This window comes from Rossellomorea orangium, assembly GCF_019334305.1.
GTDB lineage: Bacteria > Bacillota > Bacilli > Bacillales > Bacillaceae_B > Rossellomorea.
This window is the reverse complement of record NZ_JAHWGH010000017.1, coordinates 400553-455465: the sequence shown is the minus strand read 5'-3', so window position 1 is coordinate 455465 and position 54913 is coordinate 400553. Positions and strand designations below refer to the sequence as shown.

The window sequence follows — 54913 nt, the reverse complement described above, 5'->3', positions numbered from 1 at the left end:
TTGTTTCAAGGAATATTGGCGAATGATGACAAGGGGAGAGACTGTGCAAACAGCGCCGAAGGAGCAAGCACGTTTATGTGTGAATCTCTCAGGCAAAAAGACTCTTGTTGGACGCAACTCTGGAGAGCGTTTCCGAAACAGGAAACCACCAAAGGGGAAAGCCGTTCTTCGGTAAACTTTCAGGTGCAAGGACAGAGAAAACTTCTTTATGAAAAGGGGTTTTTCTGTCCTTTTTTCATGGGATAAAACTTGGTTAAGAATTATGCAAGCAAGGAATTTAAAGGGGGAAAAGTCATGTCAGAGTTAAAACAAACACCTTTATACGATGTGTACAAAGAGTATGGAGGTAAGACCATCGACTTCGGTGGCTGGGCTTTACCAGTGCAATTCTCAAGTATTAAAGAAGAACATGAAGCGGTAAGAACCCGGGCAGGACTATTCGATGTTTCTCATATGGGAGAAATTGAAGTGAAGGGTGAAGGGGCTCTTGACTACTTACAGAAAATGATGACAAATGATGTCTCCAAAGTAAAAGACGGAGGCGCACAGTATACGGCCATGTGCTACGAAAACGGTGGGACAGTCGACGACTTACTGGTTTATAAAATAAAAGACAATGATTATTTGCTCGTTGTAAACGCAGCAAATATAGATAAAGATTTTCAGTGGTTGAAAGAACATGAAACAGATGGTGTTGAAATCAACAATATCTCTGAACATATGGCGCAATTGGCCCTTCAAGGTCCGATTGCGGAAGAAGTACTGCAAAAAATCACCAATGAACATACATTGAGCGATATCGGCTTTTTTAAATTCCAAACTGAAGTGAATATAAATGGGAAGTCTGCACTCGTTTCCCGTACCGGTTATACGGGTGAAGATGGGTTTGAAATCTATTGTGCCTCAACTGATGCAGTGGCGATCTGGACGGCGATCCTTGAGGAAGGTAAAGAGCATGGAGTCCTTCCGTGTGGACTTGGTGCACGGGATACCTTACGTTTCGAAGCGAATCTTGCACTTTACGGACAGGAATTATCACAATCCATCACGCCGATTGAAGCCGGGATCGGGTTTGCTGTAAAAGTGAATAAAGAGGTTCCGTTCATCGGACAGGAAGTGCTGAAACAACAAAAAGAAGAAGGTGCCACACGAAAGATCGTGGGAATTGAAATGATTGATCGCGGCATTCCACGTCATGGCTATAAAGTATTTTCCGGAGAAGAAGAAATAGGTGAAGTCACAACGGGTACACAATCACCAACGTTAAAGAAAAATGTAGGGTTGGCCCTCTTGAATAAAGAGTTTACTGCTTTGGATACGGAAGTACTGGTGGAAATCAGAGGGAAAAAGTTAAATGCGAAAGTGGTAGCAACACCTTTTTATAAAAGACCAAAGAAATAGGGGAGGAATGACGGTCATGAAGCATCGTTATTTACCGATGACAGAGCAAGATCAAAGGGAAATGTTAGACAGCATTGGAGTAGACAGCGTTCACGATCTATTTGAGGATATTCCTGAACAGGTTCGTTTTAATGGGGATTACAAAATCAAAAAAGCGAAGTCGGAAACGGAATTGGTAAAAGAACTCACTAAGATGGCCGCGAAAAATGCGGATCTGAAAAGTCATGCATCCTTTCTAGGGGCAGGGGTATACGATCATTACATGCCGATCATTGTGGATCATGTATTATCTCGTTCAGAGTTCTATACAGCTTATACACCTTACCAGCCGGAAATCTCCCAAGGAGAACTGCAAGCGATCTTTGAATTCCAAACGATGATTTGTGAACTGACAGGTATGGATGTAGCCAATTCATCCATGTACGATGGAGGAACGGCTCTGGCAGAGGCAGCTATGTTGAGTGCAGGTCAAACACGCCGCAAGAAAGTTCTCGTTTCGAGTACAGTTCATCCTGAATCACGTGATGTATTGAGATCTTACGCGAAGGGTCAATATATCGAAGTAGTTGAAATTCCGCACAATAATGGTGTAACCGACGTGGAAGAACTGAAGAAATTGATGGGGAATGACATAGCAGCGGTCATCGTTCAATACCCTAACTTCTTTGGACGGGTGGAGGAGCTGAAAGCGATTGAAGAAGTGGCACATGCAGAAAAAGCAATGTTCGTCGTTTCATCCAATCCCCTTGCCCTTGGAGCACTTACACCTCCGGGACAATTAGGTGCTGATATCGTCATTGGTGACGCGCAGCCATTCGGCATTCCAAGTGCCTTCGGAGGCCCTCACTGCGGATACTTTGCCGTGAATAAGAAGCTTATGCGTAAAGTACCAGGCCGTCTGGTCGGTCAAACCGTCGATGAAGATGGCATCCGTGGCTTCGTGTTGACCCTGCAAGCCCGTGAGCAGCATATCCGTCGTGACAAAGCGACTTCGAATATTTGTTCCAACCAGGCTCTGAATGCCCTTGCCGCATCTGTCGCTATGACGGCACTCGGAAAACAGGGAGTCAAAGAAATGGCCATTCAAAACATCCAAAAAGCTCACTATGCCAAAGAAGCCTTTAAAGCAAAAGGATTCTCCATCGCATTTGAAGGACCTTCATTCAATGAGTTTGTCTTAAAGGTGAATAGACCTGTTAAAGAAATCAATAAAAAGCTTCTGGAAAAAGAAATGATCGGCGGGTACGATCTTGGATTAATGGATGACAGCCTTGCTCAGCATATGCTGGTAGCTGTTACAGAACTTCGCAGCAAAGAAGAAATCGACGCATTCGCAGCAGAATTGGGGGATTGTCATGAATAAGAAAGATCAGCCTCTTATTTTTGAATTATCTAAAGAAGGCCGCACAGGGTACAGCCTGCCAGAGATGGATGTACCACAGGTGGAACTGTCAGATCTCATTCCGACCGACTATATCCGTACAGAAGCACCTGAACTTCCTGAGGTATCGGAACTAGATATCATGCGCCATTATACAGCGTTATCGAAACGCAATCATGGGGTGGATTCCGGTTTCTATCCACTTGGATCCTGTACGATGAAATACAATCCAAAAGTGAATGAAAACGTTGCGCGACTGAACGGATTCGCTCACATCAACCCTCTTCAGGAAGCTGAAAGCGTGCAAGGTGCTCTTGAACTGATGTATGATCTCCAGGAGCATTTGAAAGAAATCACGGGTATGGATGAAGTCACGCTTCAACCTGCGGCGGGAGCCCATGGAGAGTGGACAGGTCTGATGATGATCCGTGCCTACCATGAGGCGAATGGAGATACCCATCGTACGAAGGTGATCGTACCGGACTCGGCTCATGGAACGAACCCTGCAAGTGCAACAGTTGCCGGATTTGAAACGGTGACGGTAAAGTCGAATGAAAACGGTCTGGTCGATTTAGAAGACTTAAAGCGGGTAGTCGGGGATGATACAGCTGCCCTCATGCTGACAAATCCAAATACTCTTGGTTTATTCGAAGAAAACATCATGGAAATGGCTTCCATCATTCATGAAGCAGGTGGAAAGCTCTATTATGACGGAGCCAACTTGAATGCGGTTCTCTCAAAAGCAAGACCGGGGGATATGGGATTTGACGTCGTGCATTTGAATCTTCATAAGACGTTCACCGGTCCTCACGGAGGCGGAGGTCCAGGAAGCGGTCCTGTAGGAGTGAAGGAAGACTTAATTAAATATCTTCCAAAACCTGTCCTTGTGAAAAACGGAGAGCAATATGAATTCGATTATAACCGTCCTGACTCAATTGGTCGTGTAAAACCATACTATGGTAACTTCGGTATCAACGTTCGGGCCTATACGTATATCCGAACTATGGGGCCGGACGGACTGAGAGCCGTGACGGAGAATGCCGTACTGAACGCAAACTACATGATGCGCCGCCTTGCTCCTTACTTTGACCTGCCGTATGATCGTCATTGTAAACATGAGTTCGTCATCAGTGGGAAACGTCAGAAGAAGCTTGGCGTACGCACGCTCGATATTGCGAAGCGGCTCTTGGACTTCGGATATCATCCGCCAACCATTTACTTCCCATTAAATGTCGAAGAGTGCATGATGATTGAACCAACGGAAACAGAATCAAAAGAAACCCTTGATTCTTTCATTGATGCCATGATCCAAATTGCAAAAGAAGCAGAAGAAACACCGGAAATCGTCCAGGAAGCGCCACACACGACCATCGTGAAGCGCATGGATGAGACACTGGCAGCAAGAAAACCGGTCCTGCGCTATACAAAAGAAAGCTAAAAACAATACCAAAACAACCCCTTGGCGAAACGCTGAGGGGTTTTTACCTGAGGGACGGACCTTCATTTTAAGCACAAAACCACATCCCACCACACTCAACTAAAAAAGGACCACCCCAGGGCGATCCTTCTACATTATTTTTTATGTTTTACTTTACCTGTCCACTTTTTAAAGCCGCCTTGCAAGTGGTGAAGGTCGCGGTATCCTTTGCGGTGCAGCATTTGAGCTGCTCTCCCGCTGCGAAGTCCGCTTTGGCAGTAAAGGTAAACGGGTTGATCCGAACGGATTTCCTTTTGTCTCATTTTGATCTGTGACAATGGAATATTCCGTGCACCCAGTACGTGACCATTTTCAAATTCATTCGCTTCACGAACATCTATCAATTGAGCCTTGCGATATCCTGCTCGAAATTCCTCTTCACTCAGTGTATTCACGATTCTCTTTTGATAGAAGAACGTAAAAAGTGAATATATGATAATTCCACCCAGTACGACTAAAAGAATATATAATCCTTCCATCATTCATGCTCCTTTCTACAAATGCGCTACCTTCTATTATATTCATCATTCAAGTGATAATCAAAACATATTTTTCATTTTGAAGCAAAGACTTTCCAATCTGTTTTTCTTTGTTTTTTGGTGTGGATTTGATAGACTAGTAACGGACTTGAATCAAGAAACAATCGTACATAACAAAATCTTAACGCAAAGACGTAAATGAGGTATGTTACATGAAAAAGGAAACATGGAGATTCATTGACTCGGGAAATTGCTCCCCTTCTTATAATATGGCCCTTGATGAGGCACTGCTTGAATGGCACAGTGAAGGGAAGATACCTCCGACGATCCGGTTTTACGGCTGGGATCCAGCTACACTATCGGTCGGTTACTTTCAGAAGGTAGAGAAAGAAATCAATCTTGATGCCGTGAAGGAACATGGACTCGGATTTGTTAGAAGGCCGACGGGGGGGCGTGGAGTTCTACATGAACATGAATTGACGTATAGCGTCATCGTTTCAGAAGAACACCCGGAGATGCCTAAAACCGTCACAGAAGCATACCGTGTCATTTCTGAAGGGATTCTTAAGGGGTTCCAGGGTCTCGGGCTCGAAGCTTACTTTGCAGTTCCTAAAACGGCAGAGGAACGGGAAGGATTGAAAAACCCGCGATCTTCCGTATGCTTCGACGCACCAAGCTGGTATGAGCTGGTGGTAGAGGGAAGGAAAGTGGCAGGAAGTGCTCAGACCCGTCAAAAAGGAGTCATCCTTCAGCACGGTTCTATTCTCTTGGATCTTGATGAAGATAAATTGTTCAGTCTGTTTAACTATCCATCTGACAGAGTAAAAGAACGAATGCAGCGTGCCTTCAAAAACAAGGCGGTTGCCATGAACGAAATCAGTTCTGAAACGATAACGATGGACATGGCCAAAGACGCATTCAAAAAAGGCTTTGAAGAGGGATTGAACATTCATCTTGAGCCATATGAACTTTCTGAAGAAGAAACACAATATGTAGTGGACCTCGCGAAATCCAGATACGAATCAGATGAATGGAATTTTAAACGGTAAAAATTTTTTTGTAGAAAAAAAGCGATCCTTGTCGCTTTTTTCCTATTTTAGCAACTATTGCAGGGCTTCGATTTATATCAAGTCTTGAATTAATAGAATTGACTCATGGATTATATTGTTTTCTATTATTTACTCCTGTTTTCTATTTTTATTGGCTTATTATCCGTTTGACAAACAAATGACCTATTGACCTGAAACACAATATATGGTGTGTCGAATAATTTTTCGTACACAATATGTTGTGTTTATTTATTGCTTTTCCAGAATGGCTGTGATATCTTAATATTTGATATTAGTCATCAGCGAAATAACATAAACTGAAACATTTGAGATAGAAGGAGTTGTCTTTATGACTGTTGCGTCGAAAAATACGATGAATTTAAACACCGAAAGATTAAACAAGGATATTGGATTGTTTCCTCAAGTACATCCCATCACCCCTGATATGAAAACAACACACAAAGGTGTATCCCGTCTGGTCATGATCGATCGTTATTCGTTCAAGGACACAGAAAAAATCACCCTGTCTGAAGGTGACTTTGTCGTTCTTACCATCAAGGAAGATCCTAAATTTCCTGCAAGGGGATTAGGGTATATCACGAGTATCGATTGGGAAACGAAAAAAGCATCTGTCTGGATTGAAGATGAATACAGAAGCGCCATCGACAAGCCGGAGGAAATGGAAACGGGGATCGTCTCAAGAACACTGGATGTCATTGAGAAACCACTGGAAGTCTACTATGAACAAATTGCGAAGCGTAACGCAACAGGCTTGGCAGAAGTGGAAGAAACTCCTGAAAAGAGACAAGTTTGGTTTGGAAAATTTTATCATGAATTAGTAAATCTGCATTTTGTTCCAGCAGGGCGTGTGCTTTACGGAGCAGGGGCAGGAACGGATGTAACGTACTTCAACTGTTATGTAATGCCCTTCGTCCAGGATTCCCGTGAAGGCATTTCAGAACACCGCAAGCAGGTGATGGAAATCATGAGCCGCGGCGGAGGAGTCGGAACGAACGGATCGACGCTACGTCCACGCAATACCTTGGCAAAAGGTGTGAACGGTAAATCATCCGGTTCCGTTTCATGGCTGGATGATATTGCGAAGTTGACTCACTTGGTTGAGCAGGGCGGTTCACGACGTGGGGCTCAAATGATCATGCTTTCCGATTGGCATCCCGATATCATCGAATTCATCATTTCCAAAATGCAAAACCCGCGTATCCTGCGCTATCTTCTTGAGAACACAGAAGATGAAACCATCAAAAAGGCTGCTCAGGAAAAGTTGAAGTTCACTCCGCTGACAGAACAAGAGGAAGCGATGTACCAAGGGATCTTGAACTACAGACAAATCCCGGGCTACGGTGGATTTGATGCAAAGATCCTTAAAAATGCAGAAGAAAAACTCCGTACAGGAGGAACATACAGCGTCCATAATCCAGAATTTCTTACAGGTGCGAATATCTCTGTGTGCCTGACGAGCGACTTTATGGAAGCGGTGGAAAACGACCGCGAATATGAGCTGCGCTTCCCTGATGTGGAGAGCTATAATGAAGAGCAAATGAAATACTATAATGAAGAATGGCACAACGTCGGTGATGTCCGTGAGTGGGAAAAGCTCGGCTACAAAGTGCGCACGTACCGTAAGATCAAGGCAAAAGAGCTGTGGAACCTGATCAATGTGTGTGCAACTTACTCTGCTGAGCCTGGAATCTTCTTTATCGATAACGCCAATGATATGACAAATGCGAAAGCATACGGTCAAAAGGTAGTGGCCACGAACCCATGCGGCGAGCAGCCTCTAGCTCCATATTCCGTGTGTAACCTGGCTGCCGTCAACCTTGCACAGTTCGCGGATAAGGAGAACAAAACGGTTGATTTCGAGAAGTTGAAGCGTACGGTTGAAGTCGGTGTACGCATGCAGGACAATGTCATCGATGCGACGCCATACTTCCTTGATGAAAATAAGAAGCAGGCACTCGGTGAGAGACGGGTAGGCCTTGGCGTAATGGGTCTTGCAGACCTGTTGATCTATTGTGAAAAAGAATATGGATCCGAAGAAGGAAATAAGCTTGTGGACGAAGTTTTTGAAGTCATTGCCACAACGGCTTATCGTGCATCCGTTGAATTATCGAAGGAAAAAGGAAGCTTCCCATTCCTTACTGGAAGTACCGATGAAGAAACAAAGGCCTTAAGAAAAGCCTTTGTGGAAACAGGATTCATGAAGAAAATGCCTGAGGATGTACGTGCCGACATCGAACAATACGGTATCAGGAATTCCCATCTGTTAACCGTCGCTCCAACAGGTTCTACAGGTACGATGGTAGGAGTTTCGACAGGTCTTGAACCGTACTTCTCCTTTACGTATTACAGAAGCGGGCGCCTCGGTAAATTCATTGAAGTGAAAGCGGATATTGTTGAGGATTACTTAAAGAGAAATCCCGATGCCGATGCTGATAATCTCCCGGAATGGTTCGTTTCTTCCATGAGCCTGGCACCTCAAGCTCATGCTGACGTGCAGTGTGTCATCCAGAATTGGATCGACAGCTCCATTTCGAAAACCGTCAATGCACCTCGTGGTTACACGGTTGAGCAAGTGGAAAAAGTGTATGAGCGTCTTTATAAAGGCGGCGCCAAGGGCGGGACCGTGTACGTCGACGGAAGCCGTGATTCACAGGTCCTTACCCTTAAAGCGGAAGAAAACAGCTTTGACGATGAAGAGGAACAAGTTCAACATGATATTCCAACATCCAAGAAGCCGATTGTATTGCTGGACACGATCCAGGACGTACGTTCAACGGACGTGACCATCGGTTCTGAAGTGGGGAATACATGCCCTGTCTGCCGTAAAGGGACGGTAAAAGATATGGGCGGGTGCAATACTTGTACCAACTGCGGCGCTCAGCTGAAGTGTGGACTATAATCAGGGAAAAGGGTAAGAGGGGACTGGTTCCCCTCTTATTTTTTTAGTCTAAATTCCTTCACGGTGAATTAAAGATGTAGTAATACACCTAAGAGGAGTGGAGCCTGTGGACATTGACGGCGTATTTTCTGGTGGAGGCATAAAAGGACTCGCCCTGATTGGAGCATATCAGGCTATAGAGGAAAAAGGGTACACATTCAAGAGACTGGCGGGTACAAGCGCAGGTGCCGTGATTGCCGCTTTTATTGCAGCCGGGTATTCAAGCCGTGAACTGCTCGATATCATGGACGATGTGGATTTCAAAAAGCTGTTGGACTCAAATGCGATCATTCCCCTTCCCATTCTCAAGTGGTTTCGTATCTACTATCGTTTAGGGCTATACAAAGGTGTGGCACTTGAAAACTGGCTGGAAGAAAAGCTGAAAGCGAGGGGGGTCTACACGTTTGCCGATCTACCTCCACATTCACTACGTGTCATAGCATCCGATTTATCAAATGGTCGGTTATTGGTCCTCCCGGATGACCTCGAAAAGTATGGGATCGCGAAAGAAACCTTCCCTGTTGCACGGGCGATCCGGATGAGCGCGAGTCTTCCTTATTTTTTTGAACCGGTGAAACTGCGTTCATTGGAAGGGGTCAGCTTTATGGTGGACGGAGGGGTACTCAGTAATTTCCCCATGTGGCTATTTGACAGAGAGAACGTGAAAAAGATTAGACCTGTTATCGGTGTCAAGCTGAGTCACGACATCATAGGCAAACCAAAAAGGCAAATCAAGAATGCCATTGATTTATACGGAGCGCTCTTTACTACCATGAAAGATGCCCATGATTCGAGGTATATATCCAGAAAGCTCGAAAAGAATATCATCTTTATCCCGACGGAGGGAGTCCTGACCACGGAGTTTGAACTGACTCCGGAAAGGAAAATAGAACTCATTCAATATGGTAAATCCAAGGCTGAAAGCTTTCTGCAAAAATGGCACTATTAAAAAAACAATCGAGCTCCTAAAAAGAGGCTCGATTGTTTTTTTTATTCTTTTTACCTTCAATTACAGTCAGTTTGGCATTGGATTTTTTTCGTATCGGGCGTTTTTTTGAAACATTGGATACTTGAGGCTTTCTTGCAGTTTTCCTCTTATGCCGCTTCTTTGATTGTTTGGCTGCTTTAACAAACGCTCTCTGTTCATTGCTATTACCAGCCCCTCTGCCGCTGAACCACCTTCGATATATAAAATAGATGATTCCGATGACAGCTGCTGTCACGAGCAGTTTTCTTGCAAGTCCTAAAGGATTTCCGAACAGGGAAGTTCCAAGCCCGATCGTAGCCAATAATATGAGTGTGAAAACAAAGATATTACGAGCGTTCAACAAAGCCACCTCCTTACATGACTATCCATCATAAATGATATCTATACTATTATTCTAGACCATTTGTGTGTTCTTTAACCGTATTAATTGATTTTTTATCGTGTTATAAATGTACCATTCTCGCATCTTTATTCTGAAGTTTCGAAAGATACTATCTATTTTACTAAAAAATGAAGAAAAGCACTAGAGAGAGGTCTCCTCATTAAGTAATTCTGTGAAATACTGCCTGCCGTTTAAATGAAATATGCTCAATTATATGCAAATGTTTCATTCGATGGGACATACTACGAATGGAGGTGTTACAGATGGCAGAACAAAAAGGTCAACATGAAAAAGTCCAGGAGGGTACGGAAGAAAGTAAAGAAAACCCTCGTTTAGAGCAGAATCAGAGTGAAAAACCTCTTTCCTTCACGGCAATGGTCGTCGTCACTGGGTTTATCGGGGGAATGTTTTGGAGTTCGATTGCATATCTCTGCTATTTCTTTTCCTTTACGAAGATTGAACCGAATATAATATTCGAACCTTGGGCAGTGGGGAACTGGGTGGACAAATGGATCGGAGTCGTGTTATCCATCGTCGCCTACGGTGTCATCTCGATCGGTGTGGCCCTTATCTATTATGGAGTATTGAGGAAATTCAAGTCAATGTGGGTAGGTGCAGGGTATGGGATTGTGCTTTACCTGGCTTTTTTCCTGGTTCTTAATCCACTTTTCCCAAGTATAAAATCCTTTACCGCGATTGATTATCATACATTAATCACCACTCTTTGTATATATGTTCTATATGGGGTATTCATAGGTTACTCGATTTCTTATGAAGAAAATGAATTAAGACACCAGGATAATAAGGAAAAGTCCGGGGAAGTATCTCATTAAGAAATCCTATTTATCAGACAATTATGTAGGTATAGGTAAAAGGTTTATGTTAGAATGTTCATGATGAACATTCTTTTTTTTTAGGAGTTTACATATGGTTAAAATCTTACTGTTGAATGGCCCGAATTTAAATAGGTTAGGAAAGCGGGAACCTGAAATCTATGGTCATGTAACACTGATTCAACTTGAAGAGAAATTAAAGAAACAAGCAGAAAATGAAGGCTTTCAATTGATTGCCGCCCAATCGAATCATGAAGGGGATTTGATTGATATCATCCATAATTCAGAAGACGAAGCCTTTGGTGGAATCATACTGAATCCCGGTGCGTTTACCCACTACAGCTATGCCATAAGGGATGCTGTGGCAAGCGTATCTGTACCGGTCGTGGAAGTGCATATCTCAAATATTCATGCCCGTGAAGCGTTCAGGCACCAGTCAGTCATAGCAGCCGAAACGATTGGGCAGATTGTTGGTTTGGGACTGTTTGGATACGAATTAGCTCTACAAGCAATCATAAAGCACATTAAGGGAGTGGATTTGGATGAAAATTGAACGATTACGAGAGACCTTTTCACAAAATGAATTAGACGGAATTCTTTTAACAAGTACGTATAACCGACGCTATATGACGAACTTTACGGGTTCATCCGGTGTCGTATTGATCTCAAAAGAGAAAGCCCTGTTCATTACAGATTTCAGATACATAGAGCAAGCAACAGAACAGGCGGCTGATTATGAGATCGTTCAGCACACGGGACCGATTCATGAAGAAGTAGCGAAACAGGCTAAAAACCTGGGCATACAAAAGCTCGGTTTTGAAAAGAACGACATGACTTACAGTGCATACGAAAGCTACCGGGGTGCAGTGGAAGCGGAAATGGTGCCTGTATCAGGCCTTGTGGAAAAGTTACGCTTGATTAAGACACCTGAAGAGCTTAATATAATTAAGGATGCGGCTGATATTGCCGATGCAGCATTTAAGCATATATTAGATTTTATCAAACCGGGTGTGACAGAGTTAGAAGTTTCCAACGAATTAGAATTCTTCATGAGAAAAGCAGGAGCGACGTCATCATCTTTTGATATCATCGTAGCCTCAGGTAATCGTTCTGCACTTCCTCATGGGGTTGCCAGTGATAAAGTTATTGAAAAAGGTGATTTTGTAACATTGGATTATGGTGCATACTATAAAGGATATTGCTCCGATATGACACGCACTTTATCTGTAGGTGAACCGAGCGAGAAATTGAAAGAGATTTACGATGTCGTCCTTCAATCTCAGCTTCTTGCAATGGAACAAATCAAGCCGGGCATGACAGGTAAAGAAGCGGATGCGATCGCACGGGATTACATAACAGAAAAAGGTTATGGTGAGTACTTCGGACATTCATTAGGACATGGGATCGGTCTTGAAGTACACGAGGGACCGGGATTGTCCTCACGCTCTGATGTGGTTCTTGAGCCTGGAATGATTGTAACGGTTGAACCAGGTGTCTATGTACCGGGTGTTGGCGGCGTACGTATCGAGGATGATACACTCATTACGGAAGATTCGAATAAAACCCTGACACACTCAACAAAAGATCTAATCATTCTACCATTTTAGTCCTGAATAAGGCCTACTAGACAATAGGAGGAATAAACATGATTTCAGTAAATGATTTTCGTACAGGCTTAACGATTGAAGTCGACAACGGGATTTGGCGAGTAATCGATTTCCAACACGTTAAACCGGGTAAGGGAGCCGCGTTCGTCCGTTCTAAACTCCGTAACCTTCGCACAGGTGCCATCCAGGAAAAAACATTCCGTGCAGGTGAAAAAGTAGGGAAAGCGCAAATCGATAACCGCAAAATGCAGTACCTGTATGCAAATGGGGACATGCATGTATTTATGGATAATGAAAGCTATGATCAAATTGAGCTTCCTGCTACTTCCATCGAATATGAATTGAAGTATTTGAAAGAAAACATGGAAGTATCCATCATGATGTACGGAGGTGAAACCCTTGGGGTGGAGCTACCGAACTCAGTCGAACTGAAGGTGACGGAAACGGAACCAGGAATCAAAGGAGACACGGCTTCCGGTGGTTCAAAACCTGCTACTGTAGAAACGGGACTCGTGGTTAACGTACCATTCTTCGTCAACGAAGGGGATACATTAATCATCAATACTACGGATGGATCATACGTATCACGTGGATAAATGATCATAAAGCCTGAACGGGAATACTCCTGTTCAGGCTTTTTTTATGTTTATTTAGCTACATGCTTCTACTCTTCATCCATTTTACTCCATTCAAATCCACGTCAACCAGAAATCTTCCACCTCCACTGTCATAATCTTATTTCACTAGAATACATTGTATTATCGGGAAGCATGTACGAGGAAGCGTTCCCTTTTTCATTCATCCTGAAGTGGAACAAGATTAGGAGGTACTCCAAATGCAAGAAGTTCTAGCCTTACTACCCAGCACTATTTCTGAAAAAGTCCTGACTCTTCCACAAGAACTGATCGATCGGATAGAGGAAATAAGGATCCGAACCAACCGTGTTTTGGAAGTCACGGCACGAGGGAAACCCCATTTTCTCTCCTATGTCGTGACAGAGGATGATAGTGAACAGCTCATTAACAAATTATCGCGCCATTCATTTTATACATTGGAAGAAGAATTGAAAAGGGGCTATATCACGATTGAAGGCGGTCATCGTGTAGGTCTTGCCGGGAAAGTGATACTCGAAGGAGGTGTCGTAAAAGGGATTCGCAGCCTCTCTTCCTTTAATATCCGTATCGCCAGGGAGAAAATTGGTATTGCACAGTCCATTTTACCTTATGTTTACAACGAAGGCTGGAAGCATACGATGATGATCGGTTCACCCCAGACCGGAAAAACGACGCTCCTCAGGGATCTTGCCAGGATGATTTCCACGGGTATCCCAGAAAAAAATATCCCGCCTTATAAAGTGGGGATCGTCGATGAACGTTCGGAAATTGCCGGATGTGTGAATGGAATTCCACAGCTGATGTTTGGGCCGAGAGTGGACGTGCTGGATGCGTGTCCAAAGGCGGAAGGCATGATGATGCTGATTCGTTCCATGAGCCCCGATGTCCTGATTGTCGATGAAATCGGGCGGAAAGAAGATGGTCAAGCCATCCAGGAAGCCGTGAATGCCGGTATCACTCTGGTCATGACGACTCATGGAGCAACACTGAATGAAGTGAGAAAAAGACCGGTGATCAAGGACTTAGTGAGTCTCCAAACGATTGAGCGTTTCGTTGAACTAAGGAGAGGGGATGAACCCGGAATGGTTCATGAAGTGTGGGACCAACACGGTAAATCTCTTCTCAAAAAAGTGAGTGTGACATAAATGATCAAACTGATCGGTGCAGTTTTTATTCTCCTATCCACTTCCTGGGCAGGATTCGAAGCTTCGAAATATTTGACGGAACGTCCCCGCCAGCTTCGATTGCTGAAAGTGGCACTTCAGTCTTTGGAAGCAGAGATCACCTACAGTCATACCCCTTTGCATGAAGCAACCAGAAAGATTTCCAAGCAGCTGCAAAAGCCTGTTTCCTGGTTTTTTGAAACATTTTCTAAGAAATTGACCGAGCAGGAAATCTCCGTGAAGAAAGCATGGGAAGAGAGCCTCAATGATATTTGGAAATTAACGGCTTTCAAGTCAGGTGAATTCGAAATCCTTAAGCAATTCGGAGAAAATCTGGGCAGACACGATATGATGACTCAACAGAAACATATCCAGCTTGCTCTGAAGCATCTTGAAAGGGAAGAAACAGAAGCCGTAGAAAAACAGAGGAAATATGAAAAGATGACGAAGAGTTTAGGCTTTCTATCGGGATTGCTGCTGATCATCCTATTGCTTTGATTTGCCGCTCCCGGACGGGGGATTTAGCATGTAGAAACCAGGAGGGAAATAACAATGGGAATTGACGTGGATATTATTTTCAAGATTGCAGGGGTAGGGATAGTGGTCGCCTTTTTACACACGATACTAGACCAGGTGGGAAAAAAAGAATATGCCCAGTGGGTCACGTTGTTTGGATTCATCTATATTTTGTTCATGGTGGCCTCGATTGTCGATGATTTGTTCCAGAAGATTAAGTCGGTCTTCTTATATCAAGGATAGAGGGGGCGTCGGCGATTGAAATCATTCAAATTGTAGGTATTGCATTGGTTGCGACCTTTCTTGCGTTAATTGTTAAAGAACAGAAACCGAATTTTGCTTTCCTGCTCATTGTATTTACAGGCTGTACGATTTTTCTTTTTCTGATTGACCAGATCTACTCGATCATCCATATGATTGAAAAACTTGCTGCCAACGCAAATGTGAACATGGTGTATGTGGAAACCATCTTAAAGATCATCGGCATCGCCTACATAGCGGAATTTGCTTCTCATATTACGAAAGATGCCGGGCAGGGGGCCCTTGCAGCAAAAGTGGAGCTTGCCGGAAAAATATTAATATTGGCAATGGCTGTTCCCATCCTTACAGTGATGATCGAAACAATTATCAATATGATACCGACTGGATAAGCGAAACGTTAAGAGGTGGAAAAAATGTTGCAGCTATATCGGATTATCGTCATGGCACTCGTCTTATTTATCATAAGCACCTCAAGTGGACAAGCAGAAGAGGGAGAAGGGGAGAGCCCTCCCGATTCAACCATTCAGCAGGAAATGATCGATACTCAGCTGGACCGATTAGGGATTGAAGAACTAACAGGATACTGGAATGACATCGTCGATCAGTACGGCGGGTTTCTTCCTGAAAGTCAAAAAGGCAGTTTGATTGATTTCATGAAAGGGGAAAAAGAATTTTCATTCAAGGTGTGGTTCAGCGGCATCTTCAAATTTGCCTTTCAAGAGCTCGTGATGAATGGGAAATTGTTGGGGACCCTGATCATGCTCACGATTTTCAGTATGTTTCTTCAATCCCTTCAGAATTCTTTCGAAGGGGGGAGTGTCAGTAAGGTGGCGTATAGCATCATTTTCATGGTATTGATCATCATTGCCCTGAACAGTTTTCATGTGGCGATCGATTACACCAGGGATGCTATCTCCACCATGGTTCATTTCATCATCGCCCTCATCCCCCTGCTGCTCGCCTTGATTGCCGCTTCAGGCGGAGTGGTTTCGGCAGCATTCTTTCATCCTGTGATTATATTTCTTATGAATACAAGCGGCTTACTCATTCAAAATATCGTGCTGCCGCTCCTATTCCTTTCCGCACTCCTGAGCATCGTGAGCACTCTTTCCGTTCACTATAAAGTGACACAGCTGGCTCAGCTTTTGAGGACCTGGAGTATCGGACTCCTGGGAGCATTCATGACGGTCTTTCTCGGTGTTATTTCCGTGCAGGGGGCCACTGCCGCCGTGACGGACGGCATTACGATCCGAACGGCGAAATTTGTGACAGGAAACTTTGTCCCTGTCATCGGAAGGATGTTCACAGATGCCACTGATACGGTAATCAGCGCGTCGGTCCTTCTTAAGAATACGGTAGGGATAGCGGGAGTCGCCATCGTACTGATCATTGCGGCGTTTCCTGCCATCAAGATCCTCATGATTGCATTTATATATAAACTTGCCGCTGCCCTTCTGCAACCCCTGGGTGGAGGACCGGTCATAGAATGTCTCGATACAATCGCTAAGAGTGTAATCTATGTATTTGCAGCCCTGGCCATCGTGTCATTCATGTTTTTCTTAAGTCTTACGGTCATTATTGCAGCAGGCAATATCACGATGATGATGCGATAAGGAGGAAGAAGCTTTGTCATTTCTAACCGATTGGATTACGAATATCATTATCTTTGTCCTATTAGCCACCGTCATCGACATGCTTCTTCCAAGCTCCAACATGCAAAAATATGCCAAAATCGTGACGGGCTTACTACTGATCACCATCATCCTCACACCGCTGTTCAAATTAATGTCCACCGATTTTGATGAAGTGATGAATTCAATCGATTTTAATGGAACTTCTCAGAATAATTCTGTAGAAAATGTAATAGAAATGAAGAAAAAAGAAATACAAGCCTCACAACATGCATATATTTTAGAACAGATGGCTGTCCAAATGAAACAACAAGCAGAAAAGGAGCTGATGGATGAACACGGTAAAGTTATTGAGAAAATAACCGTACAAGCAGATGATCTGGAAAATGTTCCTGATAGTATTTCAGAAGTATCAGTCCTAATGAAAGACAAAGAAAGTGAAACAGACAGCACAATTGAAACAGTCCAGAACGTTGAAATCGATACGGGGTCTGAAGCGAGAAAGAACACATCAGAAGAGGATACGTCCCGATTGGCCTCCTTACTTGCCGAACAATGGAATCTTACACCAGACAAAATAATCATTACCGTTGAAGGGGGGACTGGGGAAGGAAATGAACTTTAATAAAGGTCCGCTGAATCTATTGAAGGAATGGTTGTCAAAGGAAGATGCGAATTCTCCGCCCAAAGTTAAAAAAGGAAAAAGGTTGCATTATTTTCTCATCGTTCTGCTGGTTGGTGTCGCTTTCATGCTGATCAGTGATCTGTGGAGCAGTGATAGGGGCATCGAGGTCGCGAAGACCGTGGATGGAGGAACCCAGGATGTGGAGGCGTTCGGCTCCAGTCAAAAGGAATCGGATGGTTCGATGAGGGGGTACGAAGATCAATACGAAAATCAGTTGAAAGAAGCACTTGATCAAATCGTCGGGGTAAGCGATGTGTATGTGGTAGTCAATGTAGAAGCGACAGAATCGAAAGTGTATGAGAAGAATGAATCGACCAAGGTGCAATCCACTGATGAAGAAGATAAAGAAGGTGGGAAGCGGTCGATAGAAGATAAATCACAAGAAGAAGAAATCGTCATTGTCAATAACGGAGATAAGGAAGTTCCCATTGTGAAAGAAACGAAAAAGCCTAAAGTCAGCGGTGTCCTTGTAGTAGCAAAAGGTGCCGATAACATACAAATCAAAAAATGGATTATAGAGGCCGTAACCCGTTCGCTTAATGTTCCAAGCCACAGGGTGTCGGTCCTGCCCAAACAATAAGGGGGAAATGATAGATGTTACTTAAAAAACAAACAGTTTGGTTATTAACGATGTTGAGCCTTGTAATCGTACTCTCGGTTTATTACATTACGTCGCCCACGCAGCAGGCGACAGATATGGCCTATCAGGAAAAGGATGGAAAAGAGCAGGCGAAAGGTGGAGATAAAGAAACGATGTCAGGCACTGACATGGAAGTAGTGACCGACGCGGCAGGAAATGAAATGTTCGAAGCACTCCGTTTAGAAGTGACAGACCAGCGTGAACAGCTCCGTGAAGAACTTGAAGCAAAAGTAGCAAACGCAGATGTGTCTGCAGAAGAAAAGAGTGCAGCTTATGAGCAGATGGAAAATCTTCGAGAACTTGCAATGACAGAATCGGTCCTCGAAACCATGATTAAAACAATGGGATATGAGGATGCACTGGTAAGAGCGAACGGAGAAAACATCCGCATCACAGTGAAATCAGACAAGGAGCACTCTAAAGCAGATGCCAACGAAATCATCCGTCTGGTAATGAGTGAAGTGGGGCAAATGAAGCCAGTTGCTGTGGAATTCCAACCCACAACTGAATAAATGAAAATCCTTGCCGCCTAAAGGAGATCTTTAGGCGGCTTATTTCTGTTTGTACTCATCTCAAAATCCCTTTTTCGTACTTTTTTTTACAGGATTCATCAAAAATCCCTTTCTATTATTTTATTTTTTTCCGAAAAAGGTCTAGAATAGAAGGAGAGTTGTATGCGCTTTACAGGATGGTAGGAATCGCATATTGAATTTATACATGGTATTATCGTATGATATTAGTAGCTAGTCATAATTTTTTAAACTATAAGAGGGGTGTCAACAGTGTTGAAAATTCAAGAAATTCGCGAAATAATCAAACTCGTAGATCAGTCTAGTGTTGAAGAGTTTACATACGAGCATGATGGATCAAAGATCAATTTAAAGAAAAATAATGGAGTAACGGTATCTGCCCAGCCACAAGTGGTACAAGCGGTAGAAGAAGTGAAGCCTGCTGCACAGGCAGTCCAACAAGCGCCTGTACAGGAAGCACCAGCTCCTGCACAGCCAGTAAAAGAAGCTCCACAAGCAAATGTTGAGGATGAAAACTTACATAAAATCACTTCCCCGATGGTTGGTACCTTCTATCAATCTTCTTCACCTGAAGCAGGACCATATGTGAAAGTCGGAGATAAGGTAGATGAAAGCTCTGTCGTGTGTATCGTAGAAGCCATGAAATTATTTAATGAGATCGAAGCCGAAGCGAAAGGTGAAATCGTAGAAATCTTAGTAAAAGACGGTCAATTAGTTGAATATGGACAGCCATTATTCTTGGTTAAACCTGAATAAGGAGCGAAAACAGATATGATAAAAAAGGTATTAATCGCCAATAGAGGAGAAATTGCTGTACGAATCATTCGTGCATGCCGTGATTTAGGCATCGAAAGTGTAGCCGTTTATTCTGAAGCCGATAAAGAAGCGCTTCATGTCCAATTAGCGGACGAAGCGTACTGTATAGGACCCACTGCATCGAAAGACAGTTACCTTAATTTCACCAATATCATTAGCGTGGCAAAATTGACGGATTGTGATGCGATCCACCCGGGTTATGGATTTTTAGCGGAGAACTCTGATTTTGCCGACCTGTGCCGCGATTGCAATATCATCTTCATCGGACCATCACCCGAAGCGATCTCGAAGATGGGGACAAAAGATGTTGCCCGTGAAACGATGAGGGAAGCAGGCGTTCCGATCGTACCCGGTTCAAAAGGGATCGTTAAGGACGCAGAAGATGCGGTTAAACTTGCGGAATCAATGGGATATCCGGTTATCATCAAAGCCACTGCCGGTGGTGGAGGAAAAGGGATCCGTGTTGCAAAAAGTCAGGAAGAGCTTGTTAAAGGGGTGACGATTACCCAACAGGAAGCCATGACTGCATTCGGAAACCCGGGTGTCTATATCGAGAAATTTATTGAGGACTTCAGACACGTGGAAATTCAGGTCCTGGCAGATAATTTCGGAAATGTGATCCATCTTGGGGAGCGTGACTGCACCATTCAGCGCCGCCTTCAAAAGCTGATCGAAGAAACACCGTCACCTGCTTTAACTGAGGAAATCCGTGTTAAAATGGGGGAAGCAGCCGTAAAAGCAGCCAAAGCGGTTGATTATACAGGTGCAGGCACGGTAGAATTTATATATGATTACGTTAACCAAAGCTTCTACTTTATGGAAATGAATACCCGTATCCAGGTGGAGCATCCAGTAACCGAACAGGTTACCGGGGTCGATTTGATTAAAGAACAGATTTTGGTGGCGTCAGGAGAAAAACTTTCACTTACACAAGAGGAAGTAACGTTCACTGGCTGGGCCATTGAATGTCGTATTAATGCAGAGAATCCGGAGAAGAATTTCATGCCTTCAGCGGGACGGATTGAAATGTATCTTCCACCAGGTGGAATTGGCGTAAGAGTCGATTCCGCAGCATATCCTGGTTATATGATCCCTCCATATTACGATAGCATGATTGCCAAAGTCATTACCTATGGTGCGACTCGTGAAGAAGCCCTCTCAAGGATGAAACGTGCCCTGAGTGAATTTGTGGTTGAAGGAATACACACAACCATTCCGTTCCACCTTAAATTATTAGATCATGAAACCTTTGTTGGCGGAGAATTTAATACGAAGTTTTTAGAGAAATACGAAGTAATGAAATCCTAGTGTGAATTCAGGAGGTGCCTTACATGGCTGAAAATCAAAACCTTTTACAAATGTCTCACGGAAAAGACGGTCTCGGGAAGATTGAAATCGCACCTGAAGTGATTGAAGTGATCGCAGGTATCGCAGCGTCAGAGGTTGAAGGAGTATCTCAGATGCGCGGGAACTTCGCGACAGGTGTCGTAGAGCGTCTTGGTAAGAAAAACCACGGTAAAGGTGTCAAGGTTGAGCTTTCCGAAGAAGGAATCGTCGTAGATGTCTATTGCATCATGAAATTTGGTGTAGCAATCCCGACAGTTGCCCAGAAAATCCAGGACAACATCCGTCAAGCCCTGCTAAATATGACAGCTCTCGAAGCAGAAGAAGTAAATGTTCATATCGTAGGCGTACAATTTGAAAATCAAAAGTATGAAGCTGAAATTGAAGACGAAATGTAATAGGGAGGACGGTCCTTTAGGGGGACCGTTCTTTTTTTGTGCTGAGGTTTTGTGATCGGATAATTGGATATCATTGTAAAATGGCTGGATTATTGTGAAAATTGGCCGGATTATTATCTGGAACGGCTGAATTATTAAAAGTTTCGGCTGGAATTTTTTACGAAACGGCTGGATTTATTTGAATTTTGGCTGGATTTTTCTTATGTGGGTGCGCGATTATGCCTACGCTTTTCATTGTCGAGCTCCGGGGCTTAGAGGCTCGAGGTCATAAGCTAAGGTACCCAAAAAGGCAAAGTGCGCCTTTGTGGGTACCTCATCTTATGCTTGTCGCCTCTGGCAAAGCGCCTACACCTTTCATTGTCGAGCTCCGCCTCCTTGTCCCTCGAGGTCATAAGCTAAATGGTCCATGAAGGCAAAGGACGCCTTCAAGGCCCATTCATCTTATGCATGTCGGGCCAGCCCAGTCGGCTCCGCTTTTCTTTCAGAATATTGATTTTTTTACATACGCGTGCGTATTGCCCTTAGTTTGTGCTATTATCAAAGGTATGAAAATTGATGGAGTAAAAGGAGTAAATATAAGATGAAAAGAAGAGTTGCCCGTGAAAAGGCTTTACAGGCGTTATTTCAAATAGATATGAGTGGGATTGAGCCAGAGGTTGCGTTAACGAATGTGTTGGAGGAAGAAGAGAAGATGGATGCCTATCTTCAACAGATCGTACTGGGATTCATTGAAAATCAGGAGCGAATCGATGGTCTTATTCGTGAAAACCTGGAGAAATGGTCTTTTGACCGACTTGCGAAAGTCGATCGGAATATTTTACGTTTAGGTGTATACGAGCTCCTGTTTGTAGAAGATGTACCGAATAAAGTCGTCATTAATGAAGCGGTCGAAATTGCAAAGATCTTTGGGGATGATCAGTCCAGTAAATTTATCAATGGTGTTCTTTCAAAGGTAAGTCAATCCTAACAATGTCAGGGGACGATTGAATGTCAGCTTCCATAATTGATGGTAAACTCATTGCAGATCATTACCGGGAACAATTAAAGGATCAGATTACACAGCTGAAACAACAAGATGTCACTCCGGGTTTGGCTGTTGTATTGGTTGGGGATAACCATGCCTCCCATTCATATGTGAGAATGAAAAGGAAGGCATGCAGCAACCTTGGGATTCATTCAGAGCTTTATCAATATGAATCCAGCCTAACAGAGGAAGAGCTCCTAACAAAAATTGGGGAGTTAAACGAACAGGACCATATCCACGGGATTCTCGTGCAACTTCCCCTCCCGGAACACATTAATCCGATTACGGTGATCGAAACCATTTCCCCATCGAAGGATGTTGATGGATTCCATCCGGTTTCGATTGGCAAAATGGTAACGAACCAAGATACGTTTTATTCGTGCACGCCATTGGGAATCATGAAAATGCTTGAATATGAAAACATCCCCGTTGATGGAAAACACGTTGTCATATTAGGGAGAAGTAACATCGTTGGGAAACCGGCCGGTCATTTATTCCTGAACCGAAATGCGACAGTCACGTATTGCCATTCAAGGACCAAAGATATGTCTTCCTACACCAAACAGGCTGATATCATCGTATCAGCGGTGGGGAAAGCGAACTTGATCGGTGCAGAGGATATTAAACCTGGGGTCGTTGTCATTGATGTGGGAATGAATCGTGATGAAGAAGGCAAGCTATGTGGGGACGTGAATTTTGCAGAGGTGAAGGAAAAGGCCGGTAAAATTACACCGGTACCAGGTGGTGTCGGCCCAATGACGATCACAATGCTTCTATATAACACTGTGAAATCTGCCGAATGGGCCATTCAGAATCGCCAAAATGGTTAAAAAATAGTACACTGGAATTAACGAAAAGGAAAGGGACAGGCAAATTGCTGGTCCCTTTCCGTTTTCCTGCATAAAAAATCCACCAGATCATGAACGGAACAAAGGAGTCATTGAGCATGGAACTTGATCAATCTCGATATTTAACGGTACAAGCTCTGACAAAATACATAAAAAGAAAATTTGATAAAGATCCCCACCTCTCCAACCTGTTTGTACGGGGGGAAATATCCAACTTCAAAAGGCATTCAAGCGGTCATATGTATTTCACCTTGAAGGATGAAAAAGCCCGTATCCTGTCAGTGATGTTTTCAAGCAACAATCATTCCCTTAAATTCAGGCCGGAAAATGGGATGAATGTATTGATACGCGGGGATATCTCTGTATATGAATCAGGTGGGCAATATCAGATCTACGTGAAAGAAATGCAGCCTGATGGCATAGGTGAACTCTATTTAGCCTATGAACAGTTGAAGGAGAAGCTCGAGAAAGCCGGCTACTTTGATCAAAGCCGCAAACGGATGATCCCCAAATTCCCTAAACGGATTGCTGTGGTCACCTCTCCGACTGGTGCTGCGATACGGGATATCATCACAACGATCAAACGGCGTTTTCCGATTGGTGAAATCCTCGTATTTCCTGCTTTGGTCCAAGGTGATCAGGCTGCAGCCTCGATTGCCGGGGCGATGAATATGGTGAACAGTGTAGGGGATATTGATGTGATGATCATCGGTCGTGGCGGAGGGTCAATAGAAGAATTGTGGGCATTTAACGAAGAAATTGTGGCAAAAGCCATCGTGGAGTCCGATGTTCCCGTCATTTCAGCTGTCGGACATGAAACGGATTTTACAATCGCAGACTTTGTAGCAGATCTTCGGGCTCCAACCCCGACGGCTGCCGGTGAACTTGCGGTACCCCATATTGATGACTTATTGGAAAGAATTATGAACCGTAAATTGCGCCTGATTAAGTCCTTCAAAACCAAGCTTCAAAGTGAAAGAAGCCGACTGAATGGATTGATGAAGTCTTACGCTTTAAGAAATCCCCGTAACCTCTATCAGCAAAAGGTTGAGACCGTCGACAGGCTGACGGATCAGCTTCAAAGGAATATCAGTCTCCATGTGAAACAGAACAGGGATCAATTAAGCGCCCTTCATTCCAGGCTGCAGCGAGTTCATCCATCACAACTCATCAAGATACAGAATGAACGGATCATGTTTATGCAAACACGATTGGAGAAGCAATTTAAACAAGTGTTGAAGGAAAAGAATCATCGTTTCAGTTCAGCTCTTTCTACCCTGCATGCCCTAAGTCCATTGAAGATCATGGACAGAGGATATAGTTTGGTTTACGGGGATGAAGGTACATTGATTAAATCATCTCGACAAATCAAAACAGGCGACCGCTTGGAGATCAATGTCAGAGATGGGAAAATACATTGCGAAGTGGAAACTGTTGAGGAGCGTGAGGAAAATGGCAAAGTCTAAAGAAGAGCTATCATTTGAAACAGCAATGGATCAGTTGGAAGAGATCGTGGAGAAATTGGAAGAAGGAGAAGTTCCTTTAGAAAAGGCAATGGAATTTTATCAAAAAGGGATGGACCTTTCGAAATACTGCCATGATACGCTGCAAAAAGCAGAAAATCAATTAACGAAAATGATGACAGATGAAGGGGAAAAATCCTTTGATCTTGATGAGGGGGAATAAATGTGAATTCTCCCATTACATTGAAAGAGTTTCAACAGGAGCATGGTGAATTGATTACCAATCATATGGTTGAAAACGTCGAGAGACTTTCCATGCCCCCTGTCTTAAAGGAGGCCATGGTTTATTCCCTGCAGGCAGGTGGGAAAAGAATTCGCCCCATCCTTCTGTTAGCTGCAATCAAAACCTTCAATCAGGACCCGATGCTGGGCTTGAATACTGCGGCAGCCCTTGAAATGATTCATACATATTCCCTTATCCATGACGATCTTCCTTCCATGGATGATGACGATTTAAGGAGAGGAAAGCCGACCAATCATAAAATGTTTGGGGAAGCAGCCGCGATTCTAGCCGGCGATGGTCTGCTTACATATAGCTTTCAGCTCATAGCAGAAGATCCTGCCTTAACAAGTGATAAGAAGGTGAAGCTTATAGCCCTTCTCGCACGGTGTGCCGGTCCCGAAGGCATGGTGGGGGGGCAAGTCGCCGACATCGAAGGTGAAATGAAGCAGCTTACAGCCAATGAGCTTGAGAACATTCACGTTCACAAGACGGGGAAGTTACTTACATTCAGTGTTATAGCCGGTGGGATCATCTCAGGGGCGTCAGATAATGAACTTGAGCTTCTTGAACGATTTGCTTTTCATATCGGTCTCGCCTTCCAAATTCAGGATGACATCCTTGATATTGAGGGATCAGAAGAAATGATTGGTAAACCGGTGGGGAGCGACGAATCGAAACATAAAAGTACTTATCCGAGTCTATTGACGATGAAAGGCGCGAAGGAGAAGCTTCAATCCCATTTGGACGAAGCGTTAATGTCCATTGATGAATTGCCGGTGGATTCCAGTCTGCTTACAGAAATTGCCCAATTGATTGTTTCAAGGAATCATTAAAACATTCTATGTTTGAGCAAAAGATTTAACATATGTTATAATACGGTTAGAATAAATTTTGGGGTGGTGCAGTATTCTAGTCAGTCCACCAATCCTGAAGGTGGGCCTAAAAATCCACTAAAGGGCACATCGATGAAGTTCCTGGAATTGGCTTGAGGCGCCCAGCTTTGGGTCATATCTGGGAGTAAGGCTTGAGGGCGATCCACAATGGCATGTGGGCGTTGACCCGCGAGCCGCGGAGGCTTTGTTTCTTATGCTGGCATTGAGCATATGCAATAAGAACAAAGTATGAACCTGCGATGTGATGATTCACTAGCAGCGTAGCCTGCCTTGAGTGAAGAGTGAGGGGATTATGGTTACAGGGTACACATCAGTTGGCCATTGATATGTGCTTTTTCGCCCATATGAAATCCTCTTTGCAAAAGAGGCTAAGGATTGCGTTAAGGACTGTTGAGGAAAACTCCTAGACTGTTCATATTCGGACATATAAAGAGGATTATAGTGCGGACTAAGTGGTAATCCAGTCTAGCTTGTGGTGACGCGGCTAAGTCGGGTTTAATGGGAAACCGCCGGTATGGCAACATCCGGTACCTGATTGGGAAAACCTACTGGACCTAAGCTGCAATTTTTACTCTTTATATGACCCCCCAATTACATAAAAACAAACTATTTACACAAGAAACGGTGTGTTTAAACGATAATGAATGAAACGATGAAAAACTCAATAAAGTGGAGTGTCAGCATTGCCGTTATCACATTTGTGTTAGCGGCTATTTTTTCAGTCACATCCAATATGGTTTTGAATGGTGTCGCATGGTTTACAGGGCTCATCGTCGTGTTGATCATCGTCTTCATCGGGATCTTTTTTGATATGCTGGGAATCGCAGCTACAGCGGCTGATGAAACACCCTTTCATGCCATGGCAGCCAAAAAGGTGTACGGTGCCAAATATTCAATTAAAATAGTACGTAACGCGGATCGGTTTGCAAGCTTCTGTAACGATGTGATCGGTGATATATCAGGGATCATAAGCGGGACGGCCTCGGCCATTGTCCTGATTCAGCTGGCTGTAACCTTCCGTCTTGAAGGGGGATCCTTGAAGGAATATATCGTAAGCGTAACCCTTACAAGCATCATCGCTTCTTTGACGGTCGGAGGTAAAGCACTTGGAAAAACGTTTGCTATCACCTATTCTAAGGATATAATATTTAGAGTTGGTAAAGTTCTACAATTCCTTGAAGATCGATTCAAAATCGTGTTAATCAAAGATAAAAAAGACAAAAAAGATAAAAACAAGAAAAAAGGGTATAAGCGTGAGAAACAAAATATTTAGTGATGAAAGTGAGTGGACCCCATGGATTTATTATCAATAAAGGAGCCTTCTTTTCTGAAAAGCATGTCAAATGAACAATTGGAAGAGCTCAGCCAGGAGATTCGCCAATTCTTAATCAAGAATCTATCCAAGACTGGCGGTCATATTGGTCCAAACTTAGGGGTGGTCGAATTAACTGTTGCCCTCCATAAGCATTTTAACAGTCCGAAAGATAAAATCCTTTGGGATGTTGGTCACCAATCGTACGTTCACAAGATTTTAACAGGGAGAGCCTGTCAGTTTGACACTCTCCGCCAGTACAAAGGGTTATGCGGTTTTCCGAAACGTAATGAGAGTGAGCATGATGTATGGGAAACAGGTCACAGTTCTACGTCACTGTCTGCTGCGATGGGTATGGCGATCGCAAGGGACGTTAAGAAAGAAGATTCCTACATCATCCCTGTGATCGGGGACGGTGCCCTGACAGGGGGAATGGCACTCGAGGCTCTGAATCACATCGGTCATGAGAAGAAGGATATGATTGTTGTTCTGAATGACAATGAAATGTCCATCGCCCCGAATGTAGGGGCCCTTCACAATGTACTCGGACGCCTTCGCACAGCTGGCAAATACAACTGGGTGAAGGATGAAATGGAGTATATCCTTAAGCGCATCCCTGCTGTAGGGGGGAAACTTGCGAGTACTGCCGAGCGTGTGAAAGACAGCTTAAAGTATTTATTCGTATCAGGCATGTTCTTTGAAGAGCTGGGATTCACTTATCTTGGACCAATCGATGGTCATGATTATCAAGATCTTTCAGAAAACATCCAATATGCCAAGAAAACCAAAGGACCCGTCCTTTTACATGTGATCACGAAAAAAGGAAAAGGGTTTCATCCAGCAGAGTCCGACAAACAGGGGACTTGGCACGGCACTGGTCCGTATAAGATCGATACCGGGGATCTCATCAAGCCGGTGAATGCCCCTCCATCATGGAGCGGCCTTGTCAGTGAAACAGTTCGAAAGGTTGCCCGTGAGGATGAGCGGATTGTTGCCATCACCCCGGCTATGCCTGTAGGTTCAAAACTGCTCGGGTTTGCCGAGGAATTCCCTGACCGGATGTTTGATGTAGGAATTGCCGAGCAGCACGCTACAACGGTTGCTGCTGGCCTTGCAACTCAGGATATGAAGCCGTTTTTAGCAATATATTCTACCTTTTTGCAAAGAGCATATGATCAGGTGGTTCATGATATCTGCCGCCAGAATTTAAATGTTTTCATTGGAATTGACCGTGCCGGCTTAGTGGGAGCGGATGGTGAAACGCATCAGGGTGTATTTGATATCGCGTTTTTAAGACATTTGCCTAATATGGTGATCATGATGCCGAAGGATGAGAATGAGGGACAACACCTTGTCAGTACGGCACTTCAATATGATGACGGTCCTATCGCTCTGCGCTACCCTCGTGGAAACGGGTATGGGGTGCCGATGGATTCAGAGTTGAAGCCGATTCCTATTGGGTCATGGGAAGTATTGAAACACGGAACGGATGCAGCGATCTTGACCTTTGGGACAACGATACCGATGGCCATGGAAGCGGCGGCCGATCTTGAAAAACAAGGGCTTTCAGTCCGGGTGGTGAACGCGCGTTTCATCAAACCGATGGACGAAGCCATGCTGAAGAGTATCCTGGAAGAAGAAATGCCTGTGCTGACGATTGAAGAGGCTGTGCTTCAAGGTGGATTCGGGAGCGGCGTTCTCGAGTTTGCACAGGAACATGGCTTCCATGAGGCAGTGATCGACCGTATCGGAATCCCGGATTACTTCATAGAGCATGGAAGCGTGAAGGAATTATTGAACGAAATCGGTATGACGAAAGAAAATGTTGTGGATCGGATACTGACGATTACACCAAAAAAACAAAAAAGGGCTTAATGATGAAAGTAAAAAAACAACGTGTAGACGTACTTCTAGTAGAACGAGGATTAATTGAAACAAGAGAAAAAGCGAAACGGGCCGTCATGGCTGGACTAGTTTATTCCAATGAAATGAGACTGGACAAGCCGGGTGAAAAAGTCAGTGAGGACATCCCTCTGACGATGAAGGGGAAAGTAATCCCTTATGTGAGCCGCGGAGGGTTGAAGCTCGAGAAAGCCTTGCAGGTCTTCGATGTGGATGTAGACGGTAAAGTGATGATAGATATCGGTGCTTCCACAGGTGGATTTACGGATTGTGCCCTTCAAAACGGTGCCAAAATGTCCTATGCCCTCGATGTAGGATACAATCAATTAGCCTGGAAACTGAGACAGGATGAACGGGTCGTCGTGATGGAAAGGACCAACTTCCGCTACGTCACCCCGGCTGATCTCGATGGGGAAATGCCAAGCTTTGCATCCATTGATGTATCCTTCATTTCTCTTTCATTGATACTGCCTGTTCTGAAAACATTGCTAGTGCCTGGTGGGGATTGTGTCGCCTTAATCAAGCCGCAGTTTGAAGCAGGGAAGGACCAGGTTGGGAAAAAAGGAATCGTAAGAGATCCAGTTGTGCACAAGATGGTCATCGAGAAAATCATGACGCTGGCAATCAAAGAAGGCTATCAAATCGCCGGCTTGTCTTACTCTCCTATTACTGGTGGAGACGGTAATATCGAGTTTCTCATTCACTTGAAATGGTCAGGTGCTGAAGGTGAAGGACAGTCGCTTCTAGACATCACCCCGGATGAAGTCATCGAGGATGCTCATAGTCAATTAAAAGCAAAATCGGAATAAGGATCATGCCGCTCTTCTTCGGAGGGCGGCTTTTTTTCGTTTTTATTATCATTGGGCTGGTCTTGAAAATAAAACTCTAAAATTTATTATAATCGGTTCACTTTTGAGAATAGAGCAGCTGCTCAGTTCAAGAGCCAACCGCCTCCGCTTTTCGATTGTCCAGCTCCGGCGGCTAGGGGCTCGAGGTCATAAGTCAAGCAACCCAAAAAGGCAAAGAGCGCCTTTCCGGGTTACTCGCCTTATGCTTGTCGCCCCTACCAAGCCGCCTCCGCTTTTCTTTTTTATTGTACTTCCATACAAAATAGGCTAACATAAGCGTAGAGGTATATTTATACAGGATTTAATCCAATGTAAGAGGTGTATGTTCTATGATGAACAAAGGGCAAAGACATATTAAAATCAGGGAAATCATTACGAATAGAGATGTTGAAACACAGGATGAGCTTGTGGAAAGCCTGAAGAATGCAGGTTTTAATGTGACGCAGGCAACCGTGTCAAGGGATATCAAGGAGCTGCATCTCGTTAAGGTTCCGTTGATGGATGGCAGGTACAAATATAGTTTACCGGCTGATCAACGATTCAATCCCCTTCAAAAGTTAAAGCGGACACTGACCGATGCTTTCGTAAAAGTGGATCAGGCAGGACACATGCTGGTAATGAAAACGTTACCCGGTAATGCCAACGCCATCGGTGCATTGATCGATAACTTGGATTGGGAAGAAATTTTAGGGACCATTTGTGGCGATGACACTTGCTTGATCATTTGCCGGACAGAGGAAGAAACCAGAGTCGTTTCGGAACGATTTTTAGATATGTTGTAAATCAGTAATGAACACAATGGGTCTATTACTGACCCTTATACAAAATCCAATAGGAGGCTTCTCTTTTGAGTAATGTGAGGGGAAAGCTCCTTTTTATTTGAGGTGAATGTTTTGCTACAAGAACTATCAATCAAAAATTTCGCCATAATCGATTCCCTCTCCCTTTCCTTTGAAGAAGGATTGACCGTATTATCTGGTGAAACGGGTGCTGGTAAATCGATTATCATCGATGCCATTCATTTATTGGTTGGCGGTAGAGGATCTTCTGAATATGTACGGCATGGAGAGAAAAAGGCTGAAATTGAAGGGTTATTTATTCTTGATAATGAAACTCATCCTTGCTTTCGGAAAGTGGCGGATTTCGGGATTGAGATTGAGGAAGGCATGATCATCCTCAGAAGGGATATCTCGAGCACTGGAAAAAGTGTATGTAGAATCAATGGCAAGCTGGTGACCATCGCTATCATGAGAGAAATCGGGGCAAGTCTCATTGATATCCATGGACAGCACGAACATCAGGAACTGATGAATGAAAGTCTGCATCTTTCCTTATTGGACCAATTCGGTGGCAGTGAAATCGCCTCTGGTTTATCCAGCTACGGAGAAGTATATAAAGAGTATCTTTCCATCTATAAGCAATTGAACAGATTGAATGAGAATGAGCAGGAGATGGCGCACCGTCTGGATCTCATTCAATTTCAACTGAAAGAAATCCATGAAGCGAATCTACAGCTCAACGAAGATGAAGAGCTGGTGGAAGAAAAACGGAAGCTGATGAATTTCGAACGGCTGTTTGAAGCGCTTCAAACTTCCTATGATAGCATTCAGGGCGAGAGAAAAGGGATGGACTGGGCAGGACTTGCCATGAGCCATCTTGAAACGGCTGCAGAAGTGGATTCACAATATGAAAAGACACTTGAATCCGTGTCAAATGCCTATTACATCCTAGAAGATGCTGCCCATCAGGTAAGGGGAGCGTTGGATATGCTTGAGTTCGAGCCGAATCGTTTGGATTTGATCGAGGCAAGGTTGAATGAAATCAATGGTCTTAAGAGAAAATATGGATCATCAGTGGAAGAAATCCTTGCTTACAGTTCAAAGATCGAAGAAGAAATCGAAACCATCATGAATAAGGATTCCCATGTTGAACATTTACAGAGTAAATTACATTCTTTGGAGAAAGATTTATCTCTGGAAGCGAAAAATCTCTCCCAAACACGAAAGCAATGGGCAAAAAAATTGACCGCAAGCATTCATGAGCAGCTAAAGCAGCTGTATATGGATAAAACGAAATTCGAAGTCCGTTTTGTGAAAAGTGGAGAAGGTGAATCATTTTCCTTTCAACATTTCAAAAAGGATGGGTGGGATACGGTTGAGTTTTATATCTCTACCAATCCTGGAGAGCCTTTAAAGCCTTTATCTAAAGTGGCTTCAGGTGGAGAACTTTCAAGGATCATGCTCGCTCTTAAGACCATCTTTTCAAAACATCAAGGAATTACTTCGATCATTTTCGATGAAGTGGATACGGGTGTGAGCGGAAGAGTCGCTCAGGCAATCGCCGAAAAAATTTATCAAGTTGCCGTCCATTCCCAGGTTATGTGTATTTCCCATTTGCCACAGGTGGCTGCTATGGCAGACTGTCACTTATTCATATCGAAAAAGCTTTCCGGTGGCAGGACAAGTACCATGGTGAAACGGCTACAGGAGAAAGATAAGATTAAAGAAATCTCACGCATGATATCAGGTGTGGAAATAACTGATTTAACGTTGGAACATGCAAAGGAACTACTGCAGTTGGCAGGATCTATAAAAGAAACATGAAAAGCTATCCAATTCGGGTAGCTTTTTTTTCGTGATTACCAGTTATAAATGTGGCTTTTAAAGGCAAAATTATAACTGTAGCCAATAGTTAATGTGTGTGGATTAGAAGCGAGGAGAGTGAATATATTGAGTATAGATTGGTTAAGGAAATGTATAGGTGGAATTCTCCTTGTTTCGCTTTGTCTTATTGGTTTTTACAAGCCTGTTCAACAATATATCAATACACCGAACACTGTAAGGGTGATGGAAGGGGATCAAGTTGCTCTCCCTAAGGCTGCATCCGTCACGACTATGGGTTCGTCGCATAATGGACATGTTCAAGTAGAAGAAGGGAAAGGGCAGCTCTCCATCCAGGGAAGTTCTGTAGGGAAGGACGAAGTGGTCTTTGAGCTCGCCGGTTTACCCATTAAAAAGGTCGATGTTGAAGTACTGAAAGATTTCAAGGTGATTCCTGGTGGGCAATCTATTGGAGTCAAGTTAAATACTGTTGGGGTGTTGGTGGTTGGTCATCATCTGGTTGATACAGATGATGGGAAAATGTCCCCCGGCGAAAAGGCCGGTATTCAGGTAGGGGACATGATTACAGAAATCAATGGGTCAAAAATTGAAGAATTAGCTGATGTTGCTCCTTTTGTTCAGAAGGCGGGAGAAGAATCCAAATCTCTGGACGTGGTGATCAAGAGGGAGCAAAAGACGGTAAAGACACACTTGCTGCCATTGAAGGAAAAAGGGGATAAAAATTATAAATTGGGTCTGTATATCCGTGATTCAGCAGCAGGTATCGGCACAATGACATTTTATGATCCGAAGTCCAAAAAATATGGTGCACTTGGGCATGTCATTTCAGATATGGATACAAAAAAGCCCATCGTCGTTGAGAATGGTGAAATCGTGAACTCGGAAGTAACGTCCATTCAAAAAGGCACGGATGGAAAGCCTGGGGAAAAACTAGCGCGCTTTTCATCTGACCGGAACGTCATTGGTAATATCACACGAAATAGCCCTTTTGGAATTTTTGGAGAACTGAATCAGTCCATCGATAATGATCTGATGGATAAACCGATGCCAATCGCTCTCTCTCATCAAGTGAAAGAAGGACCGGCACAAATCTTAACTGTGGTGGATGGAAGAGAAGTTGAGATGTACGACATCGAAATAGTCAGCACCATCCCGCAGAAGTATCCGGCAACGAAAGGGATGGTCCTGAAAGTGACTGATCCTGAGCTCCTAAAGAAAACAGGTGGAATTGTCCAAGGTATGAGCGGTAGCCCGATCATTCAAAACGGGAAGGTCATCGGGGCTGTCACCCATGTATTTGTGAATGACCCGACCAGTGGATATGGTGTCCATATCGAATGGATGCTGAGTGAAGCTGGAATCGATATTTATAAAAAAGATCATAACCGAGCAAGCTGAAGTGGAAAACCCTTACCAAAGTACCGAACCCGGGTGCTTTTAAGGGTTCTTTTTTGTTTTAGAAATATGGATTTATCATCATGTCGGTTTGCCAAAAAGAGCCTCTCCTTGTTAAAATAAAGATTATTCGACAAACAGAAACGGGAATATCGAATAGGGTCGAAATATAAAGAAATCTTTAGAAAATCAAAGAAAATATAATATTTTTCAAGTTTTTTTCAAAAATAAAAGGAATTTAGGTTGCATTGTCGAAAAAGTAATTTAGAATAAAATTACAGAGATGAATTAATTAGGATTGAGGAGGAAACCTGTAGTGAAATCGATTAAAGTATGTGTTGTGGATGATAACCGTGAACTGACGTCATTATTGGAGGACTACATCGCTTCACAAAATGATATGGAAGTAGTAGGTATTGCTCATAATGGTCAAGATTGTTTGGATTTATTAGAAGAAGTCGATCCAGATGTTCTGGTCTTAGATATTATCATGCCTCATCTGGACGGGCTGGCTGTATTGGAACGACTTCGTGAAAAGAAGAGCATTCCGAACGTTATCATGCTTACGGCCTTCGGTCAGGAAGATGTTACGAAGAAAGCTGTCGACCTAGGAGCTTCTTATTTTATCCTAAAGCCATTCGATATGGAAAACCTAGTGAGTCATATCAGACAAGTTAGCGGAAAATCAAACCCAATCATCAAAAAACCTTCCTCATCCAGAATGAATACAGAGCAAAAACCAAGAAACTTGGATGCAAGTATTACAAGCATCATCCACGAAATCGGCGTACCGGCACATATTAAAGGTTACTTATATTTGCGAGAAGCGATTTCTATGGTTTACAATGATATCGAATTGCTTGGATCGATCACAAAGGTCTTGTATCCAGATATTGCCAAGAAATACAATACAACGGCTTCGCGTGTGGAGCGGGCAATCCGTCATGCCATTGAAGTGGCTTGGAGCAGAGGGAATATTGATTCCATTTCTTCCTTGTTCGGATACACCGTCAGCATGTCTAAGGCGAAACCAACGAACTCAGAGTTCATCGCCATGGTGGCTGACAAGCTTCGATTGGAGCATATGGCTTCTTGAACGTTGGAGTGACGGGAATTTGCCCGTGAATTTGGCCGGGAATTTGGCGTTGGAAGGTGCCGTCGTTCCGATGAATTTTCTGGCGTGATTCCGACAAACTAATACGCTAATCTACGTAGTAATACTATAGAACAGAACGTCTCCTTTTCGCAAGGGGGCGTTTTTTTTATTTGCGTGGTTTTTGCGGAGAAATGGCGATAAGTATAGGTGCGGAAAAAATAATTCGGAGAAATTTGTGCGGAGGCACGCGGAAGTGGTTTGGCGAGTGTACTATACAGTAAGGACGGAAAACTTTTTCGAACTAATTTGTGCGGAAGTGGTCGTAAGTGCATATTATCCGGTAAGGACGCCAAGCTTTTCGGAAGGGAGGCGATAAATAAGGAGGACGTTATGAAATTTGACTTAGAGAAGGCGCAAGAGCTATTAGATACCGGCATGTCCGGTAGGGCGGTAGGAAGATCGTTAGGACTTCATCACTCTGCGATATTTAGAGCGATACAATCTGGCGATCTTGACGATGGTTATATACCGTTCGACGAAGACGGAGATAAGAGACATCTTCACCAAAACTTCGAATGGTTGCATGAGGAAGATAGGCTAGAAGATATCCTCACGGAATTATACGAAGGAAGAAGAGTATTACTTGACGACTTCTTATCGGAAGACTTCCGGAGTGTTGGCGTTTACGTAAGAAAAGAGTACGGCGGCATCTCGGATTACTTTAGGGAAAAGGGTTATACGAGAATGTTATCCGGAGTCCAGAAATGTTGTACGGTATGTAGCAAAAACGTTTCCGTTAAAAGGTTTAACAAACACGCATCATCTATTTACGGGATAGAATCATATTGCAAAAAATGCTCATACGAGAGGGTGCGGAAATACGTACTTACAAGCGATAGCTACCGGGAGCATTTGAAAATTCATGCACATAACAGGCGGGCAAAGGAAAAGTTGTTACCTTTTGGTTATGACGAAAATGACCTACTCGATACTCTTGAAGTTTTCGGAGGTTGTGTGTTGACAGGTGACGCAGACATTCATTTGGACCACGTGATACCGATTGCGATTGGCCATGGCGGGACAATAAAGTCGAACATGATTCCGTTACGAAGTGATTTGAACATGAACAAAAAGAAGTCTAACATCTTCGAATGGTTCAGCGCCAACAAACAACGTTTTAACTTATCGCAGGAAAAATTCGACACTCTTATCGATTACCTTGCGGAACTAAACGAAATGACACGCGAAGAATATCGCGAATATGTTTACTGGTGCCACGCCAATCCGAGGACGGTCGATCAGTTGCGAGAGGAGGACGTAAGTTGACGAAAAAGAAAGCGATTGATTTTCACGACCACCGATTCATTCGCGTCACCAAGGCGGTCATGGATGACGAAGCATACCTCGACAAGCCGATTCAGAAGCTCGTATACGCCGTCCTATGCTTTCACGCAGACAACAAGACGCTCAAGTCGCATCCTAGCGTTAAGACGATTGCGAACAAGTGTCTGTGCTCGGAGAATACGGCAAGGGCAGCGTTGAAGAGGCTGGCGGAATTGGAGTTGATCGAGGTGACTGTTCGCTATGATAGTCGCGGTCAGACATCGAATGAATATACCGTATTGGAGCCTCCGGATTGGTTCGGAAGTGACCGCCCTACAAAAAACGATACTGACCCCCTTCAATCTGAATAGGTGGCCCCCTATCGTGAATTGTAGACGAACTAAACTCATTAGAACTAAACTCATTTAACTAAACTAAACATTCCTGCTCATAAAATCGCAGGCATTATCAATTAATAAATACCTTATCGCTGACGCTTAAAAGACCAGCGAAAAATGTATAAGGGAGTGAAATCATGTTATCCGAAAAGGAACAAAAGAAAAACCTTGAAGAATATTTCAAAAGGGAACTCACTAATGATGAGGTTTTCATTGTTGAATGGATATACGCAGGATTCGAGAAAGAGATTAAAAAGTCAAATAGAAAGGAGGCCTGATCGCATGACCAAACGCAATTCACCCGGCTGCTGCAACGCCACCGCAACCGCCATCCTAGCCGCCCTGACCGACCGCATCAAACTCGAATCAGCAGGCGTCACCAACCCGGACTTCCTACGCGGCTTACAGGTGGCTAAGGCGCTTGTGTACGAGTCAATCGGAGAGGCTCGGTAGAGGCGCGTAGATGGCGATAGAGAGGCGCTAAGGTGTTTGTACCTGACGCGAGTTAGGACGCTAATATAAGGCGCTATGAAGCGCAGAAAGGACGGTAGTATGACGAACAAACTCGACTTAAACGCAATCCGCAAACGAGCGGAGGCAGTAACGGAAGGGCCGTGGAAAGTGTTCCCGTATCAAATGAGCGGAACGTACGAAGTGACCGTTGACAATCTCGAAGTATCAATCGCAAGCGAAATCGATTATCAAGCAGACGCAGAATTCATCGCCAGCGCCCGGACTGATGTCGTAGAGCTGATTGCCGAGGTTGAACGATTACGTCAAGCGTTATGGGAAATCACGGTTTACCCGTCGGAGGACGCATTAGAAATCGCAGAGGAGGCGCTTGAGCATGGCAGGTAAACCGAAGGTGAAATATAACGAAAAGGAAGTAGCGCAATGGTCTGTAAACGACATGCTCGCTTATCTATCCGACCAACACCTCGCACGATTCAACGTCGACTATCAGCCGTTCGGCACGTGGGCGTCGGAGCGCGGGCAGCTCGGCAACTGGATCGGGACGAAGCGGAAGGCGGGCAAGTATGGCGCGGAATTTACGAAGCGGTTTATCGACGTGTGCCTGGCGGAGTATAGGCCGACGCGAGATTATCCGGGCATCAACTTCGGATTCATGGTGGCGTATATGAAGCGCAACATTCAGACGGTGCAGCTCGAAATGATGAGGGCGGAGAGTGCGGCGCAGAGTCAGGCGGGAGAGGTTGACGAGGATTGGTTGTAAAAGGAGGGAAGCGAAGTGGAAACGGTAACTATCGTTTGTTATGGATGTAGCGGAAAAGGTACGAGAGTAATCGTAGATATTGAAGACGGATACGGCGAAAAGGTGAAATGCGATTTATGTAACGGCAAGGGTAAAATCACCGAACCACATCCGAAATATTTCTGAAGGAGGAACGCCAATGACTCAACCGAATAACCACGCATCAAACTGCGTACTAGCCGGCCGATGCAAGCTCGCCAACTCAGACGCATGCAATCGCAACTGTCCGGCATTTATCGCCATGCACGGCCACAGCGGAAAAGGCGGCCGAATCGCCAACGCCAACACGCCGGCCGACTACCGACTGCTTACGCTTGCCAATTCGCCAGCACGAGAAGGTCAGGCGAAAGTTTATGCGACGCTTGAAAAATACGTGGCTACGTTCGAACGGCAATTCGACGAAAATGCTCCGCGGATCAAAAGTTTGTATTTATGGAGCGAGCAGCCCGGAAATGGGAAAACGACCTCGGCGATAAGCGTGATGAACGAATATATTATCGCAAATTACCTCGGAGCATTAAAGCGCGGTAGGCAGGCGCTTCAGTGTCCGGCATATTTTCTCGATACAAATCGCTGGCAAACGGATTTTAACTTGGCGGTAATGACGAACGACGAAGGCGACATGGAGCGTTTCAAGCAGGAAATGCGCAAGGTTATGAACGTACCTTTCGCCGTGCTTGACGACATTGGCGTCCGCGATTGCAGTCCGAAGTTTCGCGGATATATTCACGCAGTTATTAACCATCGGACAGTGAACGGATACCCTACGATATTCACGTCCAACTTACCGTTAGAAGAAATGAAAACCGTATTCGACCACCGTTTGTATGACCGCATGAACGATCAGTGCCATATCGAGCATTTCAGTGGAAATAGCCATCGTGGCAAGCGTAAGTAACCGAAGGAGGGGAAATGACGATGAAAGCGTTAATTGAAATCGAAGTCACCGGAAATTTCGAGGAACCGTTATCAAACGACAGTATCATCGACATCTTAAACGCGGTCATTGTAGATGGAGCTGACAGCGTATGCCTCGACGCCAACTACGTAATTAAGGAGGTCTATCGTGATGAATAATCCGATCACATTCGGCGACCTGGTTCGCGTCAACGGCTACGGCAATCGCGTGTTCCAAGTCGAGAGTTACTACGAGCAAGAATGGTTTTATCCGGACGGAACGTGGAAAGACCGCATTTTTGAGCTCTTCGACGTGGGAAACGCCGATAGCATTGAGGCTGGTGCCGAAGACCTGACGCTAGTAGCAGACGCCAGCCAAGCCGACGAGTACCTGCGGGCGAACCCTGCGCCGATTGAGCCGGGATCATCGCCAATTATACCGATAAATTTCAACCTCGATATGAGTTTCTTATATGGCGAAAACTACGAAGGAGGAGACGATATTATGAATGAGCGAAAAAAGAATACGTCGGCACGTGAGTTATCATCGCAGGAGGCGAAACGTAAGAAACAGGAGCGTAAGTTGCGCAAGCAGAAAATCGACGCATGCCTCGACTGGATGAATTACTACAAGGCGGATGGCAATACGGCGAAAGTTGCGGAGATTAAGCAGGAGTTGGCGGAGTTGAGTAAGGAAAGCGAATAGTATACTCAAACTAAATCATAAAGGAGCTGAAAAAAATGAAAGAAGAATTGAAACATTTAATCGGGAAAACAGTCGTGGAAATAAAGCGCAACACAATATATTTTGATGATGGGACATCTATCGAATTTCACCCATTTGAAACCTATGTAAATAATCCAAATTGACACATAGAGCGGAGAAAGGATGATGAATAATGACGGAACTTGAACTATATAAATTCGTTCAAGATAAAGAGATGCGATGGGTATCCGACAATGATTTGAACCTTTGGATTAATATCAGCGAACTTAAAGAATTCGCTGATTTAGATGACGATTTAATTGTAGAAGATGGAGGTTTTCAAATAACGCTAGTACACGGGGGAGTGGTTTGTATAAATCTTTTTGATGTATGCGAACTTCACGATATTGAACCAGAAAATATATTAACGAAAAGTGATTACTGAACTATACGAAACAACCACGCAACTAAAGGAGGAACGCGAATGATCCACGGTCAATTATTCTTATCGAAAGTTATCGATGGCAACGACCCGCAGGCACTCAAGCGCTTCAACGTCACGGCTGCCGACATGCCGACCGAAGCCGAGCGGAAGGCCCTGCGGTTTATCGAATCATACGCCGAGCAGAATCGCGGGCAGGCTCCGTCGGTCGAGACGCTTGTGGCGGAACTGCCGGAGTTTAGCGATTTGTATCATGCGAACGCTGACGCCAGCTACGAATATTCGGCGAAGCAAATCAAGTCGCATTCGGCGAAGCAACATTTGGCGGACTTTATTAACGGTAAATTCGGCACAATGTTCGGGAGCGAGAACGATGGAAATAAATTACTCGAGGACTTGATTTCGGAAGCTGAACGTATTAAAATGGGAACAAGTGTTCTGAGTAAAGTAGGAACAAGCGTCAAGGACGACATTTCGAAGTTCCGCGAAGAATACGAACGTCGACGTGAAGGCGAATCTTATCGAGTGTGGGAATCGAAATTTCCGTTCATCAATAAGGCGACAGGCGGTTACGTGTCCTCGAACGTCTACGTATGGTACGGAAAGTCCGGGAGAGGGAAGTCGGCTTGCACGATCGAGGAGGCTGTCGAGCTCGCTTTCCAGGGCGCTAACGTTCTCATATGGCTGATGGAAATGGGCTGGTACGAAGGAATGGTGAGAATCTACACGTCGATGTCAAGTCGAACAGGCGCAACCATTGCCGAGTTAAACGGTGTCGACATGGAAGCCGGTTTTAATTCGAAAGACATTCGCCACGCTAAATTACCGCCCGAGTTCGAGCAGGAGTTTTTCGCATTCCTTGAGCGCATGAACGACATTCTGCCCGGCAACATTATCGTAAGAGGCGTGGACGATGACGACTTTAATCGCCGCGACCTCGGACAATTAGAAGCAGACATTCGTCAAACAAATGCGGATGTAGTCGTGATTGATCCGTTCTATTACCTCGATTATGAAAAGAATACGTCCAAAACCACCGGAGGAGATGCGGCGAATACAAGTAAGAAGCTACGTCGACTCGCGGGATCCACCCAAACGGTTATATTCGCAATCACCCAGGCGGATGAGGTCGACGAGAAAGAGGACGAACAAGGAAATCGTGAATTGCGGTTGCCAAAGCGTTCAGAAGTTTCTAAGACGAAAGCATTGCTGCAAGATGCTGCGATACTGATTGCGGTGGATACGAACGCTAAAGAAGGGCGAGGTATCATCGGGTTAAATAAAGGGCGCGATGGTGGCGAAGGTGAGAGCGCCGAGATCCTTTACCTTCCGCAAATCGGAATCATTAAAGAGATGGAAACCGGAGAGGCAGCGGCGAGTCAGTTCGATTTTTGATGCGATAAAGACCCATGTAATGTAGAAAAGGAAGGTGAAAACTTTGGATGAAGTGTATGTGATTATGTGGTTCAATGAAATTTCCGAAAACACTTTCTACACTGATGAAAACGAGGTTGCTGAACGTGTTGAAAAATTAAACAGCATTTTAAATGATGGGTATTGGTACAAGAAGTTAGAAAAAAAGTAATAGACTATTTGATTAGATTCCGATTCGACACATGTAACGAAGGAGTGATAGAACGGTGTTAAATGAAATTGTGAGAATAGAATTTGAAGTAAGTAGTGGTAATCACAACGTTAAACTTACGGGTAGTGTGGAAGAACGTAATTTATACGAATTCAATAATGGCTTAGACAGTTCTTTGCGTGTAAGAAGTATACAAGGTCAGACAAAAGGAACGGATTTTCACAGGTCGCAGGTCAGAAATATTAAGATGATTTAGTACGCAATTCGACGACATTCCGCAATTAACAGACGAATCCTCACAGCGAATTATATACGATAGTATTAAGGAGGTAATCGCATGAGCAACGCACCATTCAAACACGGCGACATCCTACGCCACCCTGACGGTCTAGTCGGCAAGCTAGTCGTCAAGCCAAACTCGCCCGAATGCGAAGTCCACTCGCTCGAATCGCATCACAGCCGATGGGTCGTGCGGTCCTGGACGGTCGCTGATCTCCGCAAGGCAGGCTGGCGGCTGAACTATACGCAAGGGCTCACGTAGGACTTTCGAGCGAGTTTGCGAATATTAATATATTTATATTTACGCAGATATTCGGAGCAATCGGGCGATAGGCGGGGGAATTCGCAGATATACGTATACCGGATTGCGTATTCCAATTTATTCCTCGACAAACTTCGACTGACAATCCGTAACACAAGCGTAATAATACTGTAAAGGAGGCGATATAATGCCGACTATTGTCATAAAAAACGTGCCGACCGAGGTTGACGTCGAATCGGAGCTGCGAGAGTTCGAATGGACGCGGCCGACGTGGACCGGCGATAAACTGCTTGCGGCCAGCCCTTTTCGCTATGATAAATCGCCAAGCTTTTTCGTGCGACTGGAACCTTACGGTGAATATCCGGCGGGCGTGTGGAGCGATTCCGGTTACTACGACGCTGAATGGGCGAGCGGCAACTTCGTCAAACTGCTAGCGTTCATGCGTCAAGAAACGTATGAGGAAGCCGAGGATTACTTGGCGGAAAAGTATGGCGTGGCTGAGACGGGCGATGGACTGCGATTGAAACCGTTGCATCTCAAAACTCAGCGGACTAGGCAACCGTTGAAGGAGACGGTGTTGCAAGGCGAAGCTCAGCCGTCGGATTACCTTATTCGCCGAGGCATTAGCGCCGAGACTCAGGCGTACTATGGCGTGCGCGATTGTAAGTCGGCGGTCGAGATCCCGTGGCGAAGGGCGAACGGCTTGCTGGCGAATGTGAAGTACCGCAGCAAATACGGCAAAACGTTTTGGTACGTCAAAGGCGCCGACCCTATCAAAAATTCGCTATGGGGTGTCGATATAGTATATAGTAGGCGGGCGAAACGGGCGGTGCTGGCAGAGGCGGAAATTGACGCAATGAGCTGGCGCGAGGCAGGGTTTGAGGCGATAGCGTGTGGCGGCGCTGAATGGAGCCAGGCGAAACGGGACTTGATATTGCGGTCGCCTATCGAGGAACTTATCATCGCGACTGACAACGACAAGGCTGGCGAGAAGTTGAGGCGTGCGGTTGAATCGTCGCTAATAGGCAAAGTTGCGATTCGACATGCGCGAATAACCGAAGGTGGATGCAAGGATGCGAACGAGGCGCTTGTAAGCGGTGGACCGAAGGCGGGCGTGGCGGTCTTGCAGCAGGCGGTCGAACAGTCGGAGCAGGTACGTAGTTTAACGTATTTTCGGTCACGGTAAGGCGCCAAACCCGCGCTTTACCTTTTGTCGTATTCAATCCTCGCTACTACGTGTTTCACGGCGCCATTCGTACAAGTCATCGATATGACAGCCGAGCTCAGTCGCGATCGTCTTGGCGTTGTTCAAGCCGAGAATGTAGCCGTCGCGATTGTTCGCCCGGTCGTTTATGTACGTGTAATTGATGCCGGTACGATCGGCTAGCTGACGCTGAGTCATGCCGCGTTGGCGAAGTAGTTCGGGAAGACGACATCGACCTGCGATGAACAGACCGATCACCTCCTCCGTATTAAGTTATTTTACATAATAGCGTATGGAAGGCGCAAGTTTAAATACGCTCAATGCGGACAACTTTTTCGATCGGTACGTCCAGGTGGCGGCAGATGTCGGCTATAGTCGTGAGAGTGACCGATTCGTTGCGGCCGATGCGCGCCTGAGTTCGCGAGTTGATTACCGTGTCGCGCATGGAGCTCATCGTAATACCCTTTTCGTGGAGCGTGCGGTGGAGCGGTTCGTAAGAGATCATAAAATTTTTACCTCCAATAGTCACAATTTTAAGATAGGTTGTTTACAAAAGTACACATCTTGGTTTATACTATACTCAACGGATGAAAAATAATCAAGGGGTTGAAGTAAAAATGATAGCTGCGATGGTCGAAGAAAAAATAGATACAATGGAAACACATATTACCTGGGCATACATAGCGAAAGAATTAAACCTAACACCGAGCGCATTATCACACTTTAGAAAGAAGAAAACAGAATTAAATTTTAAATCATTATTAAAGCTGTGTAAAATTGTTTTTCCTAGAAAATATATTGATGTGTTGGCTGATTGGACTTTGATCCTCACTAAACCAAGTAATGTAAAAGTCGCCTTAGAGTTTTTAGCAGCTAACAGAAAGATTGACCATTTAAAATCCTTCCATTCAAAAAAAGAGACATTCACTTCTAAATGCACAAAAGAATTAATCGAAGCTTACTACACAATGATCCCGCACCTTGAATCTTCCTTCACCAGCAGTCACTTGCCTAAAATCACTGAAAAACAGAAAGAAGTTAAATCGCAAGAAGCATTAGTTATCTTAGAAATTTGTGAGGTTTATTATTACAGTACAATTGGTGAAATCGGAAATGTGGTCACTAATTTAGAAAAAGTAAAAAACAGGCTGTCTTTAATATCCGATTCCCTTTTAAATGAGTTATATATGAATAGAATAGAAGAAGTTGAATCGGTCGTTATGTTGTATAATAAGGCGGATACAGTAAAAGCCAGAAGTCTTTGCGAAAAAATTATTAAAGATGAAAGTGGATTTTATTGCGCGACCTTCCTTGCAGACGCATACTATAGAATAGGGATGTCCTTCCTATTCGAAAGTCCCGACATGTGTTTAAAGAATTTAAAAAAAGCGAAAGAACTATACTTAAAGGACAACAAAGAGGGTTCCGCAAAAAACATAGATAAAAATGAGGTTACTTTCGCAAAGATATTTTGGGGATTGAAAATTTTAGAGACAGACGAATTAGAGGACTCCTACACAGCTTTTGTTTTGGCTAAATCCGATCGTAAAGAAGAAGCGATAAGAGTTATAAAAGAACTAAATCAAGATTCTCCTTTTACTAAATACTACTCAGGCATAGCAACAGGCAATAATAACGAATTACTAGAAAGCTTGCTTATGTTTAGAAATAAAGGGAATTACTTTTATGCTCAATTACCTAAATTACTTTTGGATGAATGCGAAGACATGAAAGCAATAGTAAAATTGATATTAAATTAGGAGGAATTTAAAAATGAAGAAGATTATCGCTGCGTTACTGTTAACAACTATTCTAGTAATTTCATTTAACTCAATAAACCAACCGAAAGAAGAAGCTGGAGTATCCGGAGAGTTATTTACTCCTTATGTAATCCAAGGTGACCCTGGAACCGGAGGAGTTGGCGGCGGAGGTAGCTGATTAATTTAACAAATAAAATACACATGTCGAGGAGCCTTCGGGTTCCTTTTTTTATTTGTAATTTTATTACATAGTTTCCAAATAGTTGAATGAAATTTTATTTTGAAAAAACACTCAACTTTCCAAGCCTTCCATTATTTCGGTGATATTATAAAAACAAGCCAAAGGAAACAAGCGCAACAAGCGATCGCAACTACGCAGAACAACGTATTTGAAAAATCTAAAATAATTTGCGCGACTTTAGCTCGAACCCCATATTATAAATCAGGAGGCGAATAAAACGATGAATAACGAAAAACTCAATAGCCTGGTATTGGCGTACCAGCAAACGAAATCTGACGCAGTGTTCACGGAAATTTATGCAGAGGTGAGCGGATGGTGGTCGAACAGTAAAACCATCGCTCAGTCAGTGAGATCGAACGAAGCGGAGATAATTGCGCTTTACGAAGACACGTTGATAAATGCGTTAGAAAAATACGACGGTAGCGCAGACTTTATGAACTACTATAAGAGGGGCGTTGTTCAAAATCGGGCGTACCTTTACCGCAAGACCAAGCGGCAGCACGAACACGAAATATTCGAGCAACAACTTGCACCACCGAGCGAAGAGGACGGCAATCCGAATCAGCTCGAAGCAATCTACGGCACGACCGAACAAACTCCGTTCACAAAGAAAGAAGCCGACCAGTTGGCGCTGATCGACTTCCTCCTGAACGGCGCGGATGCTAAAACGACGGCAATCGTTGAAGCGTTCCTTAATCACCCGAAACCTACTCCGACGGCAATCGGTGAGGCGTTAGGGATTCACCATTCGACTGTAATACGCACACTCAAACGCCTGGCCGGCAAGTTTGATGCTAAGCACCACGGAGATTACCGCGACTACTTAGTTGCGCTTTAAAACGTAGGGATAATCGCCATTAGGCATTTAGGACTATCGCCTAGTTTCATTATAAGCGGTGGGCGGTTGTCTTGTCACCCACCGTTTCAAATTATAGCGGAAAACCGTTCGACAATCAATCGAAATTTATGGGGGTAATTACAATGAAAAACTCGAAAACTCGCGGTAATAATAGCCGCCTTAACGATAGCATTACCAAATCAACGCATACCCATTCATTTCCTCAAGCGGCATGGGAGCGCCAACTCGAGCGCGAGCTACAGGATCCGAATCGCTTTTACGAAGGCAGCTACGACTTAGCCGAATCCTTTCCGATTAAGGCGGTGCGGTTGGGATGAGCGCAGTAGTTTCTATCGCAGAAATCAAGCGCCGGAAGATGCGGAAAGCATACGAAGCAGCATGCGTAGCTTGGTATGGCAATAGCGGGGCGGTGAAACGATGACCGCATTATTCGGACTCATCTTCATTTACGCAATGCTGATCGGACTGTGGGGCGCAATATCAAGCTATATTACGGACCATGGCGAGGAGGGATAACACTGGAAAGGATTAAGAGTAAATCAGGAGTATACTTTTTAGCTTTAGACGGGGACGTGATTTCAAAAGAGTGCACGCACTGTAAGGAAATGAAACCTCTTGAAAACTTTTCGCCAACTTCTCACGGACTTGGTAAGCGGGTTTCAATGTGTCGGCCATGTAAAAATAGTAAATACGGAGCTGGAACTAAACAAATTAACCGATGTATTAGTGAAATTAATGGAGAACCTGCGAAAACTTGCTTGGCATGTGAAAATCTAATCCCATTGAAAGATTATTACGACCACGATTTAGGGGTCGGCGGCAAAAGACCGAGATGTAAGCGATGTGAGCAGGAACAGCGCGATTCGAATCGTGACATTTTAAGGGAGAGGGATCGAGAACATTATCGATCTAACAGAGATTACTATAATGCCAAAAGCAGAAGGAGAAGAGCTGCGGATAAAGGCTTAAACAGTGATTGGAGCCTTGAGATAGAAAAAGAGGTGATGGCCCATTTTCAAGGTTGCGCACTAACTGGTTCATTAGAAGACATCCATTTTGACCATGTAATACCTATCTGCACAGGATTTGGTGGCAGTAATAGAAAGAATATGATTCCGCTAAAAGGAAGCCTTAACATGTCAAAAAGGAACGAAAATGTATTCGAATGGTTCTTAAAGAACAAAAACCGATTCGGATTAAGTCAAGAGAAGTTTGATGATACAATATCGTACCTTGCTAGAGAAAACAAAATGTCTGAAAAAGAGTACCGAGAATTTGTTTATCGCTGCCATGGGTGAGGCTGATTCACGCCTCCGTTCAAGAATATTGTGATAGTCGTTAGGTTAAGCGCTACGTTACCGATTAAACTCTGATGTAGTCTCGGCTATTATACGGTATTCTCGAACGGGTGCGGGAAGTACCGGCGCTCGAAGCTTTACAAATTATCCGGCGATAAGCCGAAGGGAGACGATTTATTTGACGCAATTACAAAAAGGCGCAGCAGCACTCGGAGCACTTAACGCAAGCAACGAGGGAGGCGCAGGCAACAAGGTAGAATTCGCAAGCTTCAAGACCGGCACATCGTATAAGGTTCGTGTGCTTGGCGTTGACAACCTGATTCAATTTTACTCCTACGGAATTTTCAAGAAGGTTAACTCGTTCGTGGCGAAGGATCCATCGGTCAAGAATGCGAAAGGGTTTCCGGTCGAGAACTTAACCGCATGGGATCGCGCATTCAAATACTACCAGGACCTCAAGTTCGACGCTCGCGACAAAGGAAATGCTCAGGCGGAAGAGGAGTACGGAAATCTCGCGTATCAATTTAAGCCGAAGGAACGTTTCGCGATGGGCTTCATCGACCTTGCAACCGGCGAACCATTAATCATCGACGTCAGCAAGAAGCAAGCGCAATCGCTGCACGCAGTTATCGCCAAGTTTGAGAAGAAGCTCGGCAAGGTGGCGTTTGAGTTATCGAAGCAGGGGTCCGGCACGTCGACGTCTGTGTCGCTGACTCCGTTCATTGACATGGACGATGATCTGAGCGATAAGGAGCGAGAGAACTTCGCAAAGTTTGCGGATAAAGAGTTCGACATGTCGCTATTCGACGGACTGCTTTATGAGGCGGACGAGAAGGAACAACTGAATAACTTGGCGGTGGCTGGATTCGACTTGGCGCTGATTGGGGCCGACAAGCCTGCGGAGGACATCGGCGAAGAAAAAGATTTAACGGATGAGTTTTAAGGGCTGGCTTAATCGCCGGCTCTACCGTATTTACTAAAAACGAGGGGGAGAACGAATGGCACATTCAACGCAAGTAACGGGCAAGGTATCGGAACTAACGGCGGCACTGGCGCTTATCTCGAACGGCTGGGAAGTATCATCGCCAATCATTGACGAGGTTTACGATTTAGTCGGGCGGGACCCTTTAAACGGGCAGTTCGCGACTTTTCAAGTGAAAACTATCCGGAAACGTACCGACCGCAATAACGAAATGGTAATTTATTCAACGAAAGGTAACGGAGAAGCCTATCAACCGCATGACTGCGATTATATACTCGGTGTCGATGGCGATAGGGTTTTCATGGCGGAATGCACTGGCGTAAAAGAGATGTGGGCCAGCGAAAGTAGCGCGGCGAAACGTTGGGTCGAGCTGACTGCGGAAGTGCCGGTCGAAGCGGAGGCGGTTTAATGATCTACTGCGCAACCTGCGACAAGGCAATCCGTCAGCAGCCGGCAGTCCTCTACGACGAGCATACGGACCTGACGTTCTGCTCAGGCGGATGTCAGCGCGATTGGGTCGACGACAATTTCGAGAAGGTGCTGGCGTATTACAATCGCAGCAATTTAAAACGAATCGGAGGCGAATAGTATGAACGAAATCGTAATTGTTAGCGGAGATGACTGGGAAGGTATCTACGTGGATGGCGGTTTAGAGTACGAAGATCACGAAGTATATCAGTATTTACCGGATGTGATATGCGACTATAAAACGTTCGAGTCATGCGAAGAAAAGCACTTGAATTCGGAAGGAATTGAGTGGCTTGAATTGCACGGGAGGCTTCCGCAAAAGCTTAGCGAAGTGCCTGCGGAATATTTACGATGACCGAGCCGAAACTACGATTAAATTTAACGAATAAGCAAGCCGATACAAATGTCACCGCGGCAAAGGTGAAGCAGGCGTCGGCGAAAAAGAAGGCGGCTAATGAGACGTTGGATGAGGCGTGGCAGCGGATTCTGGCGATGAAGAACAGTTCGCCCGATCAGGAACGATTGCTTGCGGTAAAGAAGGCGATTAGCGAGGGCACTCTAGGCAGGTCGCCCTCCGACGCCGGCAAGCGGTTAAGCAAGGCGGAATGTCTTCGCTTATATAAAGAGTTAGCGGATCAGCAACGCGAAGAAACCCTACGGAAAATGGTAGAGAAAACACCGGATAATTACTGGCTAATACAAGACGAAGCCACACTCGATAAATTTACCGCAATCGTTCAGAGCGAAAAGGAAATCGTGTTCGACGTCGAGACAACCGGTACTGACATATTCGAGGATTATATAGTTGGAAACGTAATCACCGCAGTTAGCGCAGATATTCACGCATACATTCCGACAAAGCACATAACTGACGGCAAACAGTTATCGCATGACTTAGTAATTCGCAAGCTGAAACCGATTTACGAAGATGAGTCGATCGGCAAAATCGCTCATAACGGAAAGTTCGACGTTCATATGCTTGCTCGCGAAGGAGTAACCGTGAAGGGATTCGCCTGGGATACTCAGATAGCGCATCATATTCTCAACGAAAACGAACGTATATCCGGCGGTTCTTATCGATTGAAAGATCTTGTGACGAAGTACCTCAAGATTCCGTCCGAGACCTATGATACCTTGTTCGGCAAAGCAGGGTTTCACGAAGTAAGCGATTTGAAAGTAGCGCTTGCCTATGCGGCGAAAGACGGAGACGTAACGTTGAAGCTTCGAGATTTCCAGCGATTACACCTTGAGAAGATCGGCTTGCTCGAGTATTACGAATCAGTCGAGAATCCTACGATTGACGTTTCGCTTGAGATGGAACAGGCGGGATTTGTTATCGATAAGGAGCGTGCAGCACAACTAGGTGAAGAGTTGCGAAAAGAGTTAGTCGGAATTGAGAATGGCCTTAAAAAGCACTTCGGCGACATCAATTATAATTCGCCAACCCAACTAACGGATAAATTCTTCGGAGAATTGAAACTTGATCGCTACTTACCGAAGAACTTCAAAAAGTCGACCGACGTCAAAACGCTGAAACTATTGGCGCCACATCACGAAGGTATCGCGTTGCTACTAAGTTATCGCGAAAAAACAAAGCTACTCGGAACGTACATCGAAGCTTTACCGCAACAGGTAAGAAAAGACGGAAGGGTTCACGGGAGTTTCAATCAAGCAGGTACCGTGACGGGCAGGTTCTCGTCAAATTCGCCTAACCTTCAGAATCAACCCGGATTCGCCCGTAAGCTATTCGTCGCACCGCCTGGTCAAGTAATTCTGAGCGGAGACTTTTCGCAACAAGAACCGCGCTGGCTATCGCATTTCACTGGCGAAGAAGTACTCGTAAATGCCTATCGCAACGGACAGGATTTATACTCGACTGCTGCGGCTGAATTATTCGGATTGCCTATCGAGGAATGTGGCGATGGATCCAAGTACCGGAAGATGATGAAAGTCGGAGTGCTCGCGGTAATGTACGGAGTTGGACCGAAAACACTCGCTGACCAGCTCGGTATTAGCGAAAAGGAAGCACGACAATTCGTGGACGATTTCTATAAGGCTTATCCGAAAGTTAAGGCGTGGATTGACAACAACGAGAAGACGGCGAAAAAGAAAGGTTACGTCGAGATGTTCATGGGCCGAAAGCGCAGATTACCGGAAGCAAAGTCGCGGGATCGATTCGAGCAGTTCCGGGCGATGAGGCAGGCGACAAACGCAATCATTCAAGGGAGCGCAGCGATTCAGACAAAACTAACGATGATTGAGTTGCAAAAGTTATGTCGCCGAAAAGGTTGGACGCTGGCGTGGTCCTGTCATGACGAAGTGGGAGCTTATGTTCCCGAAAATATAACGTTTGATGACGTAAAAGAGTTCGAGCAAGTGTTTTTAAATACAGTGAAGTTGAACGTTCCTAATAAAACAGACATCGAGATTTCCAGAAGATGGGGTGAAGGACACACGATAAGCGAATGGTTTAAATCGAAGGAGGACGAATAAATGATCGAATTAGCGAAATTTAGCCGCCCAGGCTGCCGGCCTTGTGTCGCAATATCGCATTACATTGACGAATTAAAGGAAACCGGAGCGCTCGACGGAATAGTCATAGCGCATTACAACACCGACAACTTGAGCGAAGAGGACTTAGCGAAATATAAAATCAGCAGTGTGCCGGTTCTTCTGTTCAAACGCAACGGCCTCGAAATCACACGCATCACCGGCATGACCGACCAGGAGACGATTGTTGATTGCGTCAAGATGGCGAGGGAGGAGCGATGAATATGAAACGTTCAATATTCGGAATGGGTTTCGGCGTAGCAAGCGGATTGATGCTCTTATTTATAAGCGGCGACTACGCGGATGTATTTATCGGAACAATGGTCGGTTATCTTTATGGAGCTGACGGAGTAGGTGATCGCGAATGATCCTCCGCCTATTCCAATTCATCGCAGTCACCGCAGCACTCTACTTCGTACTGCCGTTGTTAACGTACAAGGTTGACGTCATACAGGCGGCTGCCATTACGTTGCTGATGTACCTCACGGCGCTGATATTTGCCGGAGCGCAGGCGGACGGAAAGCAGGACGTAAGGATTCACGTTGTAAGCGAAAAGAAGGAGGACGATGAATGATGGCGAAAGAAAAATTCACCGTAATTACGTATGACGGAGACGGAGAGATGGCGTTAGTCGACGAAAAGAATGAGTCGATAATGATCGGCGATTACTATCACGACAAAATTGAAGATACGATTTACGGTTTCTTCATGGGCTTGAAGTACGCTGGCGTTGAGTATGAGCGAATCGATGAAGAACGTGAAGGGTCGGTTTACGATTCGGAGTATAACTAAGGAGCGGATGAAATGACGAAAAATAAATTAGCGAAGCAGTTTGTCGAAATGATTAATACGTATAATGAGCACCGTGAGCCCTGGGACGATCAACTCAAGCGTCAAATCGCCGAACAGAATCTCGCAATCATTCAGAACCCACGCAAGGTCAACTATCGCGGCGCCTATTTCAGTCCGTCGAGTGCCGGCAGCTGTCCGCGCGAATTATACCTCAAGTTACGTCGCGCCAAGAAGGATAACGAACTCAAGCCGAATCATCAGACGCAATGGCAGAAGTTGGGAACGGCGATAGGAGACATCGTGCAACGCGATTTACTGTTCATCGAAAAGCACTACGCCAAGCTGACCGGTAATCAGCCCGCATTCGTGCCGGCTCGTACTGCCGAGGGCTATCCGTTCTGGGAGGAATTCGCACAGGCGGAAGTGCCTATCGAGCACAATGGCGAAAAGTTTAAACTGATCGGTCAGCCGGATGGAAAACTCGTGCATACGGAAACGGGCGAATTCGTTGGCCTCGAAGTAAAGAGCAAACAGACGAAGAACGGCGTCAGCAAAGTATCGAAGCCCGACCCCAAACACGTCAAGCAATGCGTCATTTACTCGATTATGTTCGGCGTTGATAAGTACATCATTACGTACGTGAGCGCCGTGAAGGACAACTGGGGCGAAAGCAAGCCGGTAGTCAAGGCGTTCGAGGTCGACATCACCGAAGCTGATCGCAAGGAACTGCTCGACTATTTCGCCGACTTGGTTCGCCGTGCAAGGGAGAACGACCCGCCTGCGCCTGACTTGAACGGATTCACCTTCAATAACTTCAAGCGTGCGATGGCGCTCGATTTAACTGACGAAGAAGTTGACGAAATCAAGGCGAAGGTGCGACAGGTAATGCAAGGCGGACAGCCGGCGTTTATCAAGGAAGGCTATTTCGAGGCGTATCAGTTCATCAAGGAAACGCGGGAAGAGGCGTCACAATGAGCGCCCTTCGAGTCCTTGCCTTCGACACGTCAATGAGCGCACCAGGCGTCGCCATCATCGAAGTAAAAAAGCGCAAGGCCACCGTCATTGCATTATCGCATACGACCACTGACAGCAAATCACAGTCACACGCATTACGTGCTGAAATCATCGAGGCATGGGCGACCATGTTCCTCGCTCAGCATGCGAAAAAGCCGTTCGATGTCGTCATTCGCGAGGACTTCAACGGAATGTCAAGCGCTCAGAATTATCCGGTACTGGCTGCGTGGTCAGGGATCGAGCGAGCATGCGAAAAGTTCAACGTCGGTCCTTTCGTCAAGTGGGTCGAGATTCACAAAGGCGGGCGCAAGAAGACGATGTTCGGACCGTCGCCGTCGAAAGTAAAGCTCATTGTCGCAGGATCGGGCAAGGCGGAAAAGCACGAAGTTGAGGAAGCTGTACGCAAGTGGACCGGATACACTGGCGAATTTGCAAAGGACGATGAGTCGGATGCCTGCGCGATCGGCCTTGCGTATTTAATCGAAAACAATTTAATCGAGGGGGAAACGAAATGAAATTTACGTATGAACTTCCGAAATCACTGAGCGATTACTCAACCGAAGAACTTCAGAAAGAGATAAATAAACGCGGAATAAAAGAACGGGTGAAGGACGTGCTTATGTCCGGAGAAATTACCGATTACGAAATACGACAGAACATGGACGGAGGCGCAACCGTTCAATTCGATATTAACGGAGGCGCATAAGCATGACAGACGCAGATGTATTAAAACAACGCCTCGCCCAGTCGGAGCAATACCGCCGCATGATTGCCGAACAGCACGCCGACGCCAAGCACAACATCGCCTATCATGAGCGCAAGCTGGCGGAAGCCCGCGAGGAAGAAAGCCGGCTGGAACATCGCCTCGGCATGCTCGACACTGAGGCGGAACGTATGCTCGAAGATATTCGATTGTCTGCTTTATACGGAGGAGATGTGTTGCGGGCTGAACGTGGCGAAAGTAATTCGTACGAAATTGACTCAACTGAGAGCCTTTTCGATACGCTGGATGCGGAAATGTTTCGGGTGAAAAAAGAAGCGGAGGAGGAAGGCGAATGAACCTACTAATACTAATTTTCGCACATCTATTAGCGGATTATCCGTTGCAGGGCGAATTCCTTGCGACTATGAAAGGCAAGAATCACATCGTATTAATTTCACACGCAGGAATTTGGACGGGAGTTATCGCCACTGTTGCGTATTTAATCGGGATTGATATTAACGTATTTGACGTAGCGCTACTATTTATCGTGCATGCTATCGCCGATTACCTTAAAGCGAAGCCGGTCGGAATCTACAAGCGACTTGACGCGTTAAAAGGCGGACTGGTGCTCGATCAAACGATTCACTTAGTACAAATCGTATTACTGCTCGCTTACAAAGGCGGATTTTAATGAGCATCTATTCACCGTACGAATTCCGTGAGCCCATGTCCGGACGCAAGGCGGCAGACTTCAACGTTGCCTATGCGGTCGGCAAATGGTGGCTCGAGCGGAAGGCACTGGCGGAGATTTGTGACAACGGAGGATTCCGCAGCGACGAGTGGATGACGCAGGTCGGTCGCGTGGAGTATTGGCGAAGGTTTTGCGAAGAAGAGTTTTCGATAACTTTAAAATAGACGCGAAAAGGGAGACGATTTTATTGACGATTAACGTAAAGCAACTTAACGAAGACATTAAAGAATTTCCGCAGGTATTCCCGGTCACGGACGACATGAATAAATCGTTCTCCGGAGTATCGC

At 44.9% G+C, this 54913-nt stretch carries 73 protein-coding genes and 2 riboswitches (1 of these 75 only partly in view); of the genes, 69 read left to right on the top strand and 4 right to left on the bottom strand.

What is annotated here, in order from left to right:
• Nucleotides 1-22 precede the first annotated feature (22 nt).
• A riboswitch (glycine riboswitch) is annotated at nt 23-114 on the top strand.
• A 3-nt stretch (nt 115-117) separates the two neighbouring features.
• Nucleotides 118-197: riboswitch (glycine riboswitch) on the top strand.
• Nucleotides 198-294: 97 nt separating this feature from the next.
• From gcvT to gcvPB, 3 genes are read left to right on the top strand one after another with little or no spacing between them, the layout of a single operon-like run.
• Entirely contained in the window at nt 295-1401 is a 1107-nt protein-coding gene (gene gcvT / locus KYJ26_RS17180) for a glycine cleavage system aminomethyltransferase GcvT (RefSeq protein ID WP_219168582.1), read from the top strand.
• A 16-nt stretch (nt 1402-1417) separates the two neighbouring features.
• Complete coding sequence (gene gcvPA, locus KYJ26_RS17175; RefSeq protein WP_219168581.1) at nt 1418-2764, top strand: aminomethyl-transferring glycine dehydrogenase subunit GcvPA; 1347 nt, start codon at nt 1418-1420, stop codon at nt 2762-2764.
• Nucleotides 2757-4220 carry an aminomethyl-transferring glycine dehydrogenase subunit GcvPB gene (gene gcvPB / locus KYJ26_RS17170; protein ID WP_219168580.1) on the top strand — a complete coding sequence of 488 codons (1464 nt, stop codon included), beginning with the start codon at nt 2757-2759 and terminating at the stop codon, nt 4218-4220. The genes gcvPA and gcvPB overlap by 8 nt, the downstream gene beginning before the upstream one ends.
• Nucleotides 4221-4354: 134 nt before the next feature.
• Here gcvPB and KYJ26_RS17165 read toward each other — a convergent pair whose 3' ends face one another.
• Nucleotides 4355-4738 carry a rhodanese-like domain-containing protein gene (locus tag KYJ26_RS17165; protein WP_219168632.1) on the bottom strand — a complete coding sequence of 128 codons (384 nt, stop codon included), beginning with the start codon at nt 4736-4738 and terminating at the stop codon, nt 4355-4357.
• Between the two features lie 212 nt (nt 4739-4950).
• Here KYJ26_RS17165 and KYJ26_RS17160 point away from each other — a divergent pair, with 212 nt between their 5' ends.
• From KYJ26_RS17160 to KYJ26_RS17150, 3 genes are all read left to right on the top strand, one after another.
• Nucleotides 4951-5787, top strand: a complete 837-nt coding sequence (locus tag KYJ26_RS17160; protein WP_219168579.1) for a lipoate--protein ligase family protein — start codon at nt 4951-4953, stop codon at nt 5785-5787.
• A 349-nt stretch (nt 5788-6136) separates the two neighbouring features.
• Entirely contained in the window at nt 6137-8707 is a 2571-nt protein-coding gene (locus KYJ26_RS17155; protein ID WP_219168578.1) for a vitamin B12-dependent ribonucleotide reductase, read from the top strand.
• A 106-nt stretch (nt 8708-8813) separates the two neighbouring features.
• Nucleotides 8814-9695 (top strand): patatin-like phospholipase family protein, encoded by an 882-nt coding sequence (locus KYJ26_RS17150; RefSeq protein WP_219168577.1) that lies wholly within the window; start codon nt 8814-8816, stop codon nt 9693-9695.
• A gap of 16 nt (nt 9696-9711) precedes the next feature.
• Here the strand turns inward: KYJ26_RS17150 and KYJ26_RS17145 are convergent, their stop codons facing one another.
• A complete protein-coding gene (locus KYJ26_RS17145; protein ID WP_219168576.1) occupies nt 9712-10074 on the bottom strand; it encodes an SA1362 family protein in 363 nt (120 codons plus the stop codon).
• Between the two features lie 305 nt (nt 10075-10379).
• Here KYJ26_RS17145 and KYJ26_RS17140 point away from each other — a divergent pair, with 305 nt between their 5' ends.
• The 42 genes from KYJ26_RS17140 (at nt 10380) to KYJ26_RS16940 (ending at nt 43190) form a co-directional block, all read left to right on the top strand.
• A complete protein-coding gene (locus KYJ26_RS17140) occupies nt 10380-10949 on the top strand; it encodes a YqhR family membrane protein (protein ID WP_219168575.1) in 570 nt (189 codons plus the stop codon).
• A 94-nt stretch (nt 10950-11043) separates the two neighbouring features.
• Nucleotides 11044-11502, top strand: coding sequence for a type II 3-dehydroquinate dehydratase (gene aroQ / locus KYJ26_RS17135; RefSeq protein ID WP_219168574.1), 459 nt, complete (start codon nt 11044-11046; stop codon nt 11500-11502).
• A complete protein-coding gene (locus KYJ26_RS17130) occupies nt 11492-12556 on the top strand; it encodes a M24 family metallopeptidase (RefSeq protein WP_219168573.1) in 1065 nt (354 codons plus the stop codon). Before aroQ ends, KYJ26_RS17130 begins: the two co-directional genes overlap by 11 nt.
• 38 nt (nt 12557-12594) lie before the next feature.
• Nucleotides 12595-13152, top strand: coding sequence for an elongation factor P (efp, locus tag KYJ26_RS17125; protein ID WP_098354363.1), 558 nt, complete (start codon nt 12595-12597; stop codon nt 13150-13152).
• 239 nt (nt 13153-13391) lie between these two features.
• Entirely contained in the window at nt 13392-14315 is a 924-nt protein-coding gene (gene spoIIIAA, locus KYJ26_RS17120; RefSeq protein WP_219168572.1) for a stage III sporulation protein AA, read from the top strand.
• Nucleotides 14316-14831 (top strand): stage III sporulation protein SpoIIIAB, encoded by a 516-nt coding sequence (gene spoIIIAB / locus KYJ26_RS17115; RefSeq protein ID WP_219168571.1) that lies wholly within the window; start codon nt 14316-14318, stop codon nt 14829-14831. It begins immediately after the preceding gene.
• Between the two features lie 54 nt (nt 14832-14885).
• Nucleotides 14886-15092: a stage III sporulation protein AC gene (spoIIIAC, locus tag KYJ26_RS17110; RefSeq protein WP_034758004.1), complete on the top strand. Its 207-nt coding sequence runs from the start codon at nt 14886-14888 to the stop codon at nt 15090-15092.
• 14 nt (nt 15093-15106) lie between these two features.
• Entirely contained in the window at nt 15107-15499 is a 393-nt protein-coding gene (gene spoIIIAD, locus KYJ26_RS17105) for a stage III sporulation protein AD (RefSeq protein ID WP_206850505.1), read from the top strand.
• 24 nt (nt 15500-15523) lie between these two features.
• A complete protein-coding gene (gene spoIIIAE / locus KYJ26_RS17100) occupies nt 15524-16723 on the top strand; it encodes a stage III sporulation protein AE (RefSeq protein ID WP_219168570.1) in 1200 nt (399 codons plus the stop codon).
• 13 nt (nt 16724-16736) lie between these two features.
• Nucleotides 16737-17366, top strand: a complete 630-nt coding sequence (gene spoIIIAF / locus KYJ26_RS17095) for a stage III sporulation protein AF (RefSeq protein ID WP_219168569.1) — start codon at nt 16737-16739, stop codon at nt 17364-17366.
• The gene (spoIIIAG, locus tag KYJ26_RS17090; protein WP_219168568.1) at nt 17356-18006 is read left to right on the top strand and encodes a stage III sporulation protein AG; all 651 of its coding nucleotides are present in this window, start codon (nt 17356-17358) and stop codon (nt 18004-18006) included. The genes spoIIIAF and spoIIIAG overlap by 11 nt, the downstream gene beginning before the upstream one ends.
• Before the next feature lie 14 nt (nt 18007-18020).
• A complete protein-coding gene (locus KYJ26_RS17085; RefSeq protein WP_219168567.1) occupies nt 18021-18578 on the top strand; it encodes a SpoIIIAH-like family protein in 558 nt (185 codons plus the stop codon).
• 270 nt (nt 18579-18848) lie between these two features.
• The gene (accB, locus tag KYJ26_RS17080; RefSeq protein WP_219168566.1) at nt 18849-19352 is read left to right on the top strand and encodes an acetyl-CoA carboxylase biotin carboxyl carrier protein; all 504 of its coding nucleotides are present in this window, start codon (nt 18849-18851) and stop codon (nt 19350-19352) included.
• A gap of 15 nt (nt 19353-19367) precedes the next feature.
• Nucleotides 19368-20720: an acetyl-CoA carboxylase biotin carboxylase subunit gene (gene accC, locus KYJ26_RS17075; RefSeq protein ID WP_219168565.1), complete on the top strand. Its 1353-nt coding sequence runs from the start codon at nt 19368-19370 to the stop codon at nt 20718-20720.
• A gap of 23 nt (nt 20721-20743) precedes the next feature.
• A complete protein-coding gene (locus tag KYJ26_RS17070) occupies nt 20744-21154 on the top strand; it encodes an Asp23/Gls24 family envelope stress response protein (protein WP_219168564.1) in 411 nt (136 codons plus the stop codon).
• Between the two features lie 580 nt (nt 21155-21734).
• Complete coding sequence (gene nusB / locus KYJ26_RS17065; RefSeq protein WP_219168563.1) at nt 21735-22121, top strand: transcription antitermination factor NusB; 387 nt, start codon at nt 21735-21737, stop codon at nt 22119-22121.
• A 20-nt stretch (nt 22122-22141) separates the two neighbouring features.
• Nucleotides 22142-23008 carry a bifunctional methylenetetrahydrofolate dehydrogenase/methenyltetrahydrofolate cyclohydrolase FolD gene (gene folD / locus KYJ26_RS17060; protein ID WP_219168562.1) on the top strand — a complete coding sequence of 289 codons (867 nt, stop codon included), beginning with the start codon at nt 22142-22144 and terminating at the stop codon, nt 23006-23008.
• 116 nt (nt 23009-23124) lie between these two features.
• The gene (xseA, locus tag KYJ26_RS17055) at nt 23125-24492 is read left to right on the top strand and encodes an exodeoxyribonuclease VII large subunit (RefSeq protein ID WP_219168561.1); all 1368 of its coding nucleotides are present in this window, start codon (nt 23125-23127) and stop codon (nt 24490-24492) included.
• Complete coding sequence (gene xseB, locus KYJ26_RS17050) at nt 24479-24712, top strand: exodeoxyribonuclease VII small subunit (protein WP_219168560.1); 234 nt, start codon at nt 24479-24481, stop codon at nt 24710-24712. The genes xseA and xseB overlap by 14 nt, the downstream gene beginning before the upstream one ends.
• 2 nt (nt 24713-24714) lie before the next feature.
• The gene (locus tag KYJ26_RS17045; RefSeq protein ID WP_320323877.1) at nt 24715-25605 is read left to right on the top strand and encodes a polyprenyl synthetase family protein; all 891 of its coding nucleotides are present in this window, start codon (nt 24715-24717) and stop codon (nt 25603-25605) included.
• A gap of 700 nt (nt 25606-26305) precedes the next feature.
• Nucleotides 26306-26938, top strand: coding sequence for a hypothetical protein (locus KYJ26_RS17040; protein ID WP_219168559.1), 633 nt, complete (start codon nt 26306-26308; stop codon nt 26936-26938).
• A 21-nt stretch (nt 26939-26959) separates the two neighbouring features.
• Nucleotides 26960-28852, top strand: coding sequence for a 1-deoxy-D-xylulose-5-phosphate synthase (gene dxs, locus KYJ26_RS17035; protein WP_219168558.1), 1893 nt, complete (start codon nt 26960-26962; stop codon nt 28850-28852).
• Between the two features lie 2 nt (nt 28853-28854).
• On the top strand, nt 28855-29688 hold the full coding sequence (locus KYJ26_RS17030) for a TlyA family RNA methyltransferase (RefSeq protein WP_219168630.1): 834 nt from the start codon (nt 28855-28857) through the stop codon (nt 29686-29688).
• 371 nt (nt 29689-30059) lie between these two features.
• Nucleotides 30060-30509, top strand: a complete 450-nt coding sequence (gene ahrC / locus KYJ26_RS17025) for a transcriptional regulator AhrC/ArgR (RefSeq protein ID WP_098353657.1) — start codon at nt 30060-30062, stop codon at nt 30507-30509.
• Between the two features lie 111 nt (nt 30510-30620).
• Nucleotides 30621-32330 (top strand): DNA repair protein RecN, encoded by a 1710-nt coding sequence (recN, locus tag KYJ26_RS17020; RefSeq protein WP_219168557.1) that lies wholly within the window; start codon nt 30621-30623, stop codon nt 32328-32330.
• A 126-nt stretch (nt 32331-32456) separates the two neighbouring features.
• Nucleotides 32457-33746 (top strand): SpoIVB peptidase, encoded by a 1290-nt coding sequence (gene spoIVB / locus KYJ26_RS17015; protein WP_219168556.1) that lies wholly within the window; start codon nt 32457-32459, stop codon nt 33744-33746.
• A gap of 313 nt (nt 33747-34059) precedes the next feature.
• Entirely contained in the window at nt 34060-34839 is a 780-nt protein-coding gene (gene spo0A / locus KYJ26_RS17010) for a sporulation transcription factor Spo0A (protein ID WP_206849709.1), read from the top strand.
• Between the two features lie 390 nt (nt 34840-35229).
• On the top strand, nt 35230-36165 hold the full coding sequence (locus KYJ26_RS17005; RefSeq protein ID WP_219168555.1) for a hypothetical protein: 936 nt from the start codon (nt 35230-35232) through the stop codon (nt 36163-36165).
• On the top strand, nt 36162-36533 hold the full coding sequence (locus KYJ26_RS17000) for a helix-turn-helix domain-containing protein (RefSeq protein ID WP_219168554.1): 372 nt from the start codon (nt 36162-36164) through the stop codon (nt 36531-36533). The genes KYJ26_RS17005 and KYJ26_RS17000 overlap by 4 nt, the downstream gene beginning before the upstream one ends.
• A 164-nt stretch (nt 36534-36697) precedes the next feature.
• On the top strand, nt 36698-36838 hold the full coding sequence (locus tag KYJ26_RS16995) for a hypothetical protein (protein WP_219168553.1): 141 nt from the start codon (nt 36698-36700) through the stop codon (nt 36836-36838).
• Nucleotides 36839-36842: 4 nt separating this feature from the next.
• A complete protein-coding gene (locus KYJ26_RS16990) occupies nt 36843-37013 on the top strand; it encodes a hypothetical protein (protein ID WP_219168552.1) in 171 nt (56 codons plus the stop codon).
• Between the two features lie 99 nt (nt 37014-37112).
• The gene (locus KYJ26_RS16985) at nt 37113-37418 is read left to right on the top strand and encodes a hypothetical protein (protein WP_219168551.1); all 306 of its coding nucleotides are present in this window, start codon (nt 37113-37115) and stop codon (nt 37416-37418) included.
• Nucleotides 37408-37794, top strand: coding sequence for a hypothetical protein (locus KYJ26_RS16980; RefSeq protein WP_257475095.1), 387 nt, complete (start codon nt 37408-37410; stop codon nt 37792-37794). Before KYJ26_RS16985 ends, KYJ26_RS16980 begins: the two co-directional genes overlap by 11 nt.
• A 15-nt stretch (nt 37795-37809) precedes the next feature.
• Nucleotides 37810-37959: a hypothetical protein gene (locus tag KYJ26_RS16975; protein WP_219168550.1), complete on the top strand. Its 150-nt coding sequence runs from the start codon at nt 37810-37812 to the stop codon at nt 37957-37959.
• A 13-nt stretch (nt 37960-37972) separates the two neighbouring features.
• On the top strand, nt 37973-38731 hold the full coding sequence (locus KYJ26_RS16970) for an ATP-binding protein (protein ID WP_219168549.1): 759 nt from the start codon (nt 37973-37975) through the stop codon (nt 38729-38731).
• A gap of 20 nt (nt 38732-38751) precedes the next feature.
• Nucleotides 38752-38910: a hypothetical protein gene (locus tag KYJ26_RS16965; protein ID WP_219168548.1), complete on the top strand. Its 159-nt coding sequence runs from the start codon at nt 38752-38754 to the stop codon at nt 38908-38910.
• Nucleotides 38903-39436: a hypothetical protein gene (locus KYJ26_RS16960; RefSeq protein WP_219168547.1), complete on the top strand. Its 534-nt coding sequence runs from the start codon at nt 38903-38905 to the stop codon at nt 39434-39436. The genes KYJ26_RS16965 and KYJ26_RS16960 overlap by 8 nt, the downstream gene beginning before the upstream one ends.
• A 35-nt stretch (nt 39437-39471) precedes the next feature.
• The gene (locus KYJ26_RS24045) at nt 39472-39600 is read left to right on the top strand and encodes a hypothetical protein (RefSeq protein WP_257475094.1); all 129 of its coding nucleotides are present in this window, start codon (nt 39472-39474) and stop codon (nt 39598-39600) included.
• Between the two features lie 29 nt (nt 39601-39629).
• A complete protein-coding gene (locus KYJ26_RS16955; protein WP_219168546.1) occupies nt 39630-39881 on the top strand; it encodes a hypothetical protein in 252 nt (83 codons plus the stop codon).
• Between the two features lie 39 nt (nt 39882-39920).
• Entirely contained in the window at nt 39921-41273 is a 1353-nt protein-coding gene (locus tag KYJ26_RS16950; RefSeq protein ID WP_219168545.1) for a DnaB-like helicase C-terminal domain-containing protein, read from the top strand.
• A gap of 43 nt (nt 41274-41316) precedes the next feature.
• On the top strand, nt 41317-41463 hold the full coding sequence (locus KYJ26_RS16945) for a hypothetical protein (RefSeq protein WP_219168544.1): 147 nt from the start codon (nt 41317-41319) through the stop codon (nt 41461-41463).
• A 728-nt stretch (nt 41464-42191) separates the two neighbouring features.
• Entirely contained in the window at nt 42192-43190 is a 999-nt protein-coding gene (locus KYJ26_RS16940; RefSeq protein ID WP_219168543.1) for a toprim domain-containing protein, read from the top strand.
• 33 nt (nt 43191-43223) lie between these two features.
• Here KYJ26_RS16940 and KYJ26_RS16935 read toward each other — a convergent pair whose 3' ends face one another.
• Nucleotides 43224-43406 (bottom strand): helix-turn-helix domain-containing protein, encoded by a 183-nt coding sequence (locus tag KYJ26_RS16935; protein ID WP_219168628.1) that lies wholly within the window; start codon nt 43404-43406, stop codon nt 43224-43226.
• Between the two features lie 109 nt (nt 43407-43515).
• Nucleotides 43516-43713 (bottom strand): helix-turn-helix domain-containing protein, encoded by a 198-nt coding sequence (locus KYJ26_RS16930; RefSeq protein WP_219168542.1) that lies wholly within the window; start codon nt 43711-43713, stop codon nt 43516-43518.
• A gap of 112 nt (nt 43714-43825) precedes the next feature.
• On the opposite strand from KYJ26_RS16930, the gene KYJ26_RS16925 reads away from it, so the two are divergent.
• The 21 genes from KYJ26_RS16925 to KYJ26_RS16825 all read left to right on the top strand — a co-directional run.
• Nucleotides 43826-44968, top strand: coding sequence for an AimR family lysis-lysogeny pheromone receptor (locus KYJ26_RS16925; RefSeq protein ID WP_219168541.1), 1143 nt, complete (start codon nt 43826-43828; stop codon nt 44966-44968).
• Nucleotides 44969-44981: 13 nt separating this feature from the next.
• Entirely contained in the window at nt 44982-45146 is a 165-nt protein-coding gene (locus tag KYJ26_RS16920) for a hypothetical protein (protein ID WP_219168540.1), read from the top strand.
• Between the two features lie 283 nt (nt 45147-45429).
• The gene (locus KYJ26_RS16915) at nt 45430-46047 is read left to right on the top strand and encodes a sigma-70 RNA polymerase sigma factor region 4 domain-containing protein (RefSeq protein WP_219168539.1); all 618 of its coding nucleotides are present in this window, start codon (nt 45430-45432) and stop codon (nt 46045-46047) included.
• A 143-nt stretch (nt 46048-46190) separates the two neighbouring features.
• Nucleotides 46191-46385: a hypothetical protein gene (locus KYJ26_RS16910; protein ID WP_219168538.1), complete on the top strand. Its 195-nt coding sequence runs from the start codon at nt 46191-46193 to the stop codon at nt 46383-46385.
• A gap of 255 nt (nt 46386-46640) precedes the next feature.
• On the top strand, nt 46641-47366 hold the full coding sequence (locus KYJ26_RS16905) for a hypothetical protein (protein ID WP_219168537.1): 726 nt from the start codon (nt 46641-46643) through the stop codon (nt 47364-47366).
• A gap of 178 nt (nt 47367-47544) precedes the next feature.
• Nucleotides 47545-48309 carry a hypothetical protein gene (locus tag KYJ26_RS16900; protein WP_219168536.1) on the top strand — a complete coding sequence of 255 codons (765 nt, stop codon included), beginning with the start codon at nt 47545-47547 and terminating at the stop codon, nt 48307-48309.
• A gap of 55 nt (nt 48310-48364) precedes the next feature.
• Nucleotides 48365-48757 (top strand): group I intron-associated PD-(D/E)XK endonuclease, encoded by a 393-nt coding sequence (locus KYJ26_RS16895; RefSeq protein WP_219168535.1) that lies wholly within the window; start codon nt 48365-48367, stop codon nt 48755-48757.
• Nucleotides 48757-48936, top strand: coding sequence for a hypothetical protein (locus KYJ26_RS16890; protein ID WP_219168534.1), 180 nt, complete (start codon nt 48757-48759; stop codon nt 48934-48936). Before KYJ26_RS16895 ends, KYJ26_RS16890 begins: the two co-directional genes overlap by 1 nt.
• Nucleotide 48937: 1 nt before the next feature.
• Nucleotides 48938-49171 (top strand): hypothetical protein, encoded by a 234-nt coding sequence (locus tag KYJ26_RS16885; protein ID WP_219168533.1) that lies wholly within the window; start codon nt 48938-48940, stop codon nt 49169-49171.
• Entirely contained in the window at nt 49168-51309 is a 2142-nt protein-coding gene (locus KYJ26_RS16880) for a DNA polymerase (RefSeq protein WP_219168532.1), read from the top strand. The genes KYJ26_RS16885 and KYJ26_RS16880 overlap by 4 nt, the downstream gene beginning before the upstream one ends.
• Complete coding sequence (locus KYJ26_RS16875) at nt 51310-51588, top strand: thioredoxin family protein (protein ID WP_219168531.1); 279 nt, start codon at nt 51310-51312, stop codon at nt 51586-51588.
• 2 nt (nt 51589-51590) lie between these two features.
• Nucleotides 51591-51734: a hypothetical protein gene (locus KYJ26_RS16870; RefSeq protein ID WP_219168530.1), complete on the top strand. Its 144-nt coding sequence runs from the start codon at nt 51591-51593 to the stop codon at nt 51732-51734.
• On the top strand, nt 51731-51940 hold the full coding sequence (locus tag KYJ26_RS16865) for a hypothetical protein (protein WP_219168529.1): 210 nt from the start codon (nt 51731-51733) through the stop codon (nt 51938-51940). The genes KYJ26_RS16870 and KYJ26_RS16865 overlap by 4 nt, the downstream gene beginning before the upstream one ends.
• Nucleotides 51937-52158 carry a hypothetical protein gene (locus KYJ26_RS16860; RefSeq protein WP_219168528.1) on the top strand — a complete coding sequence of 74 codons (222 nt, stop codon included), beginning with the start codon at nt 51937-51939 and terminating at the stop codon, nt 52156-52158. Before KYJ26_RS16865 ends, KYJ26_RS16860 begins: the two co-directional genes overlap by 4 nt.
• A 12-nt stretch (nt 52159-52170) precedes the next feature.
• Nucleotides 52171-53133 carry a PD-(D/E)XK nuclease family protein gene (locus KYJ26_RS16855; protein WP_219168527.1) on the top strand — a complete coding sequence of 321 codons (963 nt, stop codon included), beginning with the start codon at nt 52171-52173 and terminating at the stop codon, nt 53131-53133.
• A complete protein-coding gene (locus tag KYJ26_RS16850; RefSeq protein ID WP_219168526.1) occupies nt 53130-53687 on the top strand; it encodes a hypothetical protein in 558 nt (185 codons plus the stop codon). The genes KYJ26_RS16855 and KYJ26_RS16850 overlap by 4 nt, the downstream gene beginning before the upstream one ends.
• On the top strand, nt 53684-53878 hold the full coding sequence (locus KYJ26_RS16845; RefSeq protein WP_219168525.1) for a hypothetical protein: 195 nt from the start codon (nt 53684-53686) through the stop codon (nt 53876-53878). Before KYJ26_RS16850 ends, KYJ26_RS16845 begins: the two co-directional genes overlap by 4 nt.
• Nucleotides 53879-53880: 2 nt before the next feature.
• Nucleotides 53881-54231 (top strand): hypothetical protein, encoded by a 351-nt coding sequence (locus tag KYJ26_RS16840; RefSeq protein WP_219168524.1) that lies wholly within the window; start codon nt 53881-53883, stop codon nt 54229-54231.
• Nucleotides 54228-54566, top strand: coding sequence for a DUF3307 domain-containing protein (locus tag KYJ26_RS16835; protein ID WP_219168523.1), 339 nt, complete (start codon nt 54228-54230; stop codon nt 54564-54566). Before KYJ26_RS16840 ends, KYJ26_RS16835 begins: the two co-directional genes overlap by 4 nt.
• Nucleotides 54566-54790: a hypothetical protein gene (locus KYJ26_RS16830; protein WP_219168522.1), complete on the top strand. Its 225-nt coding sequence runs from the start codon at nt 54566-54568 to the stop codon at nt 54788-54790. Before KYJ26_RS16835 ends, KYJ26_RS16830 begins: the two co-directional genes overlap by 1 nt.
• Nucleotides 54791-54813: 23 nt before the next feature.
• A protein-coding gene (locus tag KYJ26_RS16825) for a vitamin B12-dependent ribonucleotide reductase (RefSeq protein ID WP_257475093.1) crosses the window boundary here: on the top strand, nt 54814-54913 show its start. The gene runs 2402 nt beyond the window's last position; 100 of the gene's 2502 nt are visible here — the first part of the coding sequence; the start codon lies at nt 54814-54816; the stop codon falls past the right edge of the window.

What these genes read in the sequence shown, in the direction of transcription:
- gcvT (WP_219168582.1), top strand. Translation starts at nt 295, where the DNA reads ATGTCAGAGTTAAAACAAACACCTTTATACGATGTGTACAAAGAGTAT.
- KYJ26_RS16855 (WP_219168527.1), top strand. Translation starts at nt 52,171, where the DNA reads ATGACGAAAAATAAATTAGCGAAGCAGTTTGTCGAAATGATTAATACG.
- KYJ26_RS16850 (WP_219168526.1), top strand. Translation starts at nt 53,130, where the DNA reads ATGAGCGCCCTTCGAGTCCTTGCCTTCGACACGTCAATGAGCGCACCA.
- KYJ26_RS17085 (WP_219168567.1), top strand. Translation starts at nt 18,021, where the DNA reads ATGTTACTTAAAAAACAAACAGTTTGGTTATTAACGATGTTGAGCCTT.
- KYJ26_RS16875 (WP_219168531.1), top strand. Translation starts at nt 51,310, where the DNA reads ATGATCGAATTAGCGAAATTTAGCCGCCCAGGCTGCCGGCCTTGTGTC.
- KYJ26_RS16840 (WP_219168524.1), top strand. Translation starts at nt 53,881, where the DNA reads ATGACAGACGCAGATGTATTAAAACAACGCCTCGCCCAGTCGGAGCAA.
- KYJ26_RS17005 (WP_219168555.1), top strand. Translation starts at nt 35,230, where the DNA reads ATGAAATTTGACTTAGAGAAGGCGCAAGAGCTATTAGATACCGGCATG.
- ahrC (WP_098353657.1), top strand. Translation starts at nt 30,060, where the DNA reads ATGAACAAAGGGCAAAGACATATTAAAATCAGGGAAATCATTACGAAT.
- KYJ26_RS16920 (WP_219168540.1), top strand. Translation starts at nt 44,982, where the DNA reads ATGAAGAAGATTATCGCTGCGTTACTGTTAACAACTATTCTAGTAATT.
- aroQ (WP_219168574.1), top strand. Translation starts at nt 11,044, where the DNA reads ATGGTTAAAATCTTACTGTTGAATGGCCCGAATTTAAATAGGTTAGGA.
- KYJ26_RS17155 (WP_219168578.1), top strand. Translation starts at nt 6,137, where the DNA reads ATGACTGTTGCGTCGAAAAATACGATGAATTTAAACACCGAAAGATTA.
- KYJ26_RS16880 (WP_219168532.1), top strand. Translation starts at nt 49,168, where the DNA reads ATGACCGAGCCGAAACTACGATTAAATTTAACGAATAAGCAAGCCGAT.
- KYJ26_RS16995 (WP_219168553.1), top strand. Translation starts at nt 36,698, where the DNA reads ATGTTATCCGAAAAGGAACAAAAGAAAAACCTTGAAGAATATTTCAAA.
- KYJ26_RS16940 (WP_219168543.1), top strand. Translation starts at nt 42,192, where the DNA reads ATGCCGACTATTGTCATAAAAAACGTGCCGACCGAGGTTGACGTCGAA.
- gcvPA (WP_219168581.1), top strand. Translation starts at nt 1,418, where the DNA reads ATGAAGCATCGTTATTTACCGATGACAGAGCAAGATCAAAGGGAAATG.
- nusB (WP_219168563.1), top strand. Translation starts at nt 21,735, where the DNA reads ATGAAAAGAAGAGTTGCCCGTGAAAAGGCTTTACAGGCGTTATTTCAA.
- KYJ26_RS16985 (WP_219168551.1), top strand. Translation starts at nt 37,113, where the DNA reads ATGACGAACAAACTCGACTTAAACGCAATCCGCAAACGAGCGGAGGCA.
- KYJ26_RS16980 (WP_257475095.1), top strand. Translation starts at nt 37,408, where the DNA reads ATGGCAGGTAAACCGAAGGTGAAATATAACGAAAAGGAAGTAGCGCAA.
- KYJ26_RS16965 (WP_219168548.1), top strand. Translation starts at nt 38,752, where the DNA reads ATGAAAGCGTTAATTGAAATCGAAGTCACCGGAAATTTCGAGGAACCG.
- KYJ26_RS16990 (WP_219168552.1), top strand. Translation starts at nt 36,843, where the DNA reads ATGACCAAACGCAATTCACCCGGCTGCTGCAACGCCACCGCAACCGCC.
- KYJ26_RS16845 (WP_219168525.1), top strand. Translation starts at nt 53,684, where the DNA reads ATGAAATTTACGTATGAACTTCCGAAATCACTGAGCGATTACTCAACC.
- KYJ26_RS16915 (WP_219168539.1), top strand. Translation starts at nt 45,430, where the DNA reads ATGAATAACGAAAAACTCAATAGCCTGGTATTGGCGTACCAGCAAACG.
- spoIIIAB (WP_219168571.1), top strand. Translation starts at nt 14,316, where the DNA reads ATGATCAAACTGATCGGTGCAGTTTTTATTCTCCTATCCACTTCCTGG.
- KYJ26_RS16895 (WP_219168535.1), top strand. Translation starts at nt 48,365, where the DNA reads ATGGCACATTCAACGCAAGTAACGGGCAAGGTATCGGAACTAACGGCG.
- folD (WP_219168562.1), top strand. Translation starts at nt 22,142, where the DNA reads ATGTCAGCTTCCATAATTGATGGTAAACTCATTGCAGATCATTACCGG.
- KYJ26_RS16950 (WP_219168545.1), top strand. Translation starts at nt 39,921, where the DNA reads ATGATCCACGGTCAATTATTCTTATCGAAAGTTATCGATGGCAACGAC.
- KYJ26_RS16970 (WP_219168549.1), top strand. Translation starts at nt 37,973, where the DNA reads ATGACTCAACCGAATAACCACGCATCAAACTGCGTACTAGCCGGCCGA.
- KYJ26_RS16930 (WP_219168542.1), bottom strand. Translation starts at nt 43,713, where the DNA reads ATGATCTCTTACGAACCGCTCCACCGCACGCTCCACGAAAAGGGTATT.
- spoIIIAA (WP_219168572.1), top strand. Translation starts at nt 13,392, where the DNA reads ATGCAAGAAGTTCTAGCCTTACTACCCAGCACTATTTCTGAAAAAGTC.
- KYJ26_RS16860 (WP_219168528.1), top strand. Translation starts at nt 51,937, where the DNA reads ATGATGGCGAAAGAAAAATTCACCGTAATTACGTATGACGGAGACGGA.
- KYJ26_RS17140 (WP_219168575.1), top strand. Translation starts at nt 10,380, where the DNA reads ATGGCAGAACAAAAAGGTCAACATGAAAAAGTCCAGGAGGGTACGGAA.
- KYJ26_RS17160 (WP_219168579.1), top strand. Translation starts at nt 4,951, where the DNA reads ATGAAAAAGGAAACATGGAGATTCATTGACTCGGGAAATTGCTCCCCT.
- efp (WP_098354363.1), top strand. Translation starts at nt 12,595, where the DNA reads ATGATTTCAGTAAATGATTTTCGTACAGGCTTAACGATTGAAGTCGAC.
- KYJ26_RS17070 (WP_219168564.1), top strand. Translation starts at nt 20,744, where the DNA reads ATGGCTGAAAATCAAAACCTTTTACAAATGTCTCACGGAAAAGACGGT.
- KYJ26_RS16960 (WP_219168547.1), top strand. Translation starts at nt 38,903, where the DNA reads ATGAATAATCCGATCACATTCGGCGACCTGGTTCGCGTCAACGGCTAC.
- KYJ26_RS16935 (WP_219168628.1), bottom strand. Translation starts at nt 43,406, where the DNA reads ATGACTCAGCGTCAGCTAGCCGATCGTACCGGCATCAATTACACGTAC.
- accC (WP_219168565.1), top strand. Translation starts at nt 19,368, where the DNA reads ATGATAAAAAAGGTATTAATCGCCAATAGAGGAGAAATTGCTGTACGA.
- KYJ26_RS16925 (WP_219168541.1), top strand. Translation starts at nt 43,826, where the DNA reads ATGATAGCTGCGATGGTCGAAGAAAAAATAGATACAATGGAAACACAT.
- KYJ26_RS16835 (WP_219168523.1), top strand. Translation starts at nt 54,228, where the DNA reads ATGAACCTACTAATACTAATTTTCGCACATCTATTAGCGGATTATCCG.
- KYJ26_RS17165 (WP_219168632.1), bottom strand. Translation starts at nt 4,738, where the DNA reads ATGGAAGGATTATATATTCTTTTAGTCGTACTGGGTGGAATTATCATA.
- KYJ26_RS16830 (WP_219168522.1), top strand. Translation starts at nt 54,566, where the DNA reads ATGAGCATCTATTCACCGTACGAATTCCGTGAGCCCATGTCCGGACGC.
- KYJ26_RS17030 (WP_219168630.1), top strand. Translation starts at nt 28,855, where the DNA reads ATGAAAGTAAAAAAACAACGTGTAGACGTACTTCTAGTAGAACGAGGA.
- KYJ26_RS16885 (WP_219168533.1), top strand. Translation starts at nt 48,938, where the DNA reads ATGAACGAAATCGTAATTGTTAGCGGAGATGACTGGGAAGGTATCTAC.
- xseB (WP_219168560.1), top strand. Translation starts at nt 24,479, where the DNA reads ATGGCAAAGTCTAAAGAAGAGCTATCATTTGAAACAGCAATGGATCAG.
- spoIIIAG (WP_219168568.1), top strand. Translation starts at nt 17,356, where the DNA reads ATGAACTTTAATAAAGGTCCGCTGAATCTATTGAAGGAATGGTTGTCA.
- KYJ26_RS16890 (WP_219168534.1), top strand. Translation starts at nt 48,757, where the DNA reads ATGATCTACTGCGCAACCTGCGACAAGGCAATCCGTCAGCAGCCGGCA.
- KYJ26_RS16865 (WP_219168529.1), top strand. Translation starts at nt 51,731, where the DNA reads ATGATCCTCCGCCTATTCCAATTCATCGCAGTCACCGCAGCACTCTAC.
- spoIIIAE (WP_219168570.1), top strand. Translation starts at nt 15,524, where the DNA reads ATGTTGCAGCTATATCGGATTATCGTCATGGCACTCGTCTTATTTATC.
- KYJ26_RS16910 (WP_219168538.1), top strand. Translation starts at nt 46,191, where the DNA reads ATGAAAAACTCGAAAACTCGCGGTAATAATAGCCGCCTTAACGATAGC.
- xseA (WP_219168561.1), top strand. Translation starts at nt 23,125, where the DNA reads ATGGAACTTGATCAATCTCGATATTTAACGGTACAAGCTCTGACAAAA.
- KYJ26_RS16870 (WP_219168530.1), top strand. Translation starts at nt 51,591, where the DNA reads ATGAAACGTTCAATATTCGGAATGGGTTTCGGCGTAGCAAGCGGATTG.
- KYJ26_RS16955 (WP_219168546.1), top strand. Translation starts at nt 39,630, where the DNA reads ATGACGGAACTTGAACTATATAAATTCGTTCAAGATAAAGAGATGCGA.
- spoIIIAC (WP_034758004.1), top strand. Translation starts at nt 14,886, where the DNA reads ATGGGAATTGACGTGGATATTATTTTCAAGATTGCAGGGGTAGGGATA.
- dxs (WP_219168558.1), top strand. Translation starts at nt 26,960, where the DNA reads ATGGATTTATTATCAATAAAGGAGCCTTCTTTTCTGAAAAGCATGTCA.
- KYJ26_RS17130 (WP_219168573.1), top strand. Translation starts at nt 11,492, where the DNA reads ATGAAAATTGAACGATTACGAGAGACCTTTTCACAAAATGAATTAGAC.
- KYJ26_RS17040 (WP_219168559.1), top strand. Translation starts at nt 26,306, where the DNA reads ATGAATGAAACGATGAAAAACTCAATAAAGTGGAGTGTCAGCATTGCC.
- gcvPB (WP_219168580.1), top strand. Translation starts at nt 2,757, where the DNA reads ATGAATAAGAAAGATCAGCCTCTTATTTTTGAATTATCTAAAGAAGGC.
- KYJ26_RS24045 (WP_257475094.1), top strand. Translation starts at nt 39,472, where the DNA reads ATGAAAGAAGAATTGAAACATTTAATCGGGAAAACAGTCGTGGAAATA.